The organism is Pyxidicoccus fallax, from assembly GCF_012933655.1.
Classification (GTDB): Bacteria; Myxococcota; Myxococcia; order Myxococcales; family Myxococcaceae; genus Myxococcus; species Myxococcus fallax.
This window is the reverse complement of sequence record NZ_JABBJJ010000025.1, coordinates 1-56280: the sequence shown is the minus strand read 5'-3', so window position 1 is coordinate 56280 and position 56280 is coordinate 1. Positions and strand designations below refer to the sequence as shown.

Annotated in this window: 47 protein-coding genes and 1 pseudogene; 23 read left to right on the top strand and 25 right to left on the bottom strand. The window is 70.3% G+C overall.

All coding sequences use genetic code 11. The features are described from left to right. Positions 1 to 68: 68 nt before the first annotated feature. Positions 69 to 557, top strand: coding sequence for a transposase (locus tag HG543_RS07975; protein WP_169344090.1), 489 nt, complete (start codon positions 69 to 71; stop codon positions 555 to 557). Positions 558 to 624: 67 nt separating this feature from the next. Here HG543_RS07975 and HG543_RS07970 read toward each other — a convergent pair whose 3' ends face one another. From HG543_RS07970 to HG543_RS07955, 4 genes are all read right to left on the bottom strand, one after another. Next, positions 625 to 1422 (bottom strand): hypothetical protein, encoded by a 798-nt coding sequence (locus HG543_RS07970; RefSeq protein ID WP_169344089.1) that lies wholly within the window; start codon positions 1420 to 1422, stop codon positions 625 to 627. 23 nt (positions 1423 to 1445) lie between these two features. Then, a complete protein-coding gene (locus tag HG543_RS07965) occupies positions 1446 to 2501 on the bottom strand; it encodes an AAA family ATPase (RefSeq protein ID WP_169344088.1) in 1056 nt (351 codons plus the stop codon). A 13-nt stretch (positions 2502 to 2514) separates the two neighbouring features. Beyond that, positions 2515 to 3030 (bottom strand): YaeQ family protein, encoded by a 516-nt coding sequence (locus tag HG543_RS07960; RefSeq protein WP_169344087.1) that lies wholly within the window; start codon positions 3028 to 3030, stop codon positions 2515 to 2517. A gap of 178 nt (positions 3031 to 3208) precedes the next feature. Beyond that, positions 3209 to 3364, bottom strand: coding sequence for a hypothetical protein (locus HG543_RS07955; RefSeq protein ID WP_211193795.1), 156 nt, complete (start codon positions 3362 to 3364; stop codon positions 3209 to 3211). Between the two features lie 137 nt (positions 3365 to 3501). Here HG543_RS07955 and sitA6 point away from each other — a divergent pair. The 3 genes and pseudogenes from sitA6 (at position 3502) to HG543_RS07940 (ending at position 6986) form a co-directional block, all read left to right on the top strand. Then, positions 3502 to 4180, top strand: a pseudogene (sitA6, locus tag HG543_RS07950) (SitA6 family polymorphic toxin lipoprotein). Then, positions 4177 to 4896 (top strand): SitI6 family double-CXXCG motif immunity protein, encoded by a 720-nt coding sequence (gene sitI6, locus HG543_RS07945; RefSeq protein WP_169344086.1) that lies wholly within the window; start codon positions 4177 to 4179, stop codon positions 4894 to 4896. The pseudogene sitA6 and the gene sitI6 overlap by 4 nt, the downstream one beginning before the upstream one ends. Positions 4897 to 5402: 506 nt before the next feature. Continuing rightward, a complete protein-coding gene (locus tag HG543_RS07940; protein WP_169344085.1) occupies positions 5403 to 6986 on the top strand; it encodes an Ig-like domain-containing protein in 1584 nt (527 codons plus the stop codon). Between the two features lie 437 nt (positions 6987 to 7423). Here HG543_RS07940 and HG543_RS07935 read toward each other — a convergent pair whose 3' ends face one another. After that, positions 7424 to 8665 (bottom strand): cellulase family glycosylhydrolase, encoded by a 1242-nt coding sequence (locus HG543_RS07935; protein WP_169344084.1) that lies wholly within the window; start codon positions 8663 to 8665, stop codon positions 7424 to 7426. 65 nt (positions 8666 to 8730) lie between these two features. On the opposite strand from HG543_RS07935, the gene HG543_RS07930 reads away from it, so the two are divergent. Both HG543_RS07930 and HG543_RS07925 read left to right on the top strand, forming a co-directional pair. Further along, positions 8731 to 9618, top strand: coding sequence for an ABC transporter ATP-binding protein (locus HG543_RS07930; RefSeq protein WP_169344083.1), 888 nt, complete (start codon positions 8731 to 8733; stop codon positions 9616 to 9618). 8 nt (positions 9619 to 9626) lie between these two features. Continuing rightward, the gene (locus HG543_RS07925) at positions 9627 to 13229 is read left to right on the top strand and encodes an ABC transporter permease/M1 family aminopeptidase (RefSeq protein ID WP_169344082.1); all 3603 of its coding nucleotides are present in this window, start codon (positions 9627 to 9629) and stop codon (positions 13227 to 13229) included. Positions 13230 to 13241: 12 nt separating this feature from the next. Here the strand turns inward: HG543_RS07925 and HG543_RS07920 are convergent, their stop codons facing one another. From HG543_RS07920 to HG543_RS07910, 3 genes are all read right to left on the bottom strand, one after another. Continuing rightward, on the bottom strand, positions 13242 to 14057 hold the full coding sequence (locus tag HG543_RS07920) for a hypothetical protein (RefSeq protein ID WP_169344081.1): 816 nt from the start codon (positions 14055 to 14057) through the stop codon (positions 13242 to 13244). Positions 14058 to 14218: 161 nt separating this feature from the next. Continuing rightward, positions 14219 to 14752, bottom strand: coding sequence for a DUF2378 family protein (locus HG543_RS07915; protein WP_169344080.1), 534 nt, complete (start codon positions 14750 to 14752; stop codon positions 14219 to 14221). Positions 14753 to 14825: 73 nt separating this feature from the next. Further along, positions 14826 to 15704, bottom strand: a complete 879-nt coding sequence (locus HG543_RS07910) for an AraC family transcriptional regulator (protein WP_169344079.1) — start codon at positions 15702 to 15704, stop codon at positions 14826 to 14828. A 213-nt stretch (positions 15705 to 15917) separates the two neighbouring features. Between HG543_RS07910 and HG543_RS07905 the strand changes: the two genes are divergently transcribed. After that, positions 15918 to 16100, top strand: a complete 183-nt coding sequence (locus tag HG543_RS07905; protein ID WP_169344078.1) for a hypothetical protein — start codon at positions 15918 to 15920, stop codon at positions 16098 to 16100. A gap of 45 nt (positions 16101 to 16145) precedes the next feature. Here HG543_RS07905 and HG543_RS07900 read toward each other — a convergent pair whose 3' ends face one another. Further along, on the bottom strand, positions 16146 to 17525 hold the full coding sequence (locus HG543_RS07900; protein ID WP_169344077.1) for a hydroxysqualene dehydroxylase: 1380 nt from the start codon (positions 17523 to 17525) through the stop codon (positions 16146 to 16148). Between the two features lie 431 nt (positions 17526 to 17956). Then, positions 17957 to 19486, bottom strand: a complete 1530-nt coding sequence (locus HG543_RS07895) for a DEAD/DEAH box helicase (RefSeq protein ID WP_169344076.1) — start codon at positions 19484 to 19486, stop codon at positions 17957 to 17959. 332 nt (positions 19487 to 19818) lie between these two features. Between HG543_RS07895 and HG543_RS07890 the strand changes: the two genes are divergently transcribed. Beyond that, a complete protein-coding gene (locus HG543_RS07890) occupies positions 19819 to 20841 on the top strand; it encodes a serine/threonine-protein kinase (RefSeq protein ID WP_169344075.1) in 1023 nt (340 codons plus the stop codon). A gap of 12 nt (positions 20842 to 20853) precedes the next feature. On the opposite strand, the gene HG543_RS07885 is transcribed toward HG543_RS07890, so the two are convergent. Further along, complete coding sequence (locus HG543_RS07885; protein WP_246356835.1) at positions 20854 to 22191, bottom strand: sigma 54-dependent Fis family transcriptional regulator; 1338 nt, start codon at positions 22189 to 22191, stop codon at positions 20854 to 20856. A 154-nt stretch (positions 22192 to 22345) separates the two neighbouring features. Between HG543_RS07885 and HG543_RS07880 the strand changes: the two genes are divergently transcribed. Together HG543_RS07880 and HG543_RS07875 are read left to right on the top strand one after the other, a co-directional pair. Beyond that, positions 22346 to 23956 carry a serine/threonine-protein kinase gene (locus HG543_RS07880; protein WP_169344074.1) on the top strand — a complete coding sequence of 537 codons (1611 nt, stop codon included), beginning with the start codon at positions 22346 to 22348 and terminating at the stop codon, positions 23954 to 23956. Next, the gene (locus HG543_RS07875) at positions 23953 to 24906 is read left to right on the top strand and encodes a hypothetical protein (RefSeq protein ID WP_169344073.1); all 954 of its coding nucleotides are present in this window, start codon (positions 23953 to 23955) and stop codon (positions 24904 to 24906) included. Before HG543_RS07880 ends, HG543_RS07875 begins: the two co-directional genes overlap by 4 nt. Positions 24907 to 24956: 50 nt before the next feature. Here HG543_RS07875 and HG543_RS07870 read toward each other — a convergent pair whose 3' ends face one another. The 3 genes from HG543_RS07870 to HG543_RS07860 form a co-directional block, all read right to left on the bottom strand. Further along, positions 24957 to 26384: a glycosyl hydrolase gene (locus HG543_RS07870; RefSeq protein ID WP_169344072.1), complete on the bottom strand. Its 1428-nt coding sequence runs from the start codon at positions 26382 to 26384 to the stop codon at positions 24957 to 24959. A 286-nt stretch (positions 26385 to 26670) separates the two neighbouring features. Further along, positions 26671 to 27855, bottom strand: coding sequence for a LamG-like jellyroll fold domain-containing protein (locus tag HG543_RS07865; protein ID WP_169344071.1), 1185 nt, complete (start codon positions 27853 to 27855; stop codon positions 26671 to 26673). 63 nt (positions 27856 to 27918) lie between these two features. Further along, positions 27919 to 30090, bottom strand: coding sequence for an Ig-like domain-containing protein (locus tag HG543_RS07860; protein WP_169344070.1), 2172 nt, complete (start codon positions 30088 to 30090; stop codon positions 27919 to 27921). Between the two features lie 204 nt (positions 30091 to 30294). Here HG543_RS07860 and HG543_RS07855 point away from each other — a divergent pair, with 204 nt between their 5' ends. Then, positions 30295 to 31071: a fused MFS/spermidine synthase gene (locus tag HG543_RS07855; protein WP_169344069.1), complete on the top strand. Its 777-nt coding sequence runs from the start codon at positions 30295 to 30297 to the stop codon at positions 31069 to 31071. Between the two features lie 47 nt (positions 31072 to 31118). On the opposite strand, the gene HG543_RS07850 is transcribed toward HG543_RS07855, so the two are convergent. The 5 genes from HG543_RS07850 to HG543_RS07830 form a co-directional block, all read right to left on the bottom strand. After that, positions 31119 to 31670: a glutathione peroxidase gene (locus HG543_RS07850; protein WP_169344068.1), complete on the bottom strand. Its 552-nt coding sequence runs from the start codon at positions 31668 to 31670 to the stop codon at positions 31119 to 31121. A 7-nt stretch (positions 31671 to 31677) separates the two neighbouring features. After that, positions 31678 to 32505 (bottom strand): carbonic anhydrase, encoded by an 828-nt coding sequence (locus tag HG543_RS07845; protein ID WP_169344067.1) that lies wholly within the window; start codon positions 32503 to 32505, stop codon positions 31678 to 31680. Positions 32506 to 32709: 204 nt separating this feature from the next. Then, complete coding sequence (fusA, locus tag HG543_RS07840; protein WP_169344066.1) at positions 32710 to 34815, bottom strand: elongation factor G; 2106 nt, start codon at positions 34813 to 34815, stop codon at positions 32710 to 32712. Between the two features lie 429 nt (positions 34816 to 35244). Continuing rightward, complete coding sequence (locus HG543_RS07835; RefSeq protein ID WP_169344065.1) at positions 35245 to 36441, bottom strand: cyclic nucleotide-binding domain-containing protein; 1197 nt, start codon at positions 36439 to 36441, stop codon at positions 35245 to 35247. Positions 36442 to 36620: 179 nt separating this feature from the next. After that, positions 36621 to 37130, bottom strand: a complete 510-nt coding sequence (locus HG543_RS07830; RefSeq protein WP_169344064.1) for an FKBP-type peptidyl-prolyl cis-trans isomerase — start codon at positions 37128 to 37130, stop codon at positions 36621 to 36623. A gap of 158 nt (positions 37131 to 37288) precedes the next feature. On the opposite strand from HG543_RS07830, the gene HG543_RS07825 reads away from it, so the two are divergent. The 4 genes from HG543_RS07825 (at position 37289) to HG543_RS07810 (ending at position 40166) form a co-directional block, all read left to right on the top strand. Continuing rightward, complete coding sequence (locus tag HG543_RS07825; RefSeq protein WP_169344063.1) at positions 37289 to 38482, top strand: metallophosphoesterase; 1194 nt, start codon at positions 37289 to 37291, stop codon at positions 38480 to 38482. A gap of 144 nt (positions 38483 to 38626) precedes the next feature. Further along, positions 38627 to 39172 (top strand): RNA polymerase sigma factor, encoded by a 546-nt coding sequence (locus HG543_RS07820; RefSeq protein WP_169344062.1) that lies wholly within the window; start codon positions 38627 to 38629, stop codon positions 39170 to 39172. After that, positions 39169 to 39834: a DUF1109 domain-containing protein gene (locus HG543_RS07815; protein WP_169344061.1), complete on the top strand. Its 666-nt coding sequence runs from the start codon at positions 39169 to 39171 to the stop codon at positions 39832 to 39834. Before HG543_RS07820 ends, HG543_RS07815 begins: the two co-directional genes overlap by 4 nt. Next, positions 39831 to 40166, top strand: coding sequence for a Carotenogenesis protein CarS (locus tag HG543_RS07810; protein ID WP_169344060.1), 336 nt, complete (start codon positions 39831 to 39833; stop codon positions 40164 to 40166). The genes HG543_RS07815 and HG543_RS07810 overlap by 4 nt, the downstream gene beginning before the upstream one ends. Before the next feature lie 19 nt (positions 40167 to 40185). Here HG543_RS07810 and HG543_RS07805 read toward each other — a convergent pair whose 3' ends face one another. Next, complete coding sequence (locus HG543_RS07805) at positions 40186 to 40770, bottom strand: hypothetical protein (protein WP_169344059.1); 585 nt, start codon at positions 40768 to 40770, stop codon at positions 40186 to 40188. Positions 40771 to 41140: 370 nt separating this feature from the next. Between HG543_RS07805 and HG543_RS07800 the strand changes: the two genes are divergently transcribed. Further along, entirely contained in the window at positions 41141 to 44080 is a 2940-nt protein-coding gene (locus tag HG543_RS07800) for a serine/threonine-protein kinase (RefSeq protein ID WP_169344058.1), read from the top strand. A 2-nt stretch (positions 44081 to 44082) separates the two neighbouring features. On the opposite strand, the gene HG543_RS07795 is transcribed toward HG543_RS07800, so the two are convergent. After that, entirely contained in the window at positions 44083 to 44460 is a 378-nt protein-coding gene (locus tag HG543_RS07795; RefSeq protein WP_169344057.1) for a winged helix-turn-helix transcriptional regulator, read from the bottom strand. A 126-nt stretch (positions 44461 to 44586) separates the two neighbouring features. Here HG543_RS07795 and HG543_RS07790 point away from each other — a divergent pair, with 126 nt between their 5' ends. Continuing rightward, the gene (locus HG543_RS07790) at positions 44587 to 45354 is read left to right on the top strand and encodes an SDR family NAD(P)-dependent oxidoreductase (RefSeq protein ID WP_169344056.1); all 768 of its coding nucleotides are present in this window, start codon (positions 44587 to 44589) and stop codon (positions 45352 to 45354) included. Positions 45355 to 45450: 96 nt separating this feature from the next. Beyond that, positions 45451 to 45873, top strand: a complete 423-nt coding sequence (locus tag HG543_RS07785; protein WP_169344055.1) for an STAS/SEC14 domain-containing protein — start codon at positions 45451 to 45453, stop codon at positions 45871 to 45873. A 12-nt stretch (positions 45874 to 45885) separates the two neighbouring features. Here HG543_RS07785 and HG543_RS07780 read toward each other — a convergent pair whose 3' ends face one another. After that, a complete protein-coding gene (locus HG543_RS07780) occupies positions 45886 to 47604 on the bottom strand; it encodes a lamin tail domain-containing protein (RefSeq protein WP_169344054.1) in 1719 nt (572 codons plus the stop codon). Between the two features lie 178 nt (positions 47605 to 47782). On the opposite strand from HG543_RS07780, the gene HG543_RS07775 reads away from it, so the two are divergent. Continuing rightward, positions 47783 to 48559, top strand: coding sequence for an RNA ligase family protein (locus HG543_RS07775; RefSeq protein ID WP_211193794.1), 777 nt, complete (start codon positions 47783 to 47785; stop codon positions 48557 to 48559). Position 48560: 1 nt separating this feature from the next. On the opposite strand, the gene HG543_RS07770 is transcribed toward HG543_RS07775, so the two are convergent. Next, complete coding sequence (locus tag HG543_RS07770) at positions 48561 to 49502, bottom strand: aminoglycoside phosphotransferase family protein (protein WP_169344053.1); 942 nt, start codon at positions 49500 to 49502, stop codon at positions 48561 to 48563. Positions 49503 to 49684: 182 nt separating this feature from the next. Here HG543_RS07770 and HG543_RS07765 point away from each other — a divergent pair, with 182 nt between their 5' ends. Both HG543_RS07765 and HG543_RS07760 read left to right on the top strand, forming a co-directional pair. Next, a complete protein-coding gene (locus HG543_RS07765; protein WP_169344052.1) occupies positions 49685 to 50422 on the top strand; it encodes a hypothetical protein in 738 nt (245 codons plus the stop codon). Beyond that, a complete protein-coding gene (locus HG543_RS07760) occupies positions 50419 to 51219 on the top strand; it encodes a nucleotidyl transferase AbiEii/AbiGii toxin family protein (RefSeq protein WP_169344051.1) in 801 nt (266 codons plus the stop codon). Before HG543_RS07765 ends, HG543_RS07760 begins: the two co-directional genes overlap by 4 nt. Before the next feature lie 25 nt (positions 51220 to 51244). Here HG543_RS07760 and HG543_RS07755 read toward each other — a convergent pair whose 3' ends face one another. Continuing rightward, a complete protein-coding gene (locus HG543_RS07755) occupies positions 51245 to 52315 on the bottom strand; it encodes a hypothetical protein (protein WP_169344050.1) in 1071 nt (356 codons plus the stop codon). Between the two features lie 335 nt (positions 52316 to 52650). On the opposite strand from HG543_RS07755, the gene HG543_RS07750 reads away from it, so the two are divergent. Then, positions 52651 to 52983, top strand: a complete 333-nt coding sequence (locus tag HG543_RS07750) for a PadR family transcriptional regulator (protein ID WP_169344049.1) — start codon at positions 52651 to 52653, stop codon at positions 52981 to 52983. 8 nt (positions 52984 to 52991) lie between these two features. Then, positions 52992 to 55652 carry an ABC transporter permease gene (locus HG543_RS07745; RefSeq protein ID WP_169344048.1) on the top strand — a complete coding sequence of 887 codons (2661 nt, stop codon included), beginning with the start codon at positions 52992 to 52994 and terminating at the stop codon, positions 55650 to 55652. Between the two features lie 14 nt (positions 55653 to 55666). Here HG543_RS07745 and HG543_RS07740 read toward each other — a convergent pair whose 3' ends face one another. Then, complete coding sequence (locus HG543_RS07740) at positions 55667 to 56176, bottom strand: hypothetical protein (protein ID WP_169344047.1); 510 nt, start codon at positions 56174 to 56176, stop codon at positions 55667 to 55669. Positions 56177 to 56280 lie beyond the last annotated feature (104 nt).

Sequence of the window (56280 nt, the reverse complement as noted above, 5' to 3'; positions counted from 1 at the left end):
CTCTGCCAAGGTGAGTGAGACAGTCCGTACCCGGCAGTTTAGTGTGCAGGGCGACCCAGGCAGGGACGATGAATGCGGTGGTGGAAGAAGCTCGGGTCCGGGAGACCGAGGTGGTGGAGAAGGCCAGGCGGCGAGGCTTCACGACGGAGTACAAGCTGCGAGTGCTGGCGGAGGCAGACCGCTGCACGAAGCCCGGTGAAGTGGGGGCGCTGCTGCGCCGCGAAGGGCTGTACTCGTCGCTGCTGAGCGCGTGGCGACGCCAGCGCAATGCGGGAGAGCTGTCGGCCCGCAGCCCGAAGAAGCGCGGCCCGCCGGCGCAGGTGCCCGACGCGAGCGCCCGGCGCGTGGCCGAACTGGAGAAGCAGTTGGCCCAAGCCCAGGTGCGCCTCAAGCGCGCCGAGGCCCTGCTGGACCTCCAAAAAAAGTTTCGGAAATCCTGGGAGTGGAACTCCCCAAGCCCAACGAGGAGCCCTGATGGCGGTGGCACAGGAGGCCGTCGACGAGCTGGGCGTGGCGCCGGTGTGCCAGGCACTGGGCCTGCCTCGCGCCACCTTTGAAGAACCCATTTGCAGCCGACCAGGCAAGCTCCGAGGGAAAATCGAAAATGAGAGAATACCTCAGCGCTCATGCAGCAAGAAACGTGAGCAACTCCTTCCATTCAGGAAGGAACGCAAGCGTGTTGGTCGGGTTGTCCCGAACCCAATCACGAAGCGTGCGCCGGAAAGAGACAGGGTCGGATTCAGGCCGCTTAGCGATGAGCGGCTGCATAGCAGCGAGAAGATCCTTCCCGGAGTGCCAAACCAGGATCTCGTGAGGCTGGGACTGGGCGGAGAGTCGTTGGAGATACAGGTCAAATGAAGCCTGAATCACATTCGCAGCAAGAGAACTATCCACCTGCTGGCGAAACAATTCAATCTGCTGGCGCACCCAATCGGAGCTGGCCTTTTCGGAGCAGTCCGACGGAATTCGAATCTCATTGTTGCTCACGGCATCTGGCCGGGTGGGCAGTTCCTTGAAGGGCGGCAGGCTGCGGCGGGCCACACCCATGACCCAGCGCGACGCAGTGTATGGAGTGATACTCCGCGCTGCCCCCAGCAGCGCTTGCGAGTAGTCCGCCTCATTCCATCCGGTCGCTGCAGCGACCAATAACGGTTCCAGCAGATAGTTCTCCAATTCATGTCGGCACCACCGCCATCCCAGGATGGTGCTCGGTGTGCCATGGCGAGAATCCTCGGTAGGCCGCGCGAGGTCCAACGGAGGATCGAAGTCGAAGTCACGATCACGCACATAACAAGCCTGGATCTTGTTGCTGACGCGCCTGTCTCGCGCTTTTGGCTTGAGTGAGCCCTTCGGCCCCCCAATATCCACCACCGGCCGAACCGGCATCGTGGCAATGATCGGTTCGAGGACTTCCGCGTCCAACTTGCCCTCTACTAGGAGGAGGCTCACAGGCATCGCTGGCCCCCGCTCAACCGAATCTCCTCATCCCCGGGAACAACTGACTCCAGGTACGGGGAATGACTGGTGATAATGAACTGGCAGTTCGGTCCGATCCGCCGCAGGGACGAAAGAAGCGCCTGTTGCTGAGGCGGGTGAAGGTGCAGCTCAAGCTCATCAATGAGCACCACCGATCGAGCAATCTCCAAACGGACGAATTCGTAGAGCAGGGGGAACACGGCCTGCTCACCTGATGACATCTCCGCCAGATCGTAGACGCGGCCATCCCGTTCGATTAGGAAGTAGGAGTCCAAGGCGCTCGGCGCCCTCCCCACGGCACGTGGCTCCACACCAATGAATGCGGTGCCCGGGAAGAGGTCAGCGAAGCGCTTCTGAAGCCGGCCAAGATAGTCCGATGCCTCCGTCCTGCGGGGAGACGTGTGGAATCCCCACCACCCGACGAGGAACTCGCGCAAGCGCTCGATGCCACGTTCCTGGTCGCTGCCAAGAGACATCAAGTTGCGGTGCTGGTCGAACCAGAAAACGTCACCGACCCTGCTAAAGGACTGTCGCAGCGAGGGATGGGTGCGGAGCAGGTATCGGATGAAGAACCGCCCCAGGAACTGAGCAAGAGCGCCCTCCCCTTGCAGCGCATGGACAAAGCCGTCCTGGTAGACCAGTCGTACGTCCTGGTGGTTTCCAGGTGGAGTATGAACCCCCTGAGCATGCGGTTGGATCGCTTTCGACCAGAGTAAGTAGAGCTCCTTTGTGGCGGCGAGTTCATCGGCCTCGAAACGCACATCGAGTTCGACACGCGTGGATCCACTGCTCGAAACACGCTCGGCCAGGAAACCGGGCCACTCAAAGCTGGAAGGCTCCTCTGTCCGGCGCGTCGCCAGGGAGAGGGTGAGCGCCATCGCCTGCAACACCGTCGTCTTCCCCGATCCGTTGTCGCCCAGAAGCATCGTCAAGGGACGCACCTGCTTCGTCCCCTCCTTGATGAAGGGGATCTCAAGCTGGGCGATGCCCTTGAAGTTCTCGATTCGAAGGTGGGTAAGCTGCATTGAAGACCTCTTCTCACAAGTGGGGCGTGTGCGCGAATCTGGATCCAGGCCTCCGATTTAGCTCTGCCTGTACCACCCTCCCGGACTGCGGGCCCCGCGCCGCGCAGCAGCTCCGCCAACTTCTCCTGTGCCAGCCTCGCGCGCGTCTTGACCGTGCCTCCTGGGCCTCGGCGAGGAAGGCCTCCATGCGCTGGGGGGACTCGAACATCACCGTGACCCGGGCGTGGGGGTTCTGGTCCACGGCGCGCTGGACCTTGACCGGATCCGCCTTGCCCACGCGCACCCAGCTCGTGACGAGGCCGGTGTAGTCACGGCACTCGATGTCCGGCGCATCCGGCTCGGCCAGGCCCTTGCCGAAGGCGAGCCGCTCCTCCCATAGCCAGCAGAACGCGAGCACGCGCAGCCAGGCGCGCTGCATCGTCTCCGACGGGTGGCGCGCGAGCTTGACCATCAACTGGGGTTGGTCGATCGAGCGGTCGACGTGGCTCAAGGCGACCTGGAAGTCGTACAGCGTGGGAGCGAGGGTCATTGGAGGCTTTTTAGCGCATCTAGACTTCTTCGAACGTCGTTCCGTCACCTGCCTGCGATGGGGCGATTCGCATGGTTCATCGTGCACAGGGCGACGTTCGACAGATCTCCGGACTCGTCCGTGCGCTCCAGCACGAGCACGCCCACCTCCGCCATGGTCCGCCGCGCGGCCTCCACCGCTACCCGGCGCCCGACAGCAGCGCCGACAGCGGCCCTCTCACGAACCGGCTGAGAACCCGCCGGAGCGCCTCCCCCGCCGCGTCCTTGAGGCCGTCGGTCATGAGGATCATCCCCGGCAGGAACAGGCCGATGCTACCCAGCAGGCTCGCAATCACCCGCCCAGCCTACCTCTTCGGTCCGCGGTGCACCGGGCTGGACGAAGCCAGTCACGAGGCCACCGGCAGGCTACGCCGCGACACCAGCCCTTTCTCCGTCCCCGGTGGTTATCGCGCTGGGCTAGGGTTCGCCGGATATGCGGCCCCGTCGCGCTTTCTTGCTCTCGTTACTCGCCCTGTACTGGCTGGGCTGCGCCACCACCACGCCGCCCCATCACCAGCGCAGGGAAGCGACTGAGTTAGAATGCGAAGCGCCCCACGAGGACCAATGCGTCACCCCGTTGTGCCTGGGCGACACCTGCGGCCTCTATCGCTGCGAGGACGCGCCCAGTGAAGTCGAGCTGGCGCGATTCCCGCCCGCTCGCCCCCCCTGCGGCCGCCGCTGCGCCAGGCAGTGGCCCGCGACGAAACTGGGGCGGCGCGCAAAGCCTGCCAGGGGGAGCCGTCATGGTGTTCCCCAACTGGAACGGTGCCCCGGAGCGACTCATCCCGCCCTCCCACCAGCTCACGCCCGGACGTTGGGAAAAACACCACATCTTCCCTCAGGAGCAACGGCTCCGGACGTGGTTCGAAAAGCAGGGAGTCAAGGTCCACCACTACACCATGCCCATCCCGCGAGACCTCCACAGGAGGATTCACGGCAATGATGGGCGTGGGGGCCCGTGGAACCAGGCCTGGCGGGACTTCAGGGAGGCAAAACCGAATGCGAGCCCCACCGACATCTACAAACACGCTGGAGAGCTCATCCACCGCTTCCAGCTCATGGGAGGCCTCATCCAGCCCTACTATTCAGCTTGGGAGCGTGAGGACGAATGAGCCGCTTTTTCTGGCTGAGAGAGGACAGGGCGGTGGTAGCGCGGTACGGGGGATACGTTGACGCAACCCACCGTTGGGGACTGCCCGGCGCGAGCTGCCACACGTGCGGTGTCACCTGGAGCAGTACAGGCCACGACTATCCCTGCGTCGACTTGTCGCAACTGCCAGAGCGCGCCGAATTCGAGACGCCCAGGCCCGAGCCCTTCACCGAGTTCTCACGCTTGCGCGAGCTGGTGCGCCCCCTCGCGCCTCCGAATGTCGAGCTCCCACCCGGTACAGGCTTCGGGCCGTTGACGGGGCGTGCCTCCGGAAAGCTCGCCGCCTTCGAATGGCTGACATCGGTCGTACTCGTGCGCCGGGATGCACTGGAGCAACTCCAAACCGCGGGGGTGCGAGGGCTGCTCGGCTGTGGGACGGCCCTGCGATTCCGTCAGAAGAACCCGCCGGAGCTGCTGGAACTCCAGATTGAGCCGCGCGGCCGGCTCCACCCGGACTGCATACCGCCGGACGAGCCACCTCCCTGCCCCACCTGTGGACGGTTCGCGCTCGCACGACCCGACGACCCTGTCCTGGATGAGGCCTCCCTTCCAACGGACCGCGACCTGTTCCGAGTGGGCAACTTCGCCACCATGGTTATTGGAACTGAGCGCTTCGTGGATGCCGTGCGCCGCCTGGAACTGGACGGCATCACCTTCCGCGAGCTGCCCACGCGCTGAGCAATAGGTGACTCCGTGGGCGGTGTTCGGGAAGTTCACGCCTGCGGAGAGGTGACCTTCTCGTCCAAAGCGCGAGGCCTGAACGTGGAGGGCGCGCTCGAAGGTGGGAATCAGAGGGCAAATCCAGGCCGGTGACCCCAAGCCCTGTCCGCAGGCGCCGTCCGCCTCAACGGGGAGGGGCGAACACCATCTAGAATGGGGCATGCCCCAGTTCGCCCAGCGAACCGCGCTCGTGACCGGTGCCCCAGGTGCGAGGCGGGTCCCGGCGCGAGGGCCACCCCAAGCAGCGGGGTGTTGCTCATGCTCCCGAAAACAGTGAAATCCAGACATGCAATGAATTCATGCCAGGATTGGGGATATCCCAGAGGCAATCGATTTCAAAAGGCAACTTCCTGAAACGGAGCGTGTGGGAATGCATTATGGTCGCGGGCATGCGCCTCTCCCGCTCCTGGTTGCTCCTGCTGCTCGTCCTCGCTGGTGGCTGTGATAATCCACGCGGACTGAGCGTGACCCTGGTCACCCCCGAAGACGCCACGTCCACCCGCGACATCGTGACCGTCCAGGTGACGAGCACCGGACAGCCCGAAGAGATCGAGCTGCTGGTGGATGGCGCGCTGCTCGCCCCGCTGTCCGCCCCGTACACCTATGAATGGGACACGCGCGCGCTGCCCGAGGGCAGCTACGTGCTCACCGCGCGCGCCCGGCGCGCGCGCCAGGAGGCATTCAGCCTGGGCCACCGGGTGATCGTGGACCGGACGGCGCCCCAGGCAATCCAAGGCACGCCCGAGCCGGAAAACACCAACGTCTCCGTGCACGCGACCCTCGAGGTGCGCTTCTCCGAGGCGATGCGTCCGGAGTCCTTCACGCGCGAGACGGTGCGGCTCGAACGCGATGGCCAGCCGGTGGAGGCCACCTGGATCCTCGAAGAGGCGAACACCGTGCTCAAGGTGAAGCCCGCGGCGCTCACCGCGCCGGCCGCCCTGACACTGCATCTGGACGCGGGCCTCACCGATAGGGCGGGCAACGCGCTCGTGCTGCCCGGGCAGCCCTGGACGTGGCGCGTCCCCCGGCTGTTGAGCGTGGGGGCCCCCGCCACCCCTGGTTCCGACGCGCGCGGGATGACGCTCGACCCCGCGGGATTCCCCGTGGTGGCGCGACTGGTGGCCCCCACGCCGGACGTGGAGCTCTTCCGGTGGACGGGCTCGGCCTGGGAGCCGCTGGCCCAGCGCGTCTCCGGCCCCGCGCCCTATGGCCCCGGCACCATCCGGACCGCGCTTCGGTTCGATGGCGCGGGCCAGCTGGTGATGGCCCTGAGTGAGCACTGGGGCACGCCCCACTCGGGCTTTCACAGTGCCCTCACCGTGCAGCGCTGGACGGGCTCGGCCTGGGAGCCCCTGGGGCCGAAGCTCGTGGACGCGAGCCTCGTCGGCCTGCACCTGGACGCCACGGGCGCTCCCGTGCTGGCCTGGATGCAGGGCGTGTGGGAAGGACCCCACTTCAAGAGGACGCCGCACGTGCAGCGCTGGCAGGACGGCGCCTGGTCCCCCCTGGGGACGCTGGATAACCCGGTCGAGGCGTTCGAGTTCGCCATGGGCGAGGACGGCACCCCCGTCATCGCGCTCGTCGAGCAGCCCGTGGCCCCCGAGGGCACCTCCTTGAAGGTGCTGCGCTGGACGGGTCTGGCCTGGGAGCCCGTAGCCGGGCCGGTCTGGACGGGCGGCCCGACGCCTGCTCCGCCCTTCGCCCTGGAGGTGGATGCCGTGGGGCGGCCGGTGGTGGCCTGGTTGGAAGGCACCACCCTGCACCTGCTGCGCCTCGAGCAGGGCGCCTGGACTCCGCTCGCCCACCTGGAGGACGTCATCCAGTTCGAGGGGCTCCGGCTGGACACCACGGGCGCGCCCGTCGTCCTGGTGTGCCCGGTCGAGGACAACCTGAGGTCCCTCCAGGCCCTGCGCTGGACGGGCTCGGCATGGGACGACCTGTCCGGCGTCTTCGTGGGCTTGAATTTCGAGGGACCGGGACATCTGGAACTCGATGCCCAGGACCGCCCGCTCGTCCTGTCGGGCGAACTTTGGGTGCCCAACCTCTAGTCCGGAGCAGTCAGTCCGGAGATTCCTCCAGAGCTCGACGCCGCCAGGTACGCGCTCGAGCCCTTGGCACGCGTATCGATGACAGGGGACACGCGAGGACGGGAGGCCTGCCCGCGTGTCCCCGGGGCGTTCGTCAGGGAATCTGCAGGGAGCCCAGCTTCTCCCACGGCGCCTGCGGGGTCTTCCTCATCATGAGGCTGTTGTCCGTTCCAATGCCAAGAATCATGGGATTGCTCGCTATGTTCGAAGTTTTGTCCGCAAACGGCGAGCACCCGCACGGTTCGTGCGAGTACGGCGATTTTCGACATGGAGGGTTCCCCTGTGAGGGTCCGGGGCGACAAACTCGTCGAGTTGCTCGTGCCATTCATTGCCTTTGCTGAACGTGACACACGAAGGGTCGAGCGGGTGATTGCGCTTGCCAGGCTTCTGATACACCCTCACCGCGCCGCCGCGGCCGCCGCCTCGATGATGAGGTCCGCGTAGCGATTGACGGGGTCCTCGGGCACGGTGCCGTCGCGGAAGTAGAACGTGTGCGCGTCCCACGCGTCCGGGCGCGCGTCGTTGGCGAACATCCACAGCGCCCCGCCGCCCACGCCCTGCTCGCGCATGCACTCCAGCCAGCCGCGGTACAGCGCGCGCCGCTGCGACAGGTCCAAATCCCCTTCGTTGCGCAGCCCCAGCTCGCCCACCAGCAGCGGCTTGCCCAGGCTGCGAGCCACTTCCACGTGCTCGGAAATCCACTTCGCCCCGGCCACCGCCGTGCCCGGGCCGTCCAGCCCCCAGGCCTCCGGGTAGAAGTGCACCGACGCGAAGTCGATGTACGGCGACGCCGTGTTGCGCGCGAAGCTGGAGCCCGGCGTGCGCAGCATCGTCGTCCCCACCGCCGCCCAGAATGCCCCGTCGTACCCTTCCGGTGACGGCTCGAAGCCCTCCTCGCCCGTGCCCACCCAATGGCCCGGAGCGTGGGTCTTCACCTCACGCGCGACGTCATCAATCCACGCGCGCATCGCCACGCCCTGCTTGTCCAGGCCCCGCCCGCGCGGCTCGTTGAGCAGCTCCCACGCGAGCACCGCCGGGTGGTCGCCGTAGCGGATGCCGTCCACCGTGTTCACCCGGTTCAGCAGGTTCGCCACGTACGCCTTGTAGTGCGCCACCACCGCCGGCTCCGTGAAGAAGCGCGGGTCGCCCTCCACCGGCCGGGGCAGCCCCGCCCACTCCACGTACCGCCGCGCCCCACCATACGCATCCCAGTAGTTGCCCAGCGGCAGCACCAGCCGCACGCCATGCACCCGCGCGCGCGCCAGCACCCAATCCAACCCCACCAGCGCCGCCTCGTCGTACTGGAGCGGCGCCACCTGGATGGCGCTGTCCCCCACCTTCTCCGCCGCGTCGTTGTGCCCGTTGGTCCGCAGCGCCCGCACGCCCAGCGCCGCGGCCTTCGCCAGCACCTCCTCCAGCACCGGAGACTCCGCCGCCCCGCGCCGCACGTCACGCGTGGCCTCCTCCTGGAGGAAGTACGCGTTGAGCACCATGCTCCCCGACGGCAGCCGGTCCAGGTGCTGCGCCGGGCCGCTCCCACAGTCGGCGGCGACGGCTTCCAGCATCACCGGCTCTCCCTCGCCACAGGCGCAAAGGCTCCAGGCGAGCGCCACGGCGGAGGTCCGGCGGAGGAAGGACATGGCCTCATGTTACCGGCCCGCTGCTCCGTGCGCACCGCTCTTGGGAATCGGTTAGCGTGCCCGCCATGGAGCTCAGACTCGAAGGCGTGTCGAAGACCTACCCCAACGGCACTCGCGCGTTGCAGGGCGTCAACCTCTCCATCCCTCGCGGCATGTTCGGCCTGCTCGGGCCCAACGGAGCCGGCAAGTCCACGCTGATGCGCAGCATCGCCACGCTGCAGGACGTGGACTCGGGCACCCTCACCTTCGACGGCATCGACGTCCGCAAGGACAAGGACCGCCTGCGCGAGGTGCTCGGCTACCTCCCCCAGGACTTCGGCGTGTATCCCAAGGTCTCCGCCTGGGACATGCTCGACCATCTCGCCCAGCTCAAGGGGCTCGCGAAGCGCGGCCCGCGCCATGACGCGGTGAAGGCGCTCCTCCAGAAGACCAACCTCTGGGACCACCGCGACCGCCGGCTCGGAGGCTTCTCCGGCGGCATGAAGCAGCGCTTCGGCATCGCCCAGGCGCTGCTCGGCAACCCGAAGCTCCTCATCGTCGACGAGCCCACCGCCGGCCTCGACCCCGCCGAGCGCTTCCGCTTCCACAACCTCCTCGCGGAGATCAGCGCCGACGTCGTCGTCCTCCTGTCCACGCACATCGTCTCGGACGTGGCGGACCTCTGCCAGAACATGGCCATCATGGCCCACGGCAACGTCGTGCTCAGCGGCCACCCGCTCAAGCTCGTGGACGCGCTGCGCGGGCGCGTGTGGAAGCGCTTCGTCTCCAGCCAGGAGGAGCTGGACGCGCTGATGAAGGAGCTGGAGGTCATCGCCGTGCGCCGCGTCGCCGGGCAGCGGCTGGTGCACGTCCACGCCGAGAGCGCGCCGCCGGACTTCGAGCCCGCGAGCCCCGACCTGGAGGACGTCTACTTCCACGCCCTGACCCGGGCCCAGAAGCAGCAGCAGGCCTGAGGCGCGCCATGTTCTCAGCCCTCGTGTTCTTCGAGCTGCGGCGCCGGGTGAAGATGATCTCCACCTATGTCTACGCCGTGGCGCTGGCCGGTGCCGGCCTCCTGCTGGCGCTCGCCATCGGTGGCGTCTTCAAGGGCTTCTCGGCGGCCTCGGGCGCCGAGCGCGTGCTCGTCAACAGCCCCCACACGCTCTACAGCCTCATCACCACCCTGGCCTACTTCGGCCTGCTGATGGTCGCCGCCATCTTCGGGCAGGCCGCCTACCAGGACTTCGGCCACAACACGTGGATGCTCATCTTCACGAAGAACGTGAAGAAGGCCCCGTACCTCGTCGGCCGGTTCCTGGGCGCGTATGTCGTCAGCGCCGCGCTGATGCTGGCCATCCTCCCGGGCCTCGTGGTGGGCCTGGGCGTCGCGTACTTCATGGACCCGACGCAGCTCACTGAGCACCAGACGGCCGCGTACCTGTGGCCGTACGTCGTGGGCGTCTGGCCCACGCTGTTCTTCTGCGGCGCCCTCTTCTTCACCCTGGCCGCGCTCACCCGGCGCATGGCCCCGGTGTACGTGGGCATGGTGGTGCTGGTGCTGGGCTACACGGTGATTACCTCCGCCGTGGCGGACGTGCAGTACCAGGAGCTGGGCGCGCTGTTGGATCCGTTCGGCTTCATCACCTTCGAGACCGTGACGCGGTACTGGACGCCCGCCGAGCGCAACCGGGACCTCGTCCCCTTCACCGGGCTGCTGCTCACCAACCGCCTGTTGTGGCTCGCCGCGGGCGCGGCGCTGCTCGGCCTGTCCGTGGCCCGCTTCCGCACCACCGTGGAGGAGCACAGCGGCAAGCGCCCCATGGGTGAGCCCGTCTCACCGCCTCCGCTTGCCCTGCCCTCCACCCCGGCCACGCCCACGACGGGGAGCTGGGTCCTCACGATGCTGTCGTCCGCGTGGCTCGCCTTCCGCGACGTGCTCCGCTCGCCGGTGTACTGGTCCTTCGTGGTGGCCGGGCTCTCGTTCGTCACCTTCGGCGTGCTGCTGTCCGGACAGATTTTCGGCACGCCCACCTACCCGGTGACGTGGCAGGTGCTGGAGCTGGCGTCAGGCACGTTCCGCACCTTCACCGTCATCACCCTCACCTTCTACGCGGGCGAGCTGGTGTGGAAGGAGCGCGACGCGGGGCTCGGCGACATCGTGGACGCCACGCGCGCGCCCACGTGGGTGGGCTACGGCTCGAAGCTGGTGGCGCTGCTGCTCGTCGTGCTCTCACTCAAGGCGGTGGCCGCCGCCGCCGCGCTCGTGTCCCAGGTGGGCCGCGGCTTCTTCGACATCGAGTGGAGCCTCTACTTCACGCAGCTGCTGGTGCTGGACTTCTCGCGCGACGTGCTCCTGTGCGCGCTGGCGCTCTTCGCCCAGGTGCTCATCCACCAGAAGTACCTCGCGTATCTGGTGATGGTCCTCTACTTCGTGTCCCAGGCCGGCCTGGGCCTGCTGGGCGTGGAGGACGAGCTGGTGCGCTATGGCTCCGAGCCGGTGGTCCGGTACTCGGACATGAACGGGTACGGTGGCCTGCTGCCGGTGGTCTTCACGTACCGCCTCTACTGGTACGGACTGGCGGCGCTGCTCGTCGCGGTGGGCTACCTGCTGACGGTGCGCGGGCGCGAGGCGCGGTGGAAGGAACGATGGGCCGCGGCCAGGGCCCGGCGCTCCACCGGGTGGAACGTGGCCGCCGCCCTGTCGCTGCTGGTGTTCCTGGGGGCGGGCGCGTTCATCTTCTACAACACGCACGTCCTCAACCCGTACGTCACCGCCAAGGACAACGAGCGCGAGCAGGCGCGGTACGAGAAGGAATACAAGTCCTACGCCGCCCTGCCCCACCCGAGCATCATCGCCGCGGACGTCACCTTCCACATCCATCCGGAGGAGAAGCGCCTGGAGGCGCTCGGCACCTACCGCGTCCGCAACAAGACGCAGGCGCCCGTCTCCAAGGTGCTCATCGGCCTCTCCGAGGACGCGCGGGTGCGGAAGCTGTCGCTCGCCGGGGTGGACTCGGCCGCGTCACACGACGAGAAGCTGGACCTGTTCGTCTACGAGCTGCCCACGCCGCTGGCCCCCGGCGCCGAGGCGGACCTCACCTTCGACCTGGAGTTCGGCACGCGCGGCTTCAAGCACGGAGGGCCGGACATGGACATCGCCGGCAACGGCACCTTCTTCAACAACTTCGAGCTGCCGGTGCTGGGCTACGTGGACCAGACGGAGCTGACCGAGGACCGCGACCGCAAGGAGTACGGCCTGCCGCCCAGGGAGCGCATGCCGGACCGCGATGACCCGAAGGGCCGGGAGGTCAACTACATCCGCTCGGACTCGGACTTCATCTCGTTCCAGGCCACGGTGAGCACCTCGCCGGACCAGATTGCCGTGGCGCCGGGCTACCTGGAGAAGGAGTGGACCGAGGGCGGCCGGCGCTTCTTCCGCTACAAGATGGACCAGCCCATCCTCAACTTCTTCTCCGTGCTGTCCGCGCGCTACACGGTGATGCGCGACACGTGGCGCGACGTGAAGCTGGAGATCTATCACCACCCCACGCACACCTACGCGCTGGACCGGATGATGCGCGGCATGAAGGACGCGCTGGAGTACTGCAGCGAGAGCTTCGGGCCCTACCAGCACCGCCAGGCGCGCATCCTGGAGTTCCCCCGCTACAACTCCTTCGCCCAGGCCTTCCCCAACACCATCCCCTACTCGGAGGCGCTCGGCTTCATCGCCCGCGTGCGCGAGGACAAGGCGGACGACGTGGACTACCCGTACTACGTCACCGCGCACGAGATCGCCCACCAGTGGTGGGCGCACCAGGTCGTCGCGGGCTACGCGCAGGGCGCCACCCTGACGTCCGAGACGATGGCGCAGTACTCGGCGCTGATGGTGATGAAGCACCGCTACGGCGCGAAGAAGATGAAGCGCTTCCTCCGCTTCGAGCTGGACCGCTACCTCATGGGCCGCGCCCTGGAGCAGAAGAAGGAGCTGCCGCTGTCCCGCGTGGAGAACCAGCAGTACATCCACTACCAGAAGGGCAGCCTCGTCATGTACGCGCTGCAGGACTTCATCGGCGAGGAGCGCGTCAACCGCGCCCTCAAGCGCTACGTGGAGAAGGTGCGCTTCCGGGGGCCTCCGTACACGGGCTCCACCGAGCTGCTCGGCTTCATCCGCGAGGAGACACCGCCGGAGTACCAGTACCTCCTGGAGGACCTCTTCGAGACCATCACCCTCTACGACAACCGCGTCGTGGACGCGCAGGTGCGCAAGAACGAGAAGGGCTCGTGGGACGTCACCCTCAAGGTGATGGCGAAGAAGTACCGCGCCGATGACAAGGGCGCCCAGACGGAGCTGGACTTCAACGACTGGATGGATGTCGGCGCGCTCGACGAGAAGGGCGAGGCCCTCTTCCTGGAGAAGCGGAAGGTGCCGAAGGGTGAGTCGGAAATCACGTTCACCGTCCCCGTGAAGCCCGCGGAGGTGGGAATCGATCCGCTCAACGTGCTCATCGACCGCTCGCCCGGCGACAACGTGAAGGCGCCGGGCGAGGCACAGGCGGTGGCGATGGGCGCGGGCACTCCGCCCTGATTGCCGAGCCCTTCAGCGCTTCGGGCTCGGCTCAGGCTTCTTCAACCACCAGGGCGTCTCCAGCGCGTCCTGCTTGATTCGGATGCCCGGCGCCTTTCGCACGTGCTCCCAGAAGCGGCGGGACAGCTCCTCGTCGAGGAGCTTGAAGTCCCCCGCCTTCTGGCGCTCCTCCAGGAACGGCAGGTAGGCCCCCACGGCCTCGGGGCCCGATTGCTGGAAGATGATGTCGCCTCCGTACTCGCGGTGCAGCGCGCGCTGCGTCTTCCACGAGAGGACCATGGAGCGGGCCACCATGTCCGAGCCCTTCGCGCCCATGGAGGGTGCCCTGTCCACGTCCTCCGACAGGAGCCGCACGACCTGCTCCGCCGACTCCAGCCGGGCCTGGAGCGCCCGGCGCTTCTCGGGCGTCAGGTCTTCGCGCTGGAGCTCCGCGCGCAGGCTCTCGAGGTCCTTCTTCGTCCGGGCGAGGCTCTCCTCCATGCCCTTGGAGCTCGCGGCATCGAAGGCCTGGAGTTCCTCTTTCGTGGGCTCCAGCCCCTTCCGCTGGGCGTAGGCCTTCAGGAGCGGGCCCAGCACGCGCTCCTGGAGCCGCTGCACCTCGTAGCTGGACTCCCAGCGGGCATACTCCTCCGGCTTCATGGCGGCGCGCCGGGACTGGCGCGTCTTTTCGTCCGGCGCCAATGCCTCCCGGGGAATCTCGCGGCCCAGGACCACGGCCACGGGCTTCTCGCCCCTGGCTGGCGGCGCGGCGAGGGACTCATGCAGGGACACGAGCAGCACGAGACCGCCCAGCACCACGGCGCTGGCACCCTTGAACTTCTTCGGCATGCGGGGTCCTCCCAGAAAGGGCCGACAGTAGCCCGCCCGGGTACGGCATCCGACATGCCCCAAGTGACACAGTCAGTATCGTCACTCCCGAGCGCGGCGGACTGCACGCCCGCCTCGTGCAGGCGAGAGGCGGCGGCTCGATGCCGGGTACCGCCTCCCACTCACCAGCGGATGCGCAGGTCGAAGCCGTCGATGCCCTCGTAGCGCTCCACCTCGACGCGGGGCGCGGTGGCTCCGGCCTGCCGCAGCGCGCCCTCGCAGGTGCCCATGGCGGCCTCCGCTGGGAAGGGATAGCCGCGGAAGCGCACGCGCCAGTCGGCGGGCGCCAGCTGCTCGGTCTGGATGTCCACCGGGGAGACCACCGAGCTGAAGCTCAGCCCCACCCGCTTCATGGCGCGCTCGGGGCCCGCCATCTTCAGGCCCACGCCCACCACGCGGCCCACCAGCGTGTCGAAGTAGGTGCGCACCGTCTCGCGCCCCATCTCCCGCAGCGCGTCCCTGCGCTCGCGGTCCGGGTACCGGTGCCGCACCGCCACGCTCTGGCAGGCGAGGTACACGGAGGCCGGGTACGTGGCGCGCGGCTTGTCGATGTCGTAGCCGGCGGCGAGGAACTCGGCGCGCAGCTTCGCGTCGGGCTTGAGGAAGCGGACGAGGGACTCGAACAACGTGGACTGGACGGTGACCTCGGTCGGCATGCGTGCGTCTACGCTATGGGAACCGAGACCAACCTGGAAAGTTGGCCCGTTCCGAAAGACGTGACGCGGGTTGTCAATCGCCCCGCGTGCCGCCCATGCCCGGGAGCTGACGGCGGAGGTACTCGCCGGGTGGGCTCCCCGTGAACTGGCGGAAGTCGCGGATGAGGTGGGCCTGGTCGAAGTAGCCGTGCTCGAGAGCGAGGCTCGCCCAGCTCCTTCCGGCGCTCGTCTTCAGCGCCTGGATGACGCGATCGAAGCGGACGAGCCGGGCCAGGAGCTTCGGGGGCAGGCCCAGGTCCTCGTTGAACAGGGTGATGAGGTGCTTCTGGCTGTAGCCCAGCTCGTCCGCCAGCGCGCCAATCTCCACCCCGCCGCCGCTCGCGAGGATGCGTTGCCAGGCCCACGTCACGCAGTCGGAGATGGCCCGTGCCTCGTGGATGCGGCGGAGGATGAAGTGGTCGAGCAGCGCGAAGCGGGCCTCCCAGCTCGGCGTGTGCAGCAGCCGCTCCCGCAGCCGGAGTCCCTCGACGCCGAGGACGTCTCCGAGCCCCACCACCCTCCGCGCCAGCAGGCGCATGGGCATTCCGAAGAACAGCCTCGCGCCAATGGGCGTGAAGTAGACCTGCAGGCCGCTCATGACGCCCGGCGTCTCGGTGATGGAGAAGGTGTCGTCCAGGCCCGCGGCGAAGCCTGGCTCGTGGCGCGCGGCGCGGCCCGGGTCATCCGGAGCGCGCGAGTCGAGGATGCGAAGCGGCGGGCCGAAGTCGAAGATGAGCACCGCCTTCGGCGAGGGCAGCTCGCGGCGGCGGACGGGACCCGGCGCCTGCTCGTGATAGCCGATGTACGTGTCCAGCACGTACCTGCGGAGCCGCGGGTCCGGTGCGCCGAGCACCAGCTCCCAGGAGCCCTCGGGCGATGCGTGGCGAACAGTCTGTGCACGCGGAACGTGCATGGTGGGTCACCCTCGGAGCACCGGGCCTTGGCGCGGAAGCTACCATGCGACCATCGGGGAGCGGGCGGGCGGGCGAGCCCCTGGTGGAACCACTGGAGGGGCGCCAGCTCGCGAGAGGGTCTCCCGGCGCGGGAAGAGCCAGCGCGCCCGCCGTGCCGTGACGCCGTGCCATGCGCACCTTGGACGGAAACTGTCCAACGAACGGAGACACCCATGGCCACGCAGAAGCCGAACATGCCCGAGGAGAAGCCGGTGACGCGTCAGGGCGCCGGTGAGGAGGAGCCCGTCCGTCACAAGGGCGACGACCGCTCCACCCCGCAGGAGAAGCACTCCGGTCCCCAGCCCGAGGGCAACGGCGGCACCGGGCAGCCCGCCGCCTTCCCGCCGCACAACTGAGCAGCGGCTTCCGGTGTGGCGCGGGACCTCGTTCCCGCGCCCGCCTCACATCGCCGACGGGTAGCGACCGAGGATGGCCTCGGCGCACGCCTTGCCACCGCGCACCGCGCCCTCCTGCGAGCCGAAGAAGGGCTGCTGCGTCCAGTCGCCCGCGAGGAAGAAGTTGGGCACGGGCGTGGCCTGCGCCGGCCGGCGGGACATGGCTCCGGGCAGCGGGCGTACGAGGTGCTTCGGGTGCTTGAGCACCACCGACTTGCGCACCTGCGCGTCTCGCGCCGCGGGCACCACCTTCCGGAAGGATTCGAGCACCCTCGCCACCAGCGCCTCGTCCGACTCGAATTGCAGCACGTCCGCGGGCGAGACGATGAAGGACACCCGGCTGCCCTGGGATGTCGGGTACGCGTTGCGCGACTGGTCCTGATACACGCAGGCCTCGCTGTGGCCCACGAGGACGAAGCGCTCGTGTGTCACCACCTCCTGGTCGAACCAGAGCTGCACGGAGATGGCCGGCGCCACGGGCAGGTCGGCGAGGCTCGCGAAGAACGGGTCGGCACGGAGCGGCTCGGGCACCAGCGGCACCAGGTTCCACACCGGGAGCGCCGCCACGTAGACATCCGCATCCAGACGCTCGCCGCCCTGCAGCCCGAAGCCCTTGAGCTTCCCGAGGCCCGCGGCTCCACCCGTCGCGGGCTCGTGGAGGATTTCCTCCAGCTTCACGCCGGTGCGGATGACCGCGCCCCGCTCCTTCAGGTAGCGCGCCAGCGGCTGGAAGATGAGCGTGTCGCGAGGTCCCCGGTAGCCGGCCAGCAGCGCGCTCGGCAGGTGCGTCACGAGGTGGTGGATCCACGTGAGGAAGTTGAAGGCGGAGAACTGCTCGGGCTCGCTGAACTGGATGCCCCGGCAGAAGGGGCGCACGAAGCGCTCCATCACCCGCGCGTCGCCGTTGGCTTTGCGCCACCAGTCCACCACCGTCTGGTTGTCGAACTGCTCGCGGAGCGCGTCGTAGGGCAAAAGCCCCGGCGCCGCGAACGGGAGCAGCGACAGCTTGTCCAACGGACCGAGATAGTCGTTGTTGCCCAGCACGCTGGTCAGCGTCTTCAGCGGTGAGCGGATGGGATTGATGTTGAAGATGGCCTCGGCGGGGCCTTCCGTGTCCTGGAGCTGGAGCTGCTCCATCCAGAACACCACCGTGTCGTACGGCACGCCGATGCTGTTCAGCAGGGACTTGAACTCGGTGTAGGCGCCGATGAACAGGTGCAGGCCCTGCTCGACCCAGTCGCCGTCCGCGTCGCGGAACGTGGAGGCCCGGCCTCCGAGATAGGGGAGCCCTTCCACCACCGTCACCGCCCAGCCCGCGTCCACCAGCAGCTTCGCGCAGGTGAGCCCGGCCAACCCGCCTCCCGCGATGACCGCCCGCCTGCTCATGTCCCCTGCCCTCCTCCTGCCCGCGCTCCGTGCGCCGGACAGGACGAAGGTGGGGCACCGATTCGCGGATGGCACGTCATCGCGTCCGGTGGGCGGCCAGGATGGCGAACGGGCTGGCTGGCCGTCCGCCATGACTCGGGACCTCGCACGGGCCGGCGAACGTGGAATGGAGGTTCCATTCCGGACAGGAGTCGCCCAGGGAACGGCCTCGCGACGGCGGTCCCCGGGATGGCCGGGGGCTCGCGGACTTCCGCGGAATGGAGGTTCCATTCCGGATGGAGCGGCCCGGAGCGGCGGCAGACCTTGGCGGAATGGAGGTTCCATTCCGCACATGGGCCCGGGCCGGGCCTGCCCTCAGACTCCGGCCGCTTCGAATGAGCCCAACGCCCCCCTCCTATTGCGGGAGGGGCGAGCTGGCTCCGCGTCCTGAATCAGAACCACTTCGGCGACGGACGCCGGGGCGCCGGGGGCGGAGCCTCGGGAGCCTTCGCCGGCGCGTGACCACCGACGGCGGCCGGACGCGGCTGCGCGGAACCCTGCCCACGCGAGGACTGCGAGCCACCCCGGTTACCACCGGAGCCTCCACCGCCCTGCGCCATCCGGTTGCCCTCGGGACGACCCTCGCCGCGGCCACCACCCCGGCCACCCCGACGGCGCCGCGACTGGCCCGACGGATGCCCGCCGCCACCACCATTCCCACCACCATGGCCCGAGCCACGCGCGTGCTGCGCGGGACGTCCGCCATTGCGGTTGCCGCCCTCGGCGCGCTCGGGGCGCTCGTCCCTCTCGGCCGGAGCCGAGAAGTCCGCCGGGCGCGGACCCGGACGGCCCGCGCGGTACGGGTGGTCCTCCACCACGGGCACGCTGCGGCGGATGGTGCGCTCGATGTCGCGCAGGTACGCGCGCTCCTCGGCGTCGCAGAAGGACAGCGCCGTGCCGCTCGCGCCCGCGCGGCCCGTGCGGCCGATGCGGTGCACGTACTGCTCCGGCACGTTGGGCAGGTCGTAGTTGATGACGTGGCTCAGCCCGTCGATGTCGATGCCGCGCGCCGCGATGTCCGTGGCCACCAGCACCCGGATGGAGCCGGTGCGGAAGTCGTCCAGCGCGCGCTCACGGGCGTTCTGGCTCTTGTTGCCGTGGATGGCCGCGGCATGCACCCCCGCGCCCTCCAGCTGCTTCGCCACGCGGTTGGCGCCGTGCTTCGTGCGGGTGAAGACCAGCGCGCGCGGGATGCGGCCCTCCTTGAGGAGGTGCGTCAGCAGGCCGCGCTTCTGCTCGCGCTCCACGAAGTACACCTGCTGGGACACGGTCTCCGCGGTGCTGGAGACGGGCGTCACCTCCACGCGGATGGGGTCCGTGAGGATGCTGCGCGACAGGTCCACAATCTCCGGCGGCATCGTCGCGCTGAAGAAGAGCGTCTGCCGCTTCAGGGGCAGCGCCTTGATGACCTTGCGCACGTCATGGATGAAGCCCATGTCGAGCATCCGGTCCGCCTCGTCGAGCACGAACACCTCGAGCGAGCGCAGGGACACGAAGCCCTGCTCCATCAGGTCGAGGAGTCGCCCGGGCGTGGCCACGAGCACGTCCACGCCGCGCTTGAGCGTCTCGACCTGCGGCGTCTGGCCCACGCCGCCGAAGATGACCGCGTGGCGCAGCGGCAGGTGCTTGCCGTAGGTGGCGAAGCTCTCACCCACCTGCCCCGCCAGCTCGCGGGTGGGGGTGAGCACGAGGCAGCGCACGGGCCGCGCGCCATTGGCGGGCGCCTTCGCGGACAGGCGCTGGAGGATGGGCAGCGCGAAGGCGGCCGTCTTGCCGGTGCCCGTCTGCGCCACGCCGAGCACGTCCTTGCCCAGCAGCGCATGCGGAATCGCCTTGGTCTGGATGGGCGTGGGCGTCGTGTAGCCCTCGGCCTTGACCGCGCGCAGGAGGGAGTCGTGAAGCTGAAGTTCGTCGAAAGTCATGGAGTCCTGAAGTACGGCATCGGTGAGCCCGCCTCCTCCCAGAGAGAGGGAGGAGGCCCGCGCAGCGCGCCCGTTCGAGCTTCGGCTCGGGGCGCCTGGCGGTGCGCGATAGGGCTTGAGGGGCCGAACCGCTCGGGGACGTGGTGGAACAGGGGGGCAACCCCACCCATTCCGGAACAGCGGCGTCGGACCCTGCCCGCTCCACGCGCCAAAGTCCCGTGAAATCAACGCCTTGCCGCGCGATTTACCGGGCCGGAACCCCGCGAATGTCGGGCGCACGGCCCCTTGCCTGCTTCTGAAAGTGGAGAGCCCCGGAATACAGTCGAACCTCCATGCGGCGGGCTCCCAGCCTCGATGACTTCATCCTCCTCAAGCGTCTGGCCCTCGGTGCCATGTCCGAGGTGTTCCTCGCGGAGGTGAAGGACGCGGTGGGGCCGGACCGGCTGGTGGCGCTCAAGCGCATGCGGCCGGAGGACGCGGGCGACGAGGCGTGGTTGCGCCAGTTCCTGGACGAGGCGCACCTGGCCACCCTGCTCAACCATCCGTCCCTCGCGCGGCTGCGCGACTTCGGCCAGGACCACGGGCTCCTGTTCCTCGTGTTCGAGTACGTGCACGGCCTCACCCTGGCCCAGCTGCTGGAGTCCCGCCGCGCCGCGGGTCAGGGGCCACTGCCGTGGCCTCACGCAGTGCGCATCGCCTCGCACGTGGCCGAGGCGCTGGCGTACCTCCACGCGCTGCGCGGGCGCGAGGGCCAGCCGCTGGGGCTCGTCCACCGCGACCTCCACCCCGGCAACGTCATGGTCGCCGACACGGGCGCGGTGAAGCTGCTCGACGTCGGCATCGCGTGCAGGATTGGACGGCTGGCGGAGACGCAGCCCGGCACCGTCAAGGCTCGGCTGGAGTACGCCTCGCCCGAGCAGCTCCGTCAGGAGCCGGTGGAGGCCCGGACGGACGTGCATGGTCTGGCGCTGACGCTCTTCGAAATGCTCTCCGGTGTGCAGCCCATGCGGCGGCCCCATCCCTCGCGGACACTGGAGGCGGTGCTGACGGAGGTCCCCGGAGGACTCGAGACGCTGCGCAATCCCGTCCCCGAGCCGCTCCGGCGCTGCGTGACGGCGGCCCTCGCGAAGGAGCCCTCGCGACGGCCCTCGCTGCTGGAGGTGCGCACGGTGCTCGACCAGTGCCTGCGCGCCGCTGGCGCCCCCATGGTGGGCCTTCCCGAGCTGGCCGCGCTGGTGGCGCCCTGGCTTCCCGGCTCGGGGCGCCTGCCGTGGAGCCAGCATCAACCGGCAGCGGAGGCCACCATCACGCGGACCGGGGACATCTCCCGGCCGCCCGTGGCGCCGAAGCACTAGCGTCCGGACGGCTCAGCTTCCCTTCAGCCCGTAGCGGTTGAGCAGGCCGTGGACGTGGCTGCGAGCCAGTCCCGCGGTCCGCGCCACCTCGGAGACGTTGTTGCCACAGCGCGCGAGCAGCGCCGTGAGGTACTCGCGGGTGAAGGCCTCCACCATCCGCTCCTTGGCCTCCTTGAACGTCAGCCCGCTGAGGTCCTCCGCCGGGGGCACCGCCACGGTGACGGGACGTTCATCCGGCAGCTCCACCTCGCCCGCCGCGAGCACGCGGTGCACGAAGTTGCGCAGCTCGCGCACGTTGCCAGGCCAGTCGTAGGCCACCAGCCGCTGCACCAGCGCGTCCGTCATCGGGAAGTCCGGCTGGCCCGCCTGTTCAAAGAGGTGACGCGCCAGCAGGGGAATGTCCTCGGCGCGCTCGCGCAGCGCGGGCACCCGCACCGGCACCACCGCGAGCCGGTAGTACAGGTCCGCCCGGAAGCGCCCCGCGGCCACCTCGGCCTTCAAGTCCCTGTGCGTGGCCGCCACCACGCGCACGTCCACGTCGCGCTGGGCGTTGTCACCCACGCGGCGCACCGTGCCCGACTCCAGCACCCGGAGCAGCTTCGGCTGGAGCTCCAGGGGAAGCTCGCCCACCTCGTCGAGGAAGACGGTGCCACCGTGCGCCTCCGCGAGGTGCCCCCGGCGCTCGGTGTGTGCGCCCGTGAAGGCGCCCTTCGCGTGGCCGAACAGCTCGCTCTCGATGAGCGAGGGCACCACCGCGCCGCAGTCCACGATGACGAACGGGCCATTGCCACGGGGGGAGGCCTGGTGGATGGCCTCGGCCAGCAGTTCCTTGCCGGTGCCCGTCTCGCCCAGGAGCAGCACGGAGAAGGACGAGCGCGCGGTGCGCTCCAGCACGCCGAAGAGACGCTGCATCACCGCGCTCTGCCCCAGCGCGCGGCCGAAGGAGGTGCGTGGCGCGGGGGCCTCGGCCTCGTCGGACGACTCAGGCATCACGAGCAGCGTCGTCTTGCCGAGCGTGAAGCGGGCCTCGCCCGCCACGGTGACTTCGTGGATGCGCACACCCAACGACCAGGTGCCATTGCGCGAGCCCACATCCCGCACCCGCACGCCCTCCGGGCGGGCCTGCAGCTCCAGGTGGACGCGCGACACCGTGGGGTCGCTCAGCTTGAGGCCCCCCTCCACCTGCGTGCCCACCAGCAGCGTCCCTTCGAGGGGGAGGTCCTGACGCGCATCGGGCCCCATCTCCACCACCACGCGGAAACGCGGGCCACGTGTTGCCGGCCGCCCCTCCGCCAGGGCACCGGGAGACAGTGGTTCGGTGGAGGAAGCGCCCATGAGGTATGGCAACATAGGGCCGTCCATGGCGCCTCACAAGCAACCCCCCGTCTGCGCCACCTGCGGTCTGCCCACCCCCTTTCCCGGCGCTCCGTGTACGGAGTGCACCGCCATCACCGAGCACGCCGGTGAGGCGGGATGGCGCCCACGCGCGTCCACGCGGCAGCCGTTGCATTCCGGTGACACGCTGGAGGGCAAATGGCGGCTGGAGGAGCCGCTGGGCGCCGGAGGCATGGGGCAGGTGTACCGGGCCCGGGACCTCGCGCTCGAGCGGAGCGTGGCCATCAAGCTGCTCCATGAGGCGCTGTGCGAAGACCCGGAGAGCGTGGCGCGCTTCGAGCGCGAGGCACGCGCGATGGCGCGGCTGGAGCATCCGCACATCACGCCCATCCACGCGGTGGGTCAGGAGGGCGGCCGGCCCTTCATCGTGATGAAGCACCTGGAGGGCATGTCGCTGGCGCGCTACCTGCGCTCGCTCCCGGGGCCCCTGCCCGTCCCGGAGCTGCTCTCCCTGGCGCGGCAGCTCTGCGCGGGGCTGGGGTTCATCCACGAACGCGGCTGCGTCCATCGCGACATCAAGCCGGGCAACATCTTCCTGTCTCCGAGCGGGCACGCGACGTTGCTCGACTTCGGCATCCTCTTCGAACATCGCGGCGCGGAGGCCACGCAGAGCGGCGTGCGGCTCGGCACGCCCAGCTACATGGCGCCGGAACAGGCCCGCGGCGAGCCCGTGGATGGTCGCGCGGACCTGTACTCGCTGGGGCTGGTGTTGCTGGAGGCGGCGACGGGGCTGCCACCGGCGAGCACGTGCCGGTTCCTCGGTGAGGGGCCCCAGGGCGCGGCGCGGGCGATTGGCGAGCAGGCGCCGTGGCTTCCCGCGCGGCTCGTGGAGGTGCTCGTGCGCGCCGCCGCGCTGAACCCGGAGCAGCGTTACGAGCGCGCGCCCGCGCTGCTCACCGCGCTGGAGGAGGCGGTGCGACCGGGCACGGCGGTTCCGGAGATGGCGCTCACGCCCGCGCCGGTGGCCGGCGGGGCCGATGAATCATCGGCGGTGCCCGTGCTTCCGCGTGGGACTCGGACACGGCGGCTGGCGCTGATGAGCGTGGGCGGAGCTGGAGTCGTGGCGCTCCTTCTCGGTGTGCTCATGTCGCGGGCCCCGGAGGAGCGTCCCGCCGTGTCCATGACAGGGACTCCACTCACCGACCCGGCGTCCGTCACGTTGGGCTCAGGCTCCGTGCCCGCGCAGGCCATTCCAGATGGGGTGCCGGGCTCCCGAGCACAGGCCCCGGCCGCATCCGCCACGCGGACTCCGGGCACCGCGCCGACGCCTCCTCCGCCCCAGGTCGTGGCGACTTCCGCCACACCGACTCCGGTCAGCGCGACCGCGCCCCCTACCGCTCCGTCGTCCAAGCAACCGACGTCCGTCAAACAGGCGGGCCCCCGGAGCACCACGACCTCGGAGCAAGTGACCTCCCGGTCCGCGAAGCCCGGCACGTCGCGGGGAGCCAGGGCCACGCTCGCGCAAACGTCCGGGCGCGACTCAGCGCGAAACGCCCAGGGGCGGGGCGAGGTGCGCGTGGTCACCCTGCATCAGGGCCGCGCCGTCTGGGCCAACGTCAGCGTGGACGGCAAGCACCACGGCGCGACTCCGGTGTCGCTCGACCTGCCCGTCGGGCGCCACTCCGTCCGGGTGGAGCGTGGCGGCTTCGCTCCGCAGCAACGGGAGGTCGACGTTTCCCCAGGTGCGAAGGCGGTGGTACGCATCGAGCTCCACGAATGAGCGCTCCCCTGTTGGTGATGTCGCTACTGCTGCTCTCCGCCGCCACCCCCTCCGACGAGCCCCGTGAGCTGGAAGCCGCGCTCCAGGCCGTTGCCGAAGGAGACTTCGAGTCCTCGCTCTCGCTCGCGGAAGCCGGCCTGCGGAACTCCCGGGATGACGCCAGCAGCGCAAAGCTCCACCTGGTCCGGGGCGAGGTGTACGCGGCACTCCGCAAGTACGCCCAGATGGAGGCGGCCTTCGCCCAGGCGCTCGAAAGCGACCCGGACGTCCGGCTGGACCCGGAGCGCGTTCAGCCCACCGTCGTCACGCTCTTCGAGAGCCTGCGCGGGCGACTCCGGGGCGAGCTGGCCGTCGAGGTCGAAGCCTGTCCTGGCACGCAGCTGCGCCTTGATGGACAGGTGCTCGGACAGGCGCCCTGGCGGGGACAGGTCCCCATTGGCACGCACACGCTGGAGGTCGGTCCGGGCCTGACCACCCTCCAGGTCACCGTGCGCCCCCACCGCACGGAGCAGGTGCGCGTCGTCCTCTCTCCCACCGCCCTGGATGGCACGCACTCCCGAGAGCTGACCTTCAGCGCCCAGGTCCGGGCCGCGCTGGGCCTCGCTCCAAGCTCGGGCGTGGGAATGGAAGCCGGAGCGCGGCTGGCGGGCACGTATGTGTATGGCGAGCTCAACGCCACCGCGGGCCGGCGGTTCGGAGCGTCCGCGCGACTCGGCGCACAGGGGCCGGAGCTCGTGGGGCCGGTGACCCTCTTCCTCTCCGTCGACGGATACGCCCTGGGAGGCCCCGCGCTGCTCGGTGCCGGGCTGTCCGCCGGGGCCAGCCTGCCCCTCACCCCGCGCTTCGCCCTCTTCGCGGAGCTCAGCGGACGCTGGCTCCCGTCGAGCGACTCATACGAGCGCACGCACCTGCTGGGCGTCTCCGGACTGCGCTTCACCCCGAGCCCCTGAACGAGGAGGCCCCGACCGCGAGCGCGGTCAGGGCGGGGTGCGGCGGTGAATCAGAACAGCTGCTGGTAGCGCGCGGCCGAGTTCGGCATGCGCGTGTTCGGGTTGAGAATCCAGCGGCGGTTGTCCCGGTCCACGTTGAAGAGGCACTCGTAGAGGACCTTGCCCGCGCCGGTGCCGCCGTTGACCTTGAAGAAGTTGTGCATCTGCTCGATGAACACGACGGAGTCACCGTTGTCCGCGTTGCCGGACCACTCGGAGATGGACAGCGGCAGGCCCACGCCGCGGGCGAACTCCAGGTGCTTCGCCAGACCCTTGGGCGCGCCGTAGCCGTCCGTCTGCTGGATGGCCGCGTTCCAGCCGGCCACGTCGGAGACGTACGGGTACTGGTTGTAGTAGTCGACGCCCATCACGTCGACGTAGGCGGCGCCGGGGAAGGTCTTCCGCCAGTCGATGCCCGAGCCCACGGACTCACGGTTGACGTTGAACACCAGCTTGGAGGCCGGGAAGATCTGCTTCTGCAGCGAGCGGTAGCGCTTCCACGCGGCGATGAAGTTCGACGCGTCGGCCGCGGTCACCTTCCACGGATACCAGTTGCCGTTCATCTCGTGGGCAAAGCGGATGTAGACCGTGCCCGGGCGGCTGCCCCACTTGTTCTTCAGGTTGGTGAGCGACTGGCGCCACCGGTTGTCATAGGCACCGGCCGCCGCCGCGCCCCAGGTCTCGCCCGGGCCGATGGCGCCCACCGCGATGTCCAGGTTCGTCTGCCAGCTTCCGTACTCGCCGCCCGGGTCCAGCTGCCACAGGCCCACCTGGGCGTCGTTGTTGTCGGACCAGGTGGCGGCGATCTTCACCGCGCTGCCACGCCACGTCGCGAAGCTGCCCGAGGCCACGCCGACGCCAGCCGCGCCGGAGAGCCAGGGGCCGGAAGTGCCGGGGTCCGAGCCGCCGCCCGTGCCCACGGTGAAGGCGATGCCCGTGCCATCACGCCAGACGCTCGCGGTGTCCTCCCACGTCGGGTAGAGCTCCCAGGTCCCCAGCGGGTCCGTCGAGGCGATGACGCGGGTCGCGGTGAGCGTCACGCTCTCGCCCGGCTGCAGGGTGCGGCCGATGATTCGCGGCGTCAGGTCATGGAACGGACCGCCCGCGTGCGTGCCACCGGGAGCGCGCGCGGTGAGCACGATGTTCTTCGTGGCGACGGCGGTGGTGCCGTTGTTCTTGTACGTCACCGTCGCGCTCAGCGTCTGCCCGCGCTCCAGTGACGTGTCCGTGGCGGTGACGGCCTGGGTGATGGTCAGCGCGCCGGAGACCTCGAGCGCGCTGGACGCGGAGTCCATCGCGACGACGGAGTTCCCTTGCGTCTGGGCGTCGCTGTCGAGGGGCGCGCCGCACGCCGCGGTGAAGGCGAGCATGGCCGCGGCGATGAGCCGCGTCAGATGACCGCGTGAGAAGAAGCCGCGGGGTCCTGCCGTGCGAGACATGGGATGCCTTTCTGGAAAGAAAAAGAAGAGGTGTCTGCGACCGCGCCGGCGCCAGGAGCAAGGGCGATGCCGGCCAGTCCCGATTCCCCCTCCAGAGGGAGTCACGCCCCCGAGCAGCGCGAATCGACTACTCGCGAGGACAGGTCCTGTTCACTCGACAGGACAGATGGCCATGGCGACGAACAGGACCGGGCACGCCGCACACGACTGGCGCGCGCGGCCAATGGCCAGACACATCCACGAAGGTCAGTGGAAGCAGCGTGAGGCGCTCGGACGCGAGGGGCCTTCAGCGCGGCGTCCGCCGCTCGCGCCTCCGGCGAAGCCAGGGCACGAGGAGGAACGGCAGCGCCAACAGCGCACCCGGCGCGGACGCGCAGCCCAGGTCCGTCGTCCAGGGGCCCTCGGCGCCGTCTTCGTCCGGCACCGCGTCGGGCCCCACCCCGGCATCCACCTCCAGGTCGAGCTTCGCCGGAAGGAAGTCCGGATGCGACGCCTCCAGCATCGCCCGCCCGGCGGTGCCACCCGGGCGGAAGTACACACGCCGCTCGGAAGCGCCCAGGGGCAGGAGCGCGCCCTTCACCGGAACCTTGCAGCCTTCATCCGAGTGGAAGGTGCCCGTGTTCCCCGTCACGCGAAGGTCCACGTCCGTCGCGTAGGGCGCGGGGGCGGGCACCGCGGCGGCGGAGCTCCGCAGCGCGACGTCCACCGCGATGCACCCGGATGACGCAACCGCCGGCCGCCGCAGCTCCAGCCGGCTCGCCATGGGCGCGGCGCTCACCCGTACGTCATCGAAGTCGATGAAGCCCTTGAACGTCCCCGTGTCCGACCAGGGCTCACCCACCTGGAACTCGTTGAACACGTACTCCGAATGGTTCCAGTCGCGCCCGGACAGCGGCGAGCCCTGTGCCACACCGTCCACCCACAGCCGGGCTTCCCCGGAGGTGGTGCCCAGGCCCCGGACGCTGAACTCGACGAGGTACCATCGCCCCGGCTCCACCCGCGAGCCATGGAGGCTGAAGTACGTCGGTTCCGGGCCATTGCGCACCGACAGCTCCCAGATGAGCCCCGTCCCCTGCTCCAGCAGCCGCAGCTCCACCAACGCCGGATGCGCCTGCATGAGGATGATGCGCCCGGACGCGGTGACGGACCGAAGGCGCAGCCACGTCCGGACGTGGAACTCCGAGGCGAGGGTGTCCGAGACCGCGATGACACTGGCCAGCGAGCCCGCGGTGCTCGTGCTGTCGGACACCGTGAGCCCGTACCGTCCCCGGTGCGCGCCCTCCGCCCGGCTGGCGAGGGTGTTGGGGCTGACGACCGCCGTCTGGTCCCACCGGCCCGGAGGCGAGTCGCTCGACCGCAGCGTGCCCGACTCGAAGTCATCCGAGAACCAGTCCCCCGGTGCCGCGAATCCGGACAGCGGCTGGAGGAGCACGAAGCCCCCGAGCAACACGGCCGGCCACTTCGCTTTCACCCTTCCCACGAGCATCGCGGCGCACTCTAGCAGCATGACTCGTGGGAAGGGCCCGCCCTCTGACTAGCGGAGCACCGTCAGGTCGACCCGGTCCGCGTTGATGATGATGCCCGACGACGCGGCGTTCTTCCGGCCCGACACCGTCACCGTGAGGGTGTGCGTCCCCGCGCTGAGCACGGGGCTGGTCCACAGCAGCTTCTGGTCCTGGCGCGTGGAGGCGTAGAAGTCCACGTCCACCGGCGTGCCGTTGTCGATGGACACCGACGCGATGCCGTGGTGCGACGCGGCCGAGCCGTACAACCGCGCCTGCGTGCCGTTGAAGCGCACCGTGTAGGACGCGCCCGTGGTCGACGTGTAGTGGTCATCCTGCTGGTACTTGGCCGTGCCCGTGCCCGTCTGCCACGTGCCGGAGTACAGGAACTGCTCCAGGCCGGTGCCCACCACGGCGTCGTTCACCTGCACGTCGACGAGCTGCTGGCCCACCACCGAGAGGTTGACGGTGGCGCTCGTGCCCAGGTTCCCAGCGGTGTCCAGCGCCTTGGCCACCAGCGAGTGCTGACCGGCGGTGGCGTTCCAGGTGAAGGAATAGGGAGACGTCGGGTCCTCGGCCAGCTTCACGCCGTCCACCCACAGCTCCGCCCTCGCCACGCCGCTCGCGTCACTGGCCGTCACGCTCACCGTCACGGCGCCCACGGGCACCGAGCCTCCCGTGGGCTGGGTGATGCTCACGGTGGGCGCCGTCGTGTCGCCACCCTGCGGCCGGGTCACGTCCACGCGGTCCGCGTTGATGACGAAGCCCGACGACGCGGCGTTCTTCCGGCCCGACACCGTCACCTTGAGGGTATGCGTCCCCGCGCTGAGCACGGGGCTGGTCCACAGCAGCTTCTGGTCCTGGCGCGCGGAGGCGTAGAAGTCCACGTCCACCGGCGTGCCGTTGTCGACGGACACCGACGCGATGCCGTGGTGCGACGCGGCCGAGCCGTACAGCTTCACCTGCGTGCCCTCGAAGAGGACCCCGTAGGAGGCGTTGGCGGTGCTGGAGTAATGGTCGTCCTGCTGGAACTTGCCGGTGCCGGTGCCGGCCTCCCAGGTGCCGACGTACTGGAACTGCCCCACTCCGCTTCCGAGCGTGGCGTCGTTGAGCTGCACGGTGTCACCCGGAGGAGGCGGAGGCGGCACCTCGGCCAGCGGGAAGTCCCGAATCATGGGGATGAGGGGGTCGTTCGGCCCGAAGGTGAGCTCGCACGCCGTCGTGGCGTTGGGCCCCCAGTTCCAGACGAAGACGGCCGCCGCGCCTCCGCCAAGGTACTGCTGGAACTTCTGGCGCATGGCGTCCCGGCGCGTGGTGCGGTTCGTCCGGCAGTTGCTGTCGGCGGCGTTGATGCCCGTCTCACCGATAATGAGCGGCTTGTTCAGCGCGTTCATCGCACGGATGGAAGGCCCGAAGTGCGGCGAGACGATGGTGTTGCCGTTGTTGTAGTCGTAGTCGTACTCGTGGAGGCTGCCCACGTCGATGTTGGGGACGTCATGGAGGGACTGGAAGCCCGCCTCGCCACCGTACGCCCACGGCGCCCAGGCGCCCGAGCTGATGAGGTGGTTCGGGTCGAGCTGCTTGATGGTGGTGCTGACGTCGTTGAAGAAGGCCTTGATGGTGGCGGTGTCCGCGTCTCCGGGCTCGTTGAGCAGCTCCCACATGCCCACCGACGCGGAGTCCCTGAAGCGGGTGACGACCTCGCGCACCCAGGGGACGTAGTTCGTACGGTAGCCGCTGGAGTACCAGGAGGGCTGCTTGCCGCTGCCGTCAGAGCCGTTGTAGCCGTCCCACTCGCCGCAGTAGCTACGCCCGTCGGCGAGCGTGAGGATGAGCTTCTGGTTGTACTTCTCGGCCGCGCGCACCACCTTCTCGATTCGAGCAAGTCCTTGCGGCCTGAAGGCCCACGTGCGCGTGAGGCTGTTGGGGCGCAGCCCGGCGAAGAAGGCATCGAGCTGGGCATCGGTGGGCACCGCGCCGCAGCCCGTCAGTGAGAAGGCATTCACGCCCACCATCTGGTAGGGCGCGCCATTGAGGTAGAGCTGCTTGCCCTGCCGGTAGAGGAAGTTGGTGGGGACCGCCAGGGGCTGGGAGTCGGACGCGGGGGCGGCGTCCTCCCCTGCTTCGGGCAACGCGTTGCACGCGGCCAGCACGGACAGGGACAGGAAGCCGAGATATCTGCGGACAGCGGGGAGTGTTCGCATGGTGCTCTCTTGCGGGGTGATGGGGCCTCGCGGCCCCGCGCCCTTCCTGAGCAAGCCCGGGGCCACCTCCCGCCCCGCCGGGAATCCAGGGACTTGCGTCATTCAGGACACGCGGGTGACCGGTCGGGAGGACAGGACCTGTTCACTCGACAGGACAGGTGCCGGAGTGGGTGCGAGGCGCCGTCCTCGTGTTAGGAGCGGACCGTGAGTCGCCGCGTCGTCGTCACGGAGGATCCGCAGGGCCTGCGCACCCTGCGCTTCGAGGAGGGGGGCGCGCGGCAGAGCGTCGTGTGGCCCGGCGAGCCGCTGCGGCTCGAGGCGCAGTACACGCGGATGTCCATGGTGGGGCTGGCCTTCATGCCCGCGCCCTCGCGCATCCTGGTGGTGGGCCTGGGCGGCGGCGCCGTGCCCATGTTCCTGCGCGCCATGCTCCCCGATGTGCCCATCGACGCGGTGGAGGTGGAGCCAGACGTGGTGGAGGCGGCGAAGCTCTACTGCGGCTTCGAGGAGGACGACTTCCTCCGCGTGCACCTGGCCGATGGCCGGAGCTTCATCGAGGCCTCCGGCCCGCCCTACTCACTCATCTTCCTGGACGCCTACGGACCGGACAGCATCCCCGCGCACCTGGCGACGCGGGAGTTCCTCGGGGCGGCGCGGGCACGGCTGGCGCCGTTCGGCGCCGTGGTGGGCAACGTCTGGGAGTCGGACTCCAACCCACTGTTCGACTCCATGCTGCGCACGTGGCAGGTGGGCTTCCGCCAGCTCCACCGCTTCGACGTGGCGGGCACCTCCAACCGCATCCTGGTGGGGCTGGCGGAGGCGGCGCCGCACTCGCGCGAGTCACTCGTCGCCAGCGCCGAGCAGGTCCAGCGCGAGCGGGGCTTCCCGTTCGACCTGGCCGACATGGTGGCGAAAGGCCACCGGCCCGTGCCCCGGCGACTGAACCACGGGCATGTGCTGACGGACGCGGAGCTTCGCTGAAGAAACAGCCCCGGAGGCGGCACTCACGCCTCCGGGGCAGACAACGCTCAGGCGGTCTTCGCCAGCTCCGCGTCGATGGCCTGCACGAGGCGCGGGTCATCCGCGGTGATGTCGGGAGCGAACCGCGCCACCACGCGCCCGTCGCGGCCGACGAGGAACTTCTCGAAGTTCCAGAGCACGTCCGGCGCCGCGTTCGGCTTCAGGCCGTAGCCCGCGAGCCGCTCGCGGAACGGGCCGTCTCCCGTGGCCTTCGGCTGCAGGGACGTCAGCCGCTGGTAGAGCGGATGCTGCTGCGCGCCGACCACGGAGATCTTGGAGAACAGCGGGAACTTCACGTCGTACTTCACCTGGCAGAACTCTTGAATCTCCGCGTCCGTGCCCGGCTCCTGGCCCATGAAGTCGTTGGCCGGGAAGCCCAGCACCTCGAGGCCCTTCGCGCGCCGGTCCTCGTAGAGCTTCTCCAGGCCCTCGTACTGCGGCGTGAGGCCGCACTTCGAGGCCACGTTCACCACCAGCAGCACCTTGCCCTTGAACCGGTCCAGCGTGAGCTGGGCACCGTCAATGGCCTTCACCGGAATGTCGTGGATGGTCTGGGTCATGACGGAATCAACGCGCGCTGGTGTGAAGATAGACGGTGCGGCCGTTGATGCGCTGGAGCGGCCGGTTGCTGGGGTTGAGGTGCGGCAGGCGCTGGAAGGCGGCAATCTGCGCGTCGGCCATCTCGATGGGGCGCGTCATCACGAACCACTCAACGCCCTCGGTGCAGGGCGGCGTGGTGAGCGAGCCGTGGTACGTGAAGTACGTCCGCTCCTTCGGCAGCAGCGAGGACGCGTTGAGCGTGGCCCCGGCGGGCTCGCTGTGGTCACCCTCCTCCCAGGGCAGGTGGCTGAAGGCCTTGCTCAGCGTGCGGTTGTGCTCGCCCTGCTTGATGAAGACGCCCACCACCGCGATGGCACCGCTCGGGTCCTTGTGGACCAGGTGCATCTCCAGCGGGAAGCGCTTGCCGTCCTCGGTGTGCTCGCTGGGGGTGTGGAAGTGGAATTGCGCCAGCGTGTACTCCCGGCCGTTCACGCGCAGGGAGCTGCCCGGGTCGTACTGGAACTCCACGGTGTGGCCGGTGTTGACCATGCGCACGCGCGTGGGGCGGTAGTTGAAGACGGGAGCCGGCTGCGTGTCGGGCGTGGCGCTCGCCGTCTCCAGGGCGATGGGCGTCTCCTCCTGGCCCGTCGCGCAGGTGGTGGCGCCCGGAAGGTCTCCCCAGTGGCCCGGGCCGACGGCGTCGGAGTAGCCCCAGTACACCTCGGCGGCGCTGAAGACCGCGGGCTGCGGGGCCTGGGGACGCGCCTCGTCGGCGGACGCGGTCGCGGTGCACACGAGGGACAGCAGCAGCGCGGGGCGGAGGCCACGCGCGAGAGGACGATGGTGGGGGAACATTGATGTGCCTGGAAGAGGGTCGTGGGTACGTGGCTGCGGGCACTCGGCGCCCTCGAGCCGGGAGCCTGCCCGCTCGTCTAGCGACCGAGCAGGCTTCTCGCAACATCATCTCCAGGCAAAATGCGATTTCCCTTACGCGACACGGGTTTCCGGTGACGCAGGCCCCGGAGCGATGCTCCGCCCCGGGGCCCTCACCTCACGACGTCACGCCCGCGCCTCGGCCGGGAGCGACTGGAGCGCCTCCGGCACCGGCTCGTACGCGCCCAGGCGCATGCTGGCCTGGGCCCGTCCCTGCGTGCGGCCGCGCAGGCCCGTCACGTAGCCGAAGAGGCTGGCCATGGGCACCCGCGCGGACACCACCCGCGCCGGCCCCCGCGCCTCCATCCCCTGCACCCGGCCGCGCCGCGCGGCCAGGTCCCCCAGCACGTCACCCAGGTACTCCTCGGGCGTGGTGACCTCCACCTCCATCACCGGCTCCAGCGCCAGCAGCCCCGCGCGCTTCACCGCCTCCTGTAGCGCCAGCGAGCCCGCCATGGAGAACGCCTGCGGCGTGGAGTCCTTCACGTGCGTGCCGCCATCCACCAACCTCACCTCCACGTCCACCAGGGGGATGCCATCGCGCACGCCGCGGTCCATGGCGCCGGCCACGCCCTTCTGGATGGCGGGGACCAGCTCCTTGGGAATGCTGCCGCCGCGGGTGTCGTCCACGAAGACGAGCCCCGCACCGCGCGGCGCCGGCCCCACGTCCAGCACCACGTGCGCGTACTGTCCGGGCCCTCCCGTCTGGCGGACGTGGCGGTACTCCTGGCGCACCTTGCGCCGGAGCGTGTCGCGGTACGCCACCTTCGGCTGTCCCACGCGCGCCTCCACGCCGTACTCCGTCAGCAACCGGTCCACGACCACCTCCAGGTGCAGCTCACCCATGCCGGACAGCAGCACCTGGCCGCTCTCCGGGTCCACGCCCACCCGAAGCGACGGGTCCTCCGCCGCCAGCCGGTGCAGGCCTTCCTCCAACTTCGTCAGCTCCGCGGGCGAGCGCGCCTCCACGGCGAGCTGCACCACGGGCTCCATGACTCCCAGCGACTCCAGCACCACCGGGGCCTCCGGGTCGGACAGCGTGTCGCCCGTGCGCACGCCCTTCAGGCCGAGCGCCGCGCAGATGTCTCCCGCGTACACCTCCGCCACCTCCTCGCGGCGGTTGGCGTGCATGAACATCAGGCGCCCCACCCGCTCACGCTTCCCCGTCACCGGGTTGAGCAGGACGGTGCCCGCGCGCAGCGTGCCCGAGTAGACGCGCAGGAAGACGATGCTCCCCACGGCCTTGTCGTTCATGAGCTTGAAGGCCAGGGCGGCCGGCGGTCCCGCGTCCGACGCCGGACGCGACACACGCTCCTCCTTGCCCGGAACACAGCCCTCCACGGAGGGCAGGTCCGACGGCGCGGGCAGGTAGTTGACGATGGCGTCCAGCAACATCTGCACTCCCTTCTTCTTGAAGGCCGACCCGCACAGCACCGGCACCAGGGTCCGCGAGAGGGTGCCCGCGCGCAGCGCGCGCTCCAGGTCCTCCGCGGTGACTTCGTCCAGCCGTCCCTCCACGAACTTCTCCAGCACTCCCGCGTCCACGTCCGCCGCCGCCTCGATGAGGCGCTGGCGGTACAGCTCCGCCTGCTCCCGCGCCTCGGGGGGCACGGGCTGGTCATCCAGGTAGCGGCCCTCCTCTCCCTCGAAGAGGACGGCGCGCATGCGCACCAGGTCCACGAGGCCGCGGAACTCCGGGCCCTCGCCCAGCGGCAGCTGCACCGCCACGGGACGCGCGCCGAGCCGCTCCTCGATGGACGTCACGCTCATGTCGAAGTCCGCGCCCACCTTGTCCATCTTGTTGAGGAAGGCGATGCGCGGCACACCGTACCGGTCCGCCTGCCGCCACACGGCCTCCGACTGGGGCTCCACGCCCTGGCTGGCGTCGAACACGGCCACCGCGCCGTCCAGCACGCGCAGCGAGCGCTCCACCTCGATGGTGAAGTCCACGTGTCCCGGCGTGTCCAGGATGTTGACGCGGTGGGGCGTGCCCGCCGCGCGTCCGTGCGTGGGCGTCCAGAAGGCGGTGGTGGCCGCGGAGGTGATGGTGATGCCGCGCTTCTTCTCCTGCGGCAGCCAGTCCAGCTCCGTGGTGCCGTCGTGCACCTCGCCCGTGGCGTGGATGCGACCGGTGAAGAACAGGACGCGCTCGGTGAGCGTCGTCTTGCCCGCGTCGATGTGGGCCATGATGCCGATGTTGCGGTACCGCTCGATGCGAGTGCTGCGGGACATAAAGGACTCCCGTTCCCGTCGGGCAGCGAGGCCCGCGGGTGGAAAAAGGCACACTGGTTTCGAGATGCACGAAGGGCGGGAGCGCGCTCAGGTGCACGCACGCGCGACACGCCGGAGGGGCACGAAGGGCCCGCTCAGGGACGCGTGAGGACACACGAGGGCACCGCGAGAGCCGAGGCGGAGCCGGGACTCACGACACACGGGGAACCAGCCAACCCGCGCGCCGGAGGACACCGGTCCGCCAGCTCAAATGTCGAGCAGAACCTCGTGACGGGGGGCGAGGCACACGTCCGCCGCCGGCGCGAACGTGCGCGCAATCAGCAGGGCGATGTTGGAAACGGGCCTCATGATGAACATGAGGTAAAGCAGTTACCTCACGTTGTCAACCCGGGCACCCCTCGACCCGGGGTGCCCGTTATCGCAACCGTGTCACACGCTCAGCGCACGCACGCGCGCGGCGAGGTTCTGCGTGAAGAGGCGGAAGATGCGCAGCGCGGCGGCCTCGTGGGTGTCGAGGTAGTGCTGGAAGCCGGCGCGGGTGATGCGCAGCGCCCGCACCGCGGTGCGGGCCTTCACCTGCGCGGACACGGGCGCGTCCTGCACGAGGGAGATTTCCCCGAGGTACGCGCCGGGCCCCAGCGTGTTGAGGCGCCGGGCCTCCGGCTCCGAGCCGCTGAAGACCTCGACCGTGCCCTCCAACAACACGAACAGGCCCACGCCCTGCGAGCCCTTCTCCAGCAGCACGGCGCCCGCGGGGATGAGGACCTGGCGGGCCACGCGGTAGAGGTCCTTCATGTCCTCCAGCGACAGCTCGCCGAAGATGGGGATGGCCTTGAGATAGCCGTACCCGTTGGCCTCCGGCGCGGACGCGCTCGCGGGCAGCCGGGCGATGACGGCTTCTGCTTCCGCGTCCATGCCCATGCGGCGCAACAGCCGGGCCTTCTCCGCGGCCAGCGCCGGGTCCGCGCGCGCCGCCTCCGAGCCGCGCATCGTGTCCGCCAGCAGCGCCAGCGCCCGCCGCGTGAAGCCCGCGCCGTCCAGCAGCGTGCACATGCGCAGCACGGACTCGAGGTGCCGCGGGTCGCCCGCGGGCACGCTGCCCAGGGCCTCCACCTCCGCGTGCGCCTGACCCAGCTCGCGGTAGAGGAGCGCGGCCTCATAGGGGCGGCCCAGCCGCACGAGGCACTGCGCCATCTGCTCGCGCGCGCCCAGGCCGCGATACGCCTCCAGCGCGCGCTCCAGCGCTCCCCCGCGCTCGAAGGCCGCGGCGGCGCGCTCCACCTGTCCGGCGCGCAGGTACGCCTCGGCCGCGTCCACGTACTGCCCGCCCTGCACGTACAGCTCGGCCACCAGCGCCTCCGCGCCGCAGCCGTCGAGCATCCGCGCGGCGCCCGAGAAGTCACGCGCCTGCCGCATCACCTCCGCCAGCCGCTGGCGCTCCTCCTTGGGGGCCTGCGCCGCCTCCTTCAGGAGCCGCTCGCGCTGCGCCGCGCCCAGCTCCTCGTAGAGCTGCGCCGCCCGGTCCGGCTCCGCGAGCATCATCAGCGCCTGCAGTGCCTGGAACGCGCCCTCCCCCACCGGGTGTGCGCCGCCATCCTTGAGCATCTCCGCCTCGGGCCGTGCCATTTCGTGTCCCCCCCGATTCCGGGTTGTTTGGACCACCGCCACGGGGACCGGCACGTGCCCGGTCTCCGTCGCCCCGGAAGACAGGGCGTCGCTATACCACCATGAATCGCCGCGCGAACCGGAGCCCGGGCGAAGGTGTCGGCGCGTGGACGCCCGCCCCCTCCCTCGCCCCGGCGCGCTCAGTCCACCGACATCAGCTCCGTGTCGAAGATGAGCACCGAGTACGGAGGAATGACGCCGGAGACACCGTCCTCGCCATACGCGAGCGACGCGGGGATGATGAGCCTGCGCCTGCCTCCCACCTTGATGCCGTCCGTGTCGTTCGGGTCGTCGGGGTTCTGCTTGCCGAGGAGGCCCTCGTCCCAGCCGTCGATGACCTCGCCCGACCCGAGGGTGAAGGCGATGGGCGGGCCGCCCTCGCTGGAGTCGAACCGCGTCCCATTGGGGAGGTAGCCCGTGTAGTGCACCCGCACCCGCCTGAAGCGCGTGGCCTCCGCCCCGGTCCCCACCGGCAGGTCGTCGTAATAGACGCCGCGCGCGGTGACCTCCATGTCGGCCAGGTTCACGTTCAGCGAGTCCGCGTACGTCACCTTCGTGGGGTCGCCGTTCTCCGGATTCCCCTTGGAGTCGTCACCACACGCGACGAGCAACGGGACGATGAGCGTGCCAAGCAGCAGGGAGCGAAGCATGAAGTCCTCGGGAACGAGCGGCCGGAAGTCGACCGCGCGGAAGGATGAAGCCTGCCCTGCCCCGGCACCACGTGAAAGGGGACATGCAGCCGGGCCCTGGCTGCCACCCTGGAATACAGGGGCGCGGCGGACGGGCTTCCGTTATTCAGGAGTCCGCGATGCCACGCTGGGTCAGCCTCCTCCTGTTCTTCGTCCCGACGCTGCTGCTGCTGGCCGCCGGGCATGTGTATCTCTATCGCCGGCTCGTCCGGGATTTGACGCCGCGCCGGGCGCCACGCCTGGTGGCGCAGGGCGTGTTCGCCATGGGCTTCGCGGGGGCGCTCGGCGCGCGGGCCTTCGGCGCCGTGCTGCCCTCGGAGGCGTCCCGTGTCGTGGGCATCGTCTTCCTGGCGTGGATGGGGCTCATCCTCTACCTGCTCGCCTTCACGCTCGCGGCGGACGTGCTGCGCGCGGTGGCGCGGTGGCGTGAGCGCCGCCGGGCCTCCGCCGCCGTCCAGCCCTCCGCGCCCGCGTCGCCGGAGCGCCGGGAGTTCCTCGGCCGGGGGCTGGCCCTGGGGGCCGGCGTGACGGGCGTGGCGGTCAGCTCGTACGGCGGCTGGCGCGCCTTCCACCCGCCCGACGTGCGAGACATCCCCGTGCGCCTGCCCCGGCTGCCGAAGGCGCTGGAGGGCTTCACGCTGGTGCACCTCACGGACATCCACATCGGCGGCGTGCTGCAGCGCCGCTTCGTGGAGGAGCTGGTGTCGCGCACCAACGCGCTGAAGCCGGACCTCATCGCCATCACCGGTGATCTGGTGGACGGCTCGGTGGAGTCGCTGGGGCCCTTCGTCGCCGGGTTCGGCGGCCTGCGCGCGCGCCACGGCACGTACTTCGTCACCGGCAACCACGACTATTACTCGGACGCGGATTCGTGGGTCGCCTTCCTCCAGCGCCTGGGCATCCACGTCCTGCGCAACCGCTCGGTGTCCATTGGGGACCGGGGGGCGTCGTTCGACCTGGCGGGCGTGGACGACTGGAGCGCGCACCGGCTGGGCGAGCCCGGCTATGATTTGGACGCGGCGCTGCGCGACGTGCGGCCCGACCGCGCCTCGGTGCTGCTGGCGCACCAGCCCTCCAACTTCGACGAGGTGGCCCGGCGCGGCGTGGGGCTCCAGGTGTCCGGCCACACACATGGTGGGCAGATGTTCCCCGGGACGATTGTCGGCGACCTCATCTGGGGGGACCGCAACGCGGGGCTGAGCCAGACGGAAGGCTCGCTGCTCTACGTCAGCCGGGGCTGCGGCTTCGTGGGCCCGCCCATGCGCGTGGGCGCTCCGCCGGAAATCGCCCGGCTGGTGCTGCTTCCCGGCTGATTTTCCCGCCCGGCTGGCCGCCCTCCGTTCTGGCGAGCCAGCGCCCGCTGGTTTCCCCTATGTTTCCAGCAACTTGGCGCCCCGAGCCGGTCAGCTCGGGCGCCTGGAAACACTTTCGGGGGTGAGCCGTACGGGAGACGGGTGATGGGGAGTCCGACGGACGAAGAGCTCATGGAACGGTTTCGCGACGGAGCACACGACGCCTTCGAGGCCCTCTTCGCCCGGCACTCCGGGCGGGTGCAGGGCTTCCTGACGCGGATGGTGCGCAGTGCTCCGCTCGCGGAGGACCTCTTGCAGTCCACCTTCCTGTCCGTCATCCGGGCACGGGGCCGGTACGAGCCGGGCACCCGCTTCCTGCCGTGGCTGATGACCATCGCCGCCAACGCCGCGCGGGATGCGCTGCGCCACCAGCAGCACGTGGACGCGTACGCCTCCCAGGAGGATGCCTCCGGCCCCGCGTCCGTCCAGCCGCCGGAGGGAGACCCCGGCATGCGCAGGCAGTTGCTGGACGCGTTGCAACAGTTGCATCCCGACCAGCGCGAGGCGGTGGTCCTCAGCAAGGTGGAGGGCTGGTCCTTCGAGGAGATCGCCGCGCTGCGGGGCATCACCGCGGGAGCGGCCCGGCTGCGCGCGCACCGGGGCTATGAGCGGCTGCGCGAGCTGCTGGCCCCGCTGGAGGCGGCGCGATGAGCCCGCCCCTCGACCTCGACGGGCTGCTCTCCCAGGAGCCTCCGCGCGACGGCGGCGCGGCCGAGCGCGTGCTCGCGGCGGCCCGGGGAGAGCTGGCGCTGCGCCGTCCGGTGCGGCACTGGCGCACGCAGGCGGTGTGGCTGATGGCGGCCTCGGGAGGCCTGGCGCTCGTGGTGGCCCTGGTGATGCTCGCCGTGGGCGCCGTCAGCGGCGCCACGCTGCTGGGCCGCGCGCACCTGCTGGTGCTGCTGCTGGGCACGAGCGCCATCTGCGCCTGGGGCGCGCTTTCTCCGAGAGGCCGCGGGCTGCGGCGCTTCGGTGTGGTGCTGGCCATGACCTGCGCGGCGGTGCTGGTGCTCGCGCGGGGCACGCCGCACTCCACGCCCACCCTGCCCGGCTGGGTGTGCACGGCCAGCCATGTGGCGGTGGGCCTGGTGCCGCTGGTGGTGGCGGTGCTCGCGCTGCGCGCCGCCGTGTTCGACCCGCTGCGCGCCCTGGTGGCGGGGCTGGCGGTGGGGACGACGGGCGCCTTCCTGGGCGAGCTCGCCTGCGCGCAGGACTGGCGGCACGTCGCCGGTCACCACCTTCTGGCGTGGAGCATCGTCGCCGCCGCGTCGCTGGTCATCTCCAAGTCGCTCAAACCCCGTTCCTACGCGCCATGACCCAGGACCCCTCTCTCATCGTGTGCAGTGATGTGGACGGCGCGCCGGTGCGCATTGGCGAGGCCGTGAGAATCGTGAGCCGCTCGGACGATGGCACCATCAGCCAGCGGTTCCTCGGCCACACGGGCGTGGTGGTGGCGCTGGTGTACGACGACCCGACCACGCAGTACCCGGCGGACCCGCTCATCCAGGTGCAGGTCGAGGGGCTCGGCGAGGACCTCTTCTTCGCGGAGGAGCTGGAGCTGGCGTCCGACTGGGCCCGGGGCCGCGTTGCCCAGCACCGGCAGGCGCTGCGCGACGTGGCCCGCGGGCTCGCGGACCGCTTGTCGTGACGCGACTGCGAGCGGCGGCCTAGAAGTAGCCGCCGACGACGGAGCGGACACCGAAGGACAGGCCCTCGCTGTCACCCAGCAGGATGTCCAAGTTGGGGCCGAGCCCCACGAAGAAGTGCGACGCCGGATGCAGCACGATGGGCGCGAAGGCCCCCAGCTGGAAGAAGGTGCCGTCCGGGCCGAACAGGAACGTCGTCTCCTTGTTGTAGAGGAAGCCCACGGTCAGCTTCGGCCAGAGCGAGAGGTTCTTGTCGTAGGGCAGGTTGTAGCCCAGGCGAACGTTGAGGCCGACGGAGGTGGCATCCTCCCCCTCCTGGAAGATCTGCCCGAAGCTGACACCGGCACCCACGGACAGGTTCTCCCGGAGGAAGTAGTCCGCGCCCGGCGCGAGCACGATGGTGAAGTTGTCCGTGCCCGCCGTGTTGTAGGTGAGATTGAATTGCAGCTCCTGGCTGATGACGAGCTGGCCCGTCTCACCGAAAGAGCCCGCGGCCGTGCTCTCCTCGACCTTCTCGACGGGGCTCTCCTGCGCCGAGGCCACCGACGCCACCCCGAGCGCGAGCGCCGCGCCCACCCAACGAATACCGCGACCCAACATAGTCATGCCTCCCCGAGACCCGACGACGGGTCTCCACCAGCGCCCCATTCCGCCCCACGGCGGAGGCGCCCCCGGGCAGGTGCTCACTGACCGCGCACCTGCACGGGGCGCGTGACGTGAAGCGTGTGCTTTCGCGCGCAATGTCCGTGCCTTCATCCTCCGCGCGACACATCGCTCAGGCGGAGCGTTCGAAAAGCCCGGCTGCCCCTGCCTGTCAGGATGACTCCCCGTGGGGCTGCGTGGGGTCTCGCATCCTCCGCCTCTCGCTGCGAGGCGTCCTCGCGGGGGGCCTGGAAGTCCGGAGGACTCCCCCGGTAGCGTGCGGGGGTGGGCCGGGGGCGACCTGGTGTCGAGCCCGGGACGCGGAGGCTTGGGGATGAGCGACGAAGCGCGGGGAGGACACGGCCAGCCTCCCGCCGACATGGAGACGGAGGCGTCCGCGCCCACCGTCGTTCCGCTGGCCGCCTCCGCGCTGAGCTCCACCGTCACCTGGGCCTCGTCAAAAGCGAAGCAGCTCGCGTCCGACATGCCGGTGCCGGGACACGTGCTGGCCGGCCGCTACACGGTGCTGGAGCAGGTGGGCCAGGGCGGCATGGGCCTGGTGCTGGCCGCGTATGACGCCCGGCTCGACCGGCGGGTGGCGCTGAAGCTGCTGCGCTACCGGAACACCGCTCCCGGGGCCACGTCCGGCGACGCCCGGCTCGTGCGCGAGGCGCAGGCCATGGCCCGCCTGTCCCACCCGAACGTGGTGGCCGTCTACGACGCGGGCACGCTGGAGGACGGCTCTGTCTTCCTCGCGATGGAGTACGTGGAGGGACAGACGCTGAGCGGCTGGCAGGAGTCCCAGCCCCGCTCCTGGCGCGAGCTGCTGGCCGCGTACGTGGCCGCCGGCCGCGGACTGGCCGCCGCCCACGCGGCCGGCCTCATTCACCGGGACTTCAAGCCCGACAACGTGCTGGTGGGCCGCGACGGGCGCGTGCGCGTGACGGACTTCGGCCTCGCGCGCTCGGGGCCGGCCTCCCCCGTCGAGTCCTCCCTCCCCTTCACCCTGCCCGCGGACACCGCCCTGAGCGGCTCGCTCACCCTGCCCGGCGCGCTGATGGGCACGCCCTTCTACATGGCCCCCGAACTGCTGGAGGGCCAGCCCGCCGACGTCCGCAGTGACTTGTTCGCCTTCTGCGTGGCCCTCTATCTCGCGCTGTATGGCCAGCCGCCCTTCACGGGCCAGAGCCTGTCGGAGCTGCTGCGCTCGCGGCGCGAGGGACCGGCGGCGCCCCCGGCCCGCTCGGAAGTTCCCGGCCAGGTGACTCGCGCCGTGCTGCGCGGACTGCGCGAGGCACCCGGCGAGCGCCCCGCCTCGATGACGGAGCTGCTGACCGCGCTGGAGGATGACCCCGAGGCGCGGCGGCGCCGCGGCATGGCGAAGGCCGCGGCGGGCGTGCTGCTCGCGGGAATGGCCGTGGGGGGTTGGGCCCTCCAGCGCGCGCGGGAGCCCGAGTGCGGTGGCCAGGAGGCACGGCTCGCGGGCATCTGGGACACGGCGATGAAGGCACGCGTCCAGCAGTCGCTGCTGGACACCGGCGCGCCCCATGCACGGGACACCTCCGAGCGCGTCGGCGCGGCGCTGGATGACTATGCCGGCCAGTGGGCACGGCAGAGCGCGGAGGTGTGCGAGGCCACGCGCGGTGACACGGCGGGGCCCGTGCGGTTGATGCAGCTGCGGGAGTCCTGCCTGGAGCGCCGGCGCGTCCGGCTCCGCGCCACCACGGAGCTGCTGGCGGGCGGCGCGGACCGGACGATGCTCGACAAGGCCGTGCAGGCCGTCCGCGGGTTGCCGCCGCTGGAGGACTGCGCGGATGACCGCGCGCTCACGGCGGCGGTGCCTCCCCCGGAGGACCCGGCGACGCGCGCGAAGGTGGAGGCGCTGCAGGAACAGGTGGACCGGGTGGACGCGCTGCTCGGCGCAGGCCAGTACCCGCAGGGGCTGAAGCCGGGCGAGACGCTGCTCGCGGAGGCGAAGGGGGTGGGCCATGCGCCGCTCCACGCGCAGGCGCTCTTCCTGCTGGCGCGGCTGCGCGACGGCGTGGGCGACTACCCGGGCGCGGAGGCGCTGACGCGCGAGGCGCTCACGGAGGCCGCGAGGAGCCGGGAGCCGGTGCTGATGGCCCGCGCGGTGAGTTCCCTGGTCCACGCATTGAGCAAGCGGAGCGGGCGCCACCCGGAGGCGCTGCACCTGGAGCCCGCGGTGGACGCGCTCGCGGAGGCCACCGGCGACGACGCGGTGCGGGCCCTCGCGCACAGCACGCTCGGCGCCGTGCTGGTGAAGGTGGGCCGCTACGACGAGGCACGCAGACGGCACGAGCAGGCGCTCGCCCTGCGGCTGAAGGCGCTCGGCCCCGAGCACCCCATGGTGGCCGACTCCCTCCTCCAGCTCGGCATCGTGTCCTGGTGGCAGGCCCGCAACGAGGACGCCCTCGACAAGGTGGGGCGTGCCGTGGCCCTGCGACAGAAGGTGCTCGGGCCCGAGCACCCGGACACCGTCGCCGCCCTCACCTACGTCGCCGCCGTGCAGAAGGAGCTGGGGCGGCTGCGCGAGGCGCTGGAGACGCTCGAGCGGGTGGCGACGCTGCAACGGAAGCTGTTCGGCCCCGAGCACCCCCTCGTCGCCACCGCGCTGAGCAACCTGGGCATCGCGCTGCTCGACCTGGGGCGACTCCAGGAGGGGCTGGACATCAGCGCGCAGGCGCTCGCCCTGAAGGAGCGGCTTTTGGGCGCGGAGCACCCGGACCTGGCGGGACCGCTGGCCAACATGGGCACCGCCCTCACGGAGCTGGGGCGCCACGAAGAGGCGCTCGCCTTCCACTCGCGCACCCTGGCGCTGCGGGAGAAGGAGCTGGGCCCCGACCACGCCCTCGTGGGTGACACGCTGTCGGCCCTGGGCATCACGCTCGCCAGGTTGAAGCGCTACCCCGAGGCGGAGGCACGGCTCGACCGCGGCCTGGCGGTGCTGCAGAAGGCGCTGGGCAAGGACTCGCCGGAGGTGGCCCATCCGCTGATGGGATTCGGTGAGCTCTGGCTGAATCGGGGACGGCCCACCCAGGCGCTCCCGTTCCTCGAGCGCGCGCTCGTGCTGGCGCCGCCGGCCGCCCGCGCCACCGTACGGCTCAACGTGGCCCGGGTCCTCTGGGACGTGGACGCGAAGCAGCGCCCCCGCGCGGTGGAGCTGGCCTCGCAGGCCCGCGAGCAGTGGCGCCGGACGGGCCACCCGAAGGAAGCCGAGGCCTCCCGGTGGCTCGCGGCGCACGGCGTGCCCTGAGTCTACCGGGCCCTGCGGGTGCCCTCCGCGCGCTCCTCGGTTTCATCGATGGCGTTCAGCTCCGCCGCATGGCGGCGTCCCCACTCACAGAGTGACGCGATGATGGGCTGGAGGCTGAGGCCCAGCTTCGTCGCCGAGTACTCCACGCGTGGAGGCACTTGAGCGAAGACCTTGCGGTGGACGATGCCGTGCTCCTCCATCTCGCGAAGCTGTTGGACCAGCACCTTCTGGCTCGCGCCGGGCGCCAGCCGCTTGAGCTCCGAGAGCCGCTTCGGCCCCTCGAACAGGTAGTAGAGGATGACGGCCTTCCATCGGCCGCCAATCACCTTGAGCGCCCGCTCCGCGGGCACGGGCGGAAGTTGTTTGATGACGGGAGGCATGGTTACCAGGAGGTGCCTACTGCACGTGCAGGTGCCTATAGCACGAAAGAGTATCTAGCGCCGGCCCGGGCCGTACAGCACATCCCCTCCACGGCACAGCGAAAGCCGTTTCGGAAAGGGACCCTCATGAGCACGACGAACAGCAACCCCATCGCCCTCATCACGGGCGGAAGCCGTGGACTGGGTAGGAGCATGGCCCTCCACCTCGCCGACCGTGGCGTCGACGTGATTCTCACGTACCAGACCGCGGAGAAGGAGGCGCGCGAGGTGGCGGCGATGATTGAAGCCCGGGGTCGCAGGGCCGCCATCCTGCGCCTCGACGTCGGCAGGAGCGACACCTTCACCGCCTTCGCGGCGTCGGTGAAGGCCGAGCTCGGGCGCGTGTGGAAGCGCGAGCGCTTCGACTTCCTCGTGAACAACGCCGGCAACGGCGGCCAGGCCAGCTTCGCGGAGACCACGGAGGAGCAGTTCGACGCGCTCATGAACGTCCACCTCAAGGGCCCGTTCTTCCTCTCGCAGAAGCTCCTTCCGCTCATCGCGGACGGTGGCCGCATCGTGAACGTGTCCTCGGGCCTCGCGCGCTACACGTTCCCCGGCTCCTCTGTCTACGCGGCGGCGAAGGGCGGCGTCGAGGTCCTCACGCGGTACATGGCCAGGGAGCTGGGCGCCCGGGGCATCACGGTCAACGTGGTAGCGCCGGGCGGCATCGAGACCGACTTCGGCGGCGGCGTGATGCGCGACCCCGAGCTCCAGAAGTTCGTCACCTCGCAAACGGCGCTCGGCCGCGTCGGCATGCCCGACGACATCGGCGGCATCGTGGCCATGCTCCTCGCGCCGGAGACCCGCTGGCTCACCGGCCAGCGGCTCGAAGTGACGGGCGGGTTCGCGCTCTGAGTGACTCGCCACGCACGGGCTGAAGGGTGGCGTTCGCGACCCGGCTTCACAGCCGGGTGCCTCGTCCCGTCTAATCAGCGGCGACGGGAGGCCGCCATGGCGCAATCAGGGGAATGGGTCGTCGGCAACCACCAGCTCCGCTTCGAGTCGCCGGACATCCTCTGGACCCGGGTGCGCGGGTGGATCACCGCGGAGGACGCCCCACGGTGGGTGGACATCCTCCGCGAGGTCACCTCACGGGGACCCGTGTACTGCGTGGTGGAGATGGTGCCCATGGAGGGCTTCCCCTACCCCCGGCTCTCGCAGGAGGCCCGCCAGTACCTCGCGCGCAACAGCAGCTCGGACTGGTTCAGGGGCATGGTCTACGTCGGCGGCGGCCTCCTGCAGAAAATCACCGCCAAGGGCGTCACCATGGCGATGCTCCTGTCCGGGAAGAAGCGCTTCGACGTGGAGTTCGTCGACAGCGTGGAAGCGGCCCGGAAGTGGATCGACCGGAACCGCGCCACGCCGCCGAGGTAGCCGGCGCGCCGGTCAGAACGCGGTGCCGTTCGCGCGCGTGCCCGGAGAGGCACTGCGCGTGGACAGGCTGGTGTGGAGCACGAAGCTCCCCGTGGCGCTGCCATCCGGGTTGCGGTTCATGGAGACGCCGTCCTGCCCCGCGAGCCCCGCCGCGTAGGTGTACGTGTCCACCACCGCGCCGCCCGGCTTCTGGAGCGTCACGGTGTCACCGCCGTTGTTGAGGCTCAGGCCGCCCGTGGTGGCACCCACCGCGTTGCCCACACCATTCGGAATGGAGGCCGCCTTGCCGAACACGGCGAGCGCCCTGCCCGCGCCAAGGATGGTGCCGCTGGCGAAGGTGTGCCGCGAGCCCGTGGCGTCCCACAGCGTCCACCCGCTGAGGTCCACCGCCGAGCCGCCCGTGTTGAGAAGCTCGACGAACTCCGTCCCGGCATCGGAGCCAATCTCGTTGGCGAGAATCTCGTGCAGCACCACGTTGCCCGGCGTGTTGACGGAGGTGATGGTGAACACGCCATCCCCGCTGTCGTTGATGGACGCGTTGGCCACGTCGCGCACCCGGACGCGGGCCTGCGAGGTGGCGATGTCCGGCACCGTCCACGTGTAGCTGCCCGCCGCGCCCTCCGCGTGGCCGATGAGCGCCCACGTCCCGCCGCCGTCCAGCGAGTAGTCGAGCGCCACGGTGGCCACCTGGTTCGCCGTCCACGTCAGGACCCGCGAGCTTCCGCCCGCCCAGCTCTCGCCCCCGTTGGGAGACGTCACTGTGAGCGACGCGCCCGCGTTGCCCCAGGAGTAGCGCGTGAGGACGGGGAGGTGGTCCGTGGTCGTGGTGTCGTAGTCGGAGATGTACGCATCCACGCGGTACACCTCGGCGGAGCCCGGGACATAGAGGGCCTGCGTCTCGTTGGTGGCCAGGTGGTGGTCGATGACCGCCTTGTAGCCGATGACGGAGGTCAGGTTCGCATTGGACAGCACCGTGGTGGGGAAGGTGTAGTCGTTCGCGTCGGCCACGAAGTTGTCGTACGGCGACGCGCGGCCGGAGGTGATGGAGACGTCCACGTCGTCGTTGAAGTCACCGACCACCAGCACCTTGGCGGACGGCCACGTGCTGTCCAGGAACGACTTGAGGACGCGCGAGGCGTCCACGCGCCGCTGCCAGCTGTCCACGTCGCTCATCGCCTTGGCGTGCAGGACGATGACCACCAGGTCCTCGGTGTGCCCGTTGAGGCTCACGCGCATCCGCACCTCGAGCGGAGGCCGGCCGCCGAAGAGCGTCGCGTCGGCGGTGAGGATGACCCGCGCGCCCAGGATGGAGGCCACGCCCGGCTTGTAGAGCAGGCCCACCTTCTGCTCGCCCGGGGTGTAGTACGTGCTGCCGCCCTGCACGATGGAATCACTGCCGAGGAGCCCCGCGTAGCCGGGGAGCTGCGAGACGAGCGTGTTGAACTGCGCGGCGCTCACAATCTCCTGCACGCCCCAGAGGTCCAGGTCCGCGCCCTGGATGACGTCGCGCGCGTTCTGGAGCTGGAGCGTCTCGTTGTCGGGGCCCTGCGAGGTGGAGCCGAAGTACTCCAAGTTCCAGGTGCCGACATCCAGCGTCGTGGCGAAGCCGCGGGACGGAATGGTGACGGCATCCTCGCGCTCGCCAAGCGGCGGTTCCGGAACGACGGCGGAGGGCTCACCGCAAGCGGTGGCCAGTGAGAGGAGCAGCAGGAGGGAGCGCAACCTGGACATGGGTCAATCCTTGTTGAGGGATGCCACGCGGGCGGGCGGTATCTGACGATTCCGCCGTGGCGTCGCAAGGACCCTCTTGCCCCTTTCGGGTTCACGGATTCACGCAGGTGTCACACGGCCCAGGTGATACGTGTCATCAGGCCGATGACACATCCGCTGTGAGACACAGGGAGATGGAGTGGACGGTGTCGGTGCTACCCTCCCACTGGTGCAGCCGCACCCCACCCCTGAGTTCCGTCCACTGGGCCGCAAGGCCTATGGCTCCATTCCCCACCTGCCGGGCTCGCGCACCGGTCCGGCGGATCGCCACCTGTCGCCCGCGCTGGCGCGCGTCTGCACGGAGCGGGCTCGCGACTCGCGCGACCACGTCGTGGTGTTGGAGAAGCTCGATGGCTCGTGCGTGGCCGCGGCGCGCGTGGGCGACTCGGTGCTGGCACTGGGACGCGAGGGGCGGCTGGCGTCTCGGTCACCGAATGACTCGCGCCGGATGTGGGCGGCCTGGGTCGCGGAGAACGTGGAGCGGTTCCTCGCGGTGCTCCAGCCGGGAGAGCGGCTCGTGGGTGAGTGGCTGGCGCTGGCGCACGGCACCCGGTACGCGCTGACACATGAGCCCTTCGTCGCCTTCGACCTGATGCGGGACGGAGAGCGGCTGCCCTGGCACGCCGTCATCGAGCGCGTCGGCGCGGGTGGCTTCGTGACACCGGGACGGATTCACGAGGGCGGGCCACTGGGAATCGAGGCGGTGATGGAGCGGCTCCAGGCGGGCGGCTTCCATGGCGCCGTGGAGCCGGTGGAAGGAGCCGTATGGCGCGTGGAGCGGCGGGAGGACACTGGCACCCGAGTGGACTTCCTCGCCAAGTACGTGCGGCCGGACAAGGTGGATGGCTGCCTCCTGCCGGAGAACACGGGGCAAGCCGCCGTGTGGAACTGGCGTCCCGAGACACCGCGGCCGTAGCTCAGTCCGCCATCGCCCAGGCCTCGCCCACCGCGAGCAGCTCGCGAGCGCCCTCCAGGCCGAGCTTCAGGCACAGCAGGCCCGAGGAGGTGCACTCCATCAGGCCCCATTGCCAGATGGCCTCCGGTTCGGCGCCGGTGAGCGCGGCCAGCCGGTCTCGTCGCGCGCGCCCCAGGGCCACGGGGTCTCCGGCCAGCAGCTCGTGCGTCCACTCGCGCATGAGGACGCCCAGGTCGTAGGCCTTCTCGATGAAGAAGCCGTCGGGGTCGATGAACTTGAACCGGTCGGCTCCTGCGCCCGGGACTTGCAGCGTGTTCCAGTCGTGGGCGTCGCCGTGGCCCAGCACCGCCGTATCGGGAGTGAAGGCCTGTCGGCGCGCCTCGGCGAAGGCGTGGGCCCGTGCCACGAGCCGCTCGGAGCACGGTCGTCCGAGTTCCTCCCAGCACTCCTGGGTGAAGGTGGCGAGGCTCTCCGCCTTCTCCGCTCCGGTGGCGAAGCCCGCATCCGGCGAGGCCTGTGCCCAGGCTTCGTTCAGGGTGGCGCAGATGGCGGTGAGCTCGGCGTCCGCCGACCAGCCCAGGGTGGCAAGCGGTGCTCCCAGGCGCTCCAGCAGCATCACGCGCCGCTCGCGGTCATGGTGGTAGACCTCGGCGTAACCGCGGCCTCGCGCCACCAGCAGGGCGTCCAGCTCCCGCGAGATGGGTTCCCGCGTCGGCCCGGCGACCTTCAGCACGGCGGCTCGGCCGTCCGCCAGCGTGGCCTCTATCACCAGGGCATCCGTGCCGCCCTTGAGGACGCGGCCGAGCACCAGCCTCCAATCCGAGGCCAGTCCCTCCACCATGCCCGGTAGCCCGGCCAGCCAGGCCTCACCCGCCGGGCCCTCCGCCACGGCCCGGAGTCTCACCGGCTCCGGGACTTCGAACGTGATGCCCTTGATAGCCACCTGGACCTCCTGGCCGTGCCCTCCACGAGGGACCGAAGCCTCACCGGCTCCGGAACTCCAAGCGTAACGCCCTGTTCGCTCAGGGCGCCGAGCTCTCTCATGCGAACGGGAGCCCGCTGTCAGGGAACCCCTGGCTGGCATCGTCGGAGGGAGTGGAGAGCAGTGTCTCGCGGAGGCGGCACATGGTGAACCACGGCGACTGGTGGCGCCATCGTGCTCCACCGAAAACACCCTTCCTCGACCTGCCGCACCGGCCCGGCCCGGAGCGGCCCGCCCCGTCACGGACACAGACCGGGGGTGGCGCATACGAGGCGCACATCACCGTGTCCGCGCGCTCGGAGGAGGACCTCCGCCGCTTCCGTGATTTCTGCGACGCGGCGTCGGTGAAGTGCATCGTCATCGAGCTGGGCCGGGGCGCGGAGCCCTTCCAGCCGATGACGGCCTCCTACCACCACGGCACGCTCCAACAGGCGCGCGAGGAGGCGCAGGCCCTGGCACGCGCCCTGGTGGCCGAGGGCTTCCACGTCACGCGCTTGAAGCTGGAGGCCCTGGGCAAGAACCGGGACATCCCCGAGGACGACGCGACGGCGAAGGCCTGGCCGGCGGGCTACTTCGAGTTCCACGTGAAGGTCCTGCTGCCCGCCGGGATGACGGACATGGAGGCGCTGCGGGCGTGCTGTGAGAAGCATGGCGCGCACCTGTCTCGCAACGCGCGCAAGGTGCGCGAGGACGGCGTGTCCGAGCGCTTCGTCACGCTCCGGGTGTACGGCCTGGGCCGGGCGAACGCGGACGTGCGCTTCACGGCGCTGCTGGAGGACCTGGCGGGGACGGGACTGAAGCTGACGCAGCGGCTGCGGGAGTGGACGGTGTACGACTCCAACCACGGAATGGACCGGGGTTGGCTGGAGGATGCGACGTGAGCGCCCATGAGTTGCCATTGCGCGCCGGGGCGGCGGTGCTGCGCCGCCTCGCGCGTTCATCGCAGGTGGAGTCGCTCGTCCTGCGGGGCGGGCTGATGATGCGGCTGTGGAGCGGCCCGGTGCCCCGCCCGGTCGAGGACCTGGACTTCCTCGCGCGGTTTCCGTTCGACGCGGCGGACACCGTGAAGCGGCTGGAATCCGTGCTCCGCGTCTCCGTGGACGACGGGTTCTGCTTCGGCGCGCTGCGCTCCGAGGTCATCTGGGCGGAGACGGCCTTCCCGGGCGTGCGGGTCTTCGTTGAGACGCGGCTGCCCGGGGTGGAGGGCACGTTCGAGCTGCGCATCGACACGGGCTTCGGAGACCCGATGGAGCCGGGGCCCGCGTGGGCGGAGTACGACGTGGGCGAGGCGAGCGTGGCTCGAGTGCTGGCGTGCCGGCCGGAGACGCTGCTCGGCTGGAAGCTGCACGGCCTGTTCGAGCGCGGGAAGGGCCGGTTCCGTCCCAAGGACCTGTTCGACGTGTACCTGCTCACCCGGTACGCGCCGCTGGACACGGCGCTGGTGCCACGGGCGCTGCGGCTGGCATTCCACTCGCGCGGGGACTCGCTGGAGCTGATGACGCGGCTGATGGAGGGGGCCTTCGGCCAGAGCCCCTGGAGCCACGAGAAGTGGATGCGCTACCGGACCGGCCAGCCCGAGGGCCGGCCGGAGGCACTGGCGGACGTGGTGACCGCGGTCGCCGCCGCGGTCCGGCCCGCATGGGAGACCGCGAGCGCACTCGCGGCTCCAGGGACGTAGGACTCAGGGGCCCGACGCGCTCGGCTCAGGGCGTGTTCGGGTCCCCGCCAATCCCCGCGTAGGGATTGAACGTGTACGTCGTGGAGAACTGCGAGGCCGGGCTGAAGTAGTACGCCGCGAGCTTCGCCGGGTCTCTCGCCAGCTCGCCGCGCAGGATGGAGCCGTCGTTCTGGTCGTCCCAGCCCCACGGCGCGTTCGCCGAGTTCGTGCCGCACTGCCCCGCCACCAGCCCGCAGCCGCCGCTCGTGTCGCCCCGGAACGTGCCGTCGGACACGAAGAGCTCGGAGACACCCCGGCGCGGCCACAGCCCCTCCGAGCCGTAGATGTCGATGAGCTTGTAGCGCACGTCGGAGTCCGTGGCCGACGAGGGCTCCTCCGAGACAGTCAGCGAGGGGAAGTACTTCACGCCGTCACCGACGATGTCGTACGCCGGCCACGCCTTCAGCCCGTGGCCCTTCGCCTCCTGCGCGGTGATGGGGTGCAGCTGTCCCTCGAAGCTCGCCAGCGACAGCTTGCCGTCGATGGACTCAGCGCCCGAGCCGAGCGGGCTGCCATCCGGCACGAACGAGAAGAAGTCCTTGTGCGCCACCGTCACCGCGCCCACGAGCGCGCCGTACTCGCTGCCGTCGCGCTTCACGATGAGCAGCACGCCCTCGGCGTCGTTCTCGTGCTCGGAGTCGAAGATGTTGTCGGACCAGTCGCGCGGGTGGAAGAACGTGTAGACGAGGTACCAGTGCGTGCTCGTCTCCACCAGCGAGTGATACGCCGCCGCCGTGAGCGGCCTCGACGCCGTGTTCTCCCAGTTGTTCGTCCCGCTCCAGTCCCCGTCGAAGTTCACCCGGGTGATGTAGTCCGAGCGGCCGCTCAGCGAGTGCGAGCCCGTCACGTCCACGTCCTGGTAGTGGATGGGCGCCCAGCGCTTCGCGAGCGCGGCCCGGAACGCGGTCGACTCGGGGCCGCCCGCGAGCGCCCACTCCGACGCTCCGAACGAGTCGTCTTCCAGCGACTCGGGACCGCAGGCGGACAGCAACAGCACCACAACCGGAACGATGGCGCGCACGAGGGCGCCATGAGGATGACGACGAACGGAGTGCATGGGGGTCCTCCCTCTGGGGGAGCGCACTCCTAGCCGATTTCCGGATTGAACCGATAAACTGTTTTCTTTGCTTTACCTGTTTTTCACTGTCCTGCCTTCCTCGCGCTCCGGGGCCGCGCTCAAGGCGCCGTAGGGGCGCGGCCTGGCGTCCCCCAGGACGACCAGCCCGAAGAGGCCATCCTCGTCGTAGTCCTCCACCACCGGACCGTTGGTGAGGCATGGGACGTGCCGGGTCGACGCAAACCCCGGCCACCGCGCGGCACCGGCCCTCCCCTTGACACCTTAGGGGAGTCCGCGCGACTCTCCCCTAAAACGTTGAGGGGGAAGCCTCGCGCATGGCGAACACGTCGCTGGAGCTGGTGCAGGGCACGCTGGACGTGCTCATCCTGAAGAGCCTGTCGTGGGGACCGCGGCACGGCTACGCGGTGGCGGAGTCCATCGGCGAGCGTAGCGGGCAGGTGCTGAAGGTGGAGGAAGGCGCGCTCTACCCGGCGCTGCACCGGCTGGAGAAGCGGGGCCTGCTGGAGGCCGAGTGGGGCCTGTCGGAGAACAACCGGCGGGCGAAGTTCTACAAGCTCACCGCGGCCGGCCGCGCCCACCTGCGCGCCGAGGCCCAGACCTGGACGCGCTACGCCGCCGCGGTGTCGCGCGTCCTGGAGACGGCCTGAGGCCCGCCATGCGACTGCCCACGGGATTCACCCGCCTGCTGAAGCTCGCCGTGCGCCCGCGCGCGGTGGAGCAGGACGTGGACGACGAGCTGCGGTTCCACCTGGAGATGCGCGCGGAGAAGCTCCAGCGCGAAGGACTGTCCCCCGCCGAGGCCCGCGAGGCCGCCCGGCGCGAGTTCGGAGACGTGGAACGCGTGCGCGCCGAGTGCGTGCGGCTGGGCCATGAGAGAGAGACGGAGATGAAGCGGAGCCTGTTCCTGGACGCGCTCGTGCAGGACGTGCGCTACGCCCTCCGGACGCTGCGCAAGGCGCCCGCCTTCTCCCTGGTGGCCGTGCTCACGCTGGCCCTGGGCATCGGCGCCACCACCGCGCTGTTCAGCGTGGTGCGGGGCGTGCTGCTCAAGCCGCTCCCCTTCCCCGCCCCCGAGCGCCTCGTGCGCCTGTGGCAGGCGAGCCCGTCGCTGGACCAGCCCCGCGCCGCCATCTCGCAGAACGACTTCGAGGACTGGAAGGCGCGGCAGCGTTCCTTCTCGGCGCTGGGCGGGTGGTGGCACGTCGAGGACATGACGGGCGTGGACCTGAGCGGCCTGGGTGACCCGGAGCGCATCCGGGCCACCTTCGTGACGGATGGCTTCTTCTCCTCGCTCGGCATGGCGCCGCAGCTCGGTCGCGCGCTCCTCCCGGAGGAGAACGTGCCGGGACAGGATGCCGTCGTGGTGCTCGGCCATGGCTTCTGGACGCGGCGGTTCGGCGCGGACCCGTCGCTCGTGGGCCGCACGGTGACGCTGGACGGCGTGCCCCACACCGTCGTCGGCGTCATGCCGCCTTCGTTCACCTTCCCGTCCGAGCAGATGGATGTGTGGCTCCCGCTGTCCCGCATCCCGGAGAGCGGCATCCCCCGCGTGCGCCTCAATCGCTTCCTGTCCGTGGTGGGCCGCCTCCAGCCCGGCGTGACGCTGGAGACGGCGCGCTCGGAGCTGGGCGGCATCGCCCGGCAGCTGGCGGAGGTGCATGCGGAGAGCAATGGCCAGTACACGGCCATCACCGCGATTCCGCTGCACGAGGCCATCACCGGCGACGTGCGCACGAGCCTGCTCGTGGTGCTGGGCGCGGTGGGGCTGCTGCTGCTCATCGCCTGCGTCAACGTGGCCAACCTGCAGCTCGCTCGCGCCACCCTGCGCGAGCGGGAGCTGGCGGTGCGCGCGGCGCTGGGCGCGGGGCCGGGCCGGCTCGTGTGCCAGCTCCTCACGGAGAGCCTGGTGCTGGCGACACTGGGTGGGTTCCTCGGCGTGGGGCTCGCGGTGTGGGGCACGGAGGCACTGGTGGGCCTGTCGGTGGATCAGCTCCCCCGGCTGCGCGAGGTGCGGGTGGATGACGAGGTGCTCGCCTTCGCCGCGGGCGCGACGCTGCTCACGGGCTTGCTCTTCGGGTTGCTTCCGGCGCTGCGCGCGAGCACCCCGAAGCTGGAGCCGGTGCTCAAGGCGGGCGGGCGCGGCACGGTGAGCCACCGCGGAGCGCGGCTGCGCGGAGGGCTGGTCGTCGCCGAGGTGGCCGTCGCGGTGGTGCTGGCCACGGGCGCGGGGCTGGCCACCCGCAGCCTGTCGCGGATGCTGTCGGAGGACCCGGGCTTCCGCGCCGAGGGCGCGGCGGTGGTGAGCTTCACCGTGTCCAAGGAGAAGCGGCCGCAGCGCCGGCAGTACCTCGCCGAGGTGCTGGAGCGGGTGCGCGCCGTCCCGGGCGTGCAGTCCGCCGCGCTGGTGAAGAACCTTCCGCTGGAGGGCTCGGGCGAGGACATTGCCTTCGCGCGCCCCGACCATCCCGAGGACGTGGTGAACCCGCCGCACCTGCAGATGATGCATGTGAGCACGGACTACTTCCGCACCCTGGGCATTCCCCTGCTGGGCGGGCGCGTGCTGGAGGCCACGGACACGGAGGATGCGCCAGCGGTCGCGGTGGTGAGCCAGACGTTCGCCCGGCGCTACTTCGCGGGCGAGGACCCGGTGGGGAAGACGCTGCGCCTCGGGACGTCGGAGCACACCATCGTGGGCGTGGTGGGCGACGTGCGGCAGGCGGGGCTCGCCGAGCCGGCGCCGCCGCTCATCTACCTGCACGTGCTGCAGAACACCCGCTCCGTGCTGAACCTGGTGGTGCGCGGACAGGGCGCGCTGCTGCCCCTGGCGGCCTCCGCTCGGCAGGCCATCTGGTCGGTGCATCCGGGGCAGACCATCAGCCGCATCACCACGCTGGAGGAGGTGGTGAGCGAGGCGGTGACGCGCCCTCGCCTGCTGTCCGTGATGCTGGGCCTGTTCGCGGTGCTCGGAATGGCGCTGGCGGCGGTGGGCATCTACGGCGTGCTGGCGTACACGGTGAGCCAGCGGCAGCGGGAGATGGGCGTGCGCCTGGCGCTCGGGGCGAAGCCGGCGGACGTGCTGCGGCTGGTGCTCCGCAGCGGCATGGCCCTGGCGGGCACCGGCGTCGCACTGGGCGTGGCCGGAGCGCTGGGGTTGTCATGGGTGATGCGGAGCATCCTCTACGGTGTGGCGCCGCATGACCCGCTCACGTTCGCCGGAGTGATGGCGCTGCTGCTGGGCGTGGCGCTGGTGGCCTGCCTCATCCCCGCGCGACGGGCCATGCGCGTGGATCCGGCGGTGACGCTGCGGGGCGAGTGAGTGGCCCCCCTCGCTCAGCGGTGGGATCCGCTCACGGCGAAGCGGAGGGCCTCGTCGATGGCGGAGGAGTCCGGGAGGTGCCGCTTCGCCCGCTCGGCGATCTCCGTCGCCTCGTCGACCCTGCCTTGCTGGCCCAGCACGCGGATCCAACCGACATAGGCCTCTTCCAGGAGCCCCAACGCTGCGTTGGCAGCGGAGGCAAAGGCCTGCTCCGCTTCAGCGGGAGAGTTCTTCAGGGTGTCCAGGAAGTGGCCCTGCTCAATCAACGGCTCCGGCGCGCCCGCCGACACGTCGACCGCGGTCTGAATCACGCGCTCGGTTTCGGCGAGATAGGCGGCGGGGTCGGCCACCTGCTCGCGGTCGAGCCGCATCGCCCGTCCCAGCGCGAGCAGGTTCGGAACGAAGGCCGGGCAGCTCTCCGCCAGCTCCCGATAGGCCGCGAGCCGCTGAGGACTGCCCGCCGGTTCGGCATTCGCGGCCTTCCACTTCCGCCGCAGTTCCTGGGGACTCGGGTGCGAGCTCATGAGCCGCACCCTACGCCGGTGAAGGCCCGCCGTCAGTACGACGCGGTGATGCCCCAATGCAGGCTGGAGTACGTCTCCTCCGCCACGCCCCCGTCCTCCCAGCC

What these genes read in the sequence shown, in the direction of transcription:
- HG543_RS07975 (WP_169344090.1), top strand. Translation starts at nt 69, where the DNA reads ATGAATGCGGTGGTGGAAGAAGCTCGGGTCCGGGAGACCGAGGTGGTG.
- HG543_RS07965 (WP_169344088.1), bottom strand. Translation starts at nt 2,501, where the DNA reads ATGCAGCTTACCCACCTTCGAATCGAGAACTTCAAGGGCATCGCCCAG.
- HG543_RS07960 (WP_169344087.1), bottom strand. Translation starts at nt 3,030, where the DNA reads ATGACCCTCGCTCCCACGCTGTACGACTTCCAGGTCGCCTTGAGCCAC.
- sitI6 (WP_169344086.1), top strand. Translation starts at nt 4,177, where the DNA reads ATGAGCCGCTTTTTCTGGCTGAGAGAGGACAGGGCGGTGGTAGCGCGG.
- HG543_RS07935 (WP_169344084.1), bottom strand. Translation starts at nt 8,665, where the DNA reads ATGTCCTTCCTCCGCCGGACCTCCGCCGTGGCGCTCGCCTGGAGCCTT.
- HG543_RS07930 (WP_169344083.1), top strand. Translation starts at nt 8,731, where the DNA reads ATGGAGCTCAGACTCGAAGGCGTGTCGAAGACCTACCCCAACGGCACT.
- HG543_RS07925 (WP_169344082.1), top strand. Translation starts at nt 9,627, where the DNA reads ATGTTCTCAGCCCTCGTGTTCTTCGAGCTGCGGCGCCGGGTGAAGATG.
- HG543_RS07920 (WP_169344081.1), bottom strand. Translation starts at nt 14,057, where the DNA reads ATGCCGAAGAAGTTCAAGGGTGCCAGCGCCGTGGTGCTGGGCGGTCTC.
- HG543_RS07915 (WP_169344080.1), bottom strand. Translation starts at nt 14,752, where the DNA reads ATGCCGACCGAGGTCACCGTCCAGTCCACGTTGTTCGAGTCCCTCGTC.
- HG543_RS07910 (WP_169344079.1), bottom strand. Translation starts at nt 15,704, where the DNA reads ATGCACGTTCCGCGTGCACAGACTGTTCGCCACGCATCGCCCGAGGGC.
- HG543_RS07905 (WP_169344078.1), top strand. Translation starts at nt 15,918, where the DNA reads ATGGCCACGCAGAAGCCGAACATGCCCGAGGAGAAGCCGGTGACGCGT.
- HG543_RS07900 (WP_169344077.1), bottom strand. Translation starts at nt 17,525, where the DNA reads ATGAGCAGGCGGGCGGTCATCGCGGGAGGCGGGTTGGCCGGGCTCACC.
- HG543_RS07895 (WP_169344076.1), bottom strand. Translation starts at nt 19,486, where the DNA reads ATGACTTTCGACGAACTTCAGCTTCACGACTCCCTCCTGCGCGCGGTC.
- HG543_RS07890 (WP_169344075.1), top strand. Translation starts at nt 19,819, where the DNA reads ATGCGGCGGGCTCCCAGCCTCGATGACTTCATCCTCCTCAAGCGTCTG.
- HG543_RS07885 (WP_246356835.1), bottom strand. Translation starts at nt 22,191, where the DNA reads ATGTTGCCATACCTCATGGGCGCTTCCTCCACCGAACCACTGTCTCCC.
- HG543_RS07875 (WP_169344073.1), top strand. Translation starts at nt 23,953, where the DNA reads ATGAGCGCTCCCCTGTTGGTGATGTCGCTACTGCTGCTCTCCGCCGCC.
- HG543_RS07870 (WP_169344072.1), bottom strand. Translation starts at nt 26,384, where the DNA reads ATGTCTCGCACGGCAGGACCCCGCGGCTTCTTCTCACGCGGTCATCTG.
- HG543_RS07860 (WP_169344070.1), bottom strand. Translation starts at nt 30,090, where the DNA reads ATGCGAACACTCCCCGCTGTCCGCAGATATCTCGGCTTCCTGTCCCTG.
- HG543_RS07850 (WP_169344068.1), bottom strand. Translation starts at nt 31,670, where the DNA reads ATGACCCAGACCATCCACGACATTCCGGTGAAGGCCATTGACGGTGCC.
- HG543_RS07845 (WP_169344067.1), bottom strand. Translation starts at nt 32,505, where the DNA reads ATGTTCCCCCACCATCGTCCTCTCGCGCGTGGCCTCCGCCCCGCGCTG.
- fusA (WP_169344066.1), bottom strand. Translation starts at nt 34,815, where the DNA reads ATGTCCCGCAGCACTCGCATCGAGCGGTACCGCAACATCGGCATCATG.
- HG543_RS07835 (WP_169344065.1), bottom strand. Translation starts at nt 36,441, where the DNA reads ATGGCACGGCCCGAGGCGGAGATGCTCAAGGATGGCGGCGCACACCCG.
- HG543_RS07830 (WP_169344064.1), bottom strand. Translation starts at nt 37,130, where the DNA reads ATGCTTCGCTCCCTGCTGCTTGGCACGCTCATCGTCCCGTTGCTCGTC.
- HG543_RS07825 (WP_169344063.1), top strand. Translation starts at nt 37,289, where the DNA reads ATGCCACGCTGGGTCAGCCTCCTCCTGTTCTTCGTCCCGACGCTGCTG.
- HG543_RS07820 (WP_169344062.1), top strand. Translation starts at nt 38,627, where the DNA reads ATGGGGAGTCCGACGGACGAAGAGCTCATGGAACGGTTTCGCGACGGA.
- HG543_RS07815 (WP_169344061.1), top strand. Translation starts at nt 39,169, where the DNA reads ATGAGCCCGCCCCTCGACCTCGACGGGCTGCTCTCCCAGGAGCCTCCG.
- HG543_RS07810 (WP_169344060.1), top strand. Translation starts at nt 39,831, where the DNA reads ATGACCCAGGACCCCTCTCTCATCGTGTGCAGTGATGTGGACGGCGCG.
- HG543_RS07805 (WP_169344059.1), bottom strand. Translation starts at nt 40,770, where the DNA reads ATGACTATGTTGGGTCGCGGTATTCGTTGGGTGGGCGCGGCGCTCGCG.
- HG543_RS07800 (WP_169344058.1), top strand. Translation starts at nt 41,141, where the DNA reads ATGAGCGACGAAGCGCGGGGAGGACACGGCCAGCCTCCCGCCGACATG.
- HG543_RS07795 (WP_169344057.1), bottom strand. Translation starts at nt 44,460, where the DNA reads ATGCCTCCCGTCATCAAACAACTTCCGCCCGTGCCCGCGGAGCGGGCG.
- HG543_RS07790 (WP_169344056.1), top strand. Translation starts at nt 44,587, where the DNA reads ATGAGCACGACGAACAGCAACCCCATCGCCCTCATCACGGGCGGAAGC.
- HG543_RS07785 (WP_169344055.1), top strand. Translation starts at nt 45,451, where the DNA reads ATGGCGCAATCAGGGGAATGGGTCGTCGGCAACCACCAGCTCCGCTTC.
- HG543_RS07780 (WP_169344054.1), bottom strand. Translation starts at nt 47,604, where the DNA reads ATGTCCAGGTTGCGCTCCCTCCTGCTGCTCCTCTCACTGGCCACCGCT.
- HG543_RS07765 (WP_169344052.1), top strand. Translation starts at nt 49,685, where the DNA reads ATGGTGAACCACGGCGACTGGTGGCGCCATCGTGCTCCACCGAAAACA.
- HG543_RS07755 (WP_169344050.1), bottom strand. Translation starts at nt 52,315, where the DNA reads ATGCACTCCGTTCGTCGTCATCCTCATGGCGCCCTCGTGCGCGCCATC.
- HG543_RS07750 (WP_169344049.1), top strand. Translation starts at nt 52,651, where the DNA reads ATGGCGAACACGTCGCTGGAGCTGGTGCAGGGCACGCTGGACGTGCTC.
- HG543_RS07745 (WP_169344048.1), top strand. Translation starts at nt 52,992, where the DNA reads ATGCGACTGCCCACGGGATTCACCCGCCTGCTGAAGCTCGCCGTGCGC.
- HG543_RS07740 (WP_169344047.1), bottom strand. Translation starts at nt 56,176, where the DNA reads ATGAGCTCGCACCCGAGTCCCCAGGAACTGCGGCGGAAGTGGAAGGCC.